47 protein-coding genes are annotated in these 41,102 nt (G+C 65.3%); 30 read left to right on the forward strand and 17 right to left on the reverse strand.

Annotated features, from left to right (window positions below; genetic code table 11):
- Nucleotides 1-182: 182 nt before the first annotated feature.
- The 11 genes from NS1_RS16740 (at nucleotide 183) to NS1_RS16790 (ending at nucleotide 7,899) form a co-directional block, all read left to right on the forward strand.
- Nucleotides 183-797, forward strand: a complete 615-nt coding sequence (locus tag NS1_RS16740; protein WP_062985709.1) for a hypothetical protein — start codon at nucleotides 183-185, stop codon at nucleotides 795-797.
- Nucleotides 798-878: 81 nt separating this feature from the next.
- A complete protein-coding gene (locus NS1_RS16745) occupies nucleotides 879-1,100 on the forward strand; it encodes a hypothetical protein (protein ID WP_062985710.1) in 222 nt (73 codons plus the stop codon).
- 120 nt (nucleotides 1,101-1,220) lie between these two features.
- Complete coding sequence (locus NS1_RS16750; protein WP_062985713.1) at nucleotides 1,221-2,129, forward strand: N-6 DNA methylase; 909 nt, start codon at nucleotides 1,221-1,223, stop codon at nucleotides 2,127-2,129.
- Complete coding sequence (locus NS1_RS16755; RefSeq protein WP_062985715.1) at nucleotides 2,126-2,800, forward strand: hypothetical protein; 675 nt, start codon at nucleotides 2,126-2,128, stop codon at nucleotides 2,798-2,800. The genes NS1_RS16750 and NS1_RS16755 overlap by 4 nt, the downstream gene beginning before the upstream one ends.
- A 157-nt stretch (nucleotides 2,801-2,957) precedes the next feature.
- Nucleotides 2,958-3,284, forward strand: coding sequence for a WDGH domain-containing protein (locus tag NS1_RS16760; protein ID WP_062985717.1), 327 nt, complete (start codon nucleotides 2,958-2,960; stop codon nucleotides 3,282-3,284).
- 164 nt (nucleotides 3,285-3,448) lie between these two features.
- Nucleotides 3,449-3,883, forward strand: coding sequence for a hypothetical protein (locus NS1_RS16765; RefSeq protein ID WP_062985718.1), 435 nt, complete (start codon nucleotides 3,449-3,451; stop codon nucleotides 3,881-3,883).
- A gap of 52 nt (nucleotides 3,884-3,935) precedes the next feature.
- Nucleotides 3,936-4,172: a hypothetical protein gene (locus tag NS1_RS16770; RefSeq protein WP_062985720.1), complete on the forward strand. Its 237-nt coding sequence runs from the start codon at nucleotides 3,936-3,938 to the stop codon at nucleotides 4,170-4,172.
- A 77-nt stretch (nucleotides 4,173-4,249) separates the two neighbouring features.
- Nucleotides 4,250-4,921, forward strand: coding sequence for a hypothetical protein (locus tag NS1_RS16775; protein ID WP_157125235.1), 672 nt, complete (start codon nucleotides 4,250-4,252; stop codon nucleotides 4,919-4,921).
- Complete coding sequence (locus NS1_RS16780; protein ID WP_062985725.1) at nucleotides 4,921-5,379, forward strand: hypothetical protein; 459 nt, start codon at nucleotides 4,921-4,923, stop codon at nucleotides 5,377-5,379. The genes NS1_RS16775 and NS1_RS16780 overlap by 1 nt, the downstream gene beginning before the upstream one ends.
- Before the next feature lie 31 nt (nucleotides 5,380-5,410).
- Nucleotides 5,411-5,728: a hypothetical protein gene (locus NS1_RS16785; RefSeq protein WP_062985727.1), complete on the forward strand. Its 318-nt coding sequence runs from the start codon at nucleotides 5,411-5,413 to the stop codon at nucleotides 5,726-5,728.
- A 1,124-nt stretch (nucleotides 5,729-6,852) separates the two neighbouring features.
- Nucleotides 6,853-7,899, forward strand: coding sequence for a replication protein RepA (locus tag NS1_RS16790; protein WP_062985729.1), 1,047 nt, complete (start codon nucleotides 6,853-6,855; stop codon nucleotides 7,897-7,899).
- A gap of 427 nt (nucleotides 7,900-8,326) precedes the next feature.
- On the opposite strand, the gene NS1_RS16795 is transcribed toward NS1_RS16790, so the two are convergent.
- The 3 genes from NS1_RS16795 to NS1_RS16805 all read right to left on the reverse strand — a co-directional run bounded on the left by NS1_RS16795 (nucleotide 8,327) and on the right by NS1_RS16805 (nucleotide 9,928).
- Nucleotides 8,327-8,887 carry a hypothetical protein gene (locus tag NS1_RS16795; RefSeq protein ID WP_062985731.1) on the reverse strand — a complete coding sequence of 187 codons (561 nt, stop codon included), beginning with the start codon at nucleotides 8,885-8,887 and terminating at the stop codon, nucleotides 8,327-8,329.
- 234 nt (nucleotides 8,888-9,121) lie between these two features.
- Nucleotides 9,122-9,436 carry a DUF6884 domain-containing protein gene (locus tag NS1_RS16800; RefSeq protein ID WP_157125236.1) on the reverse strand — a complete coding sequence of 105 codons (315 nt, stop codon included), beginning with the start codon at nucleotides 9,434-9,436 and terminating at the stop codon, nucleotides 9,122-9,124.
- A 117-nt stretch (nucleotides 9,437-9,553) separates the two neighbouring features.
- Nucleotides 9,554-9,928, reverse strand: a complete 375-nt coding sequence (locus tag NS1_RS16805; protein WP_062985735.1) for a hypothetical protein — start codon at nucleotides 9,926-9,928, stop codon at nucleotides 9,554-9,556.
- A 213-nt stretch (nucleotides 9,929-10,141) separates the two neighbouring features.
- Here NS1_RS16805 and NS1_RS16810 point away from each other — a divergent pair, with 213 nt between their 5' ends.
- Nucleotides 10,142-10,396 (forward strand): hypothetical protein, encoded by a 255-nt coding sequence (locus NS1_RS16810; RefSeq protein ID WP_157125237.1) that lies wholly within the window; start codon nucleotides 10,142-10,144, stop codon nucleotides 10,394-10,396.
- A 99-nt stretch (nucleotides 10,397-10,495) separates the two neighbouring features.
- Here the strand turns inward: NS1_RS16810 and NS1_RS16815 are convergent, their stop codons facing one another.
- The 10 genes from NS1_RS16815 to NS1_RS16855 form a co-directional block, all read right to left on the reverse strand.
- Nucleotides 10,496-10,891, reverse strand: a complete 396-nt coding sequence (locus NS1_RS16815; protein ID WP_062985739.1) for a hypothetical protein — start codon at nucleotides 10,889-10,891, stop codon at nucleotides 10,496-10,498.
- Nucleotides 10,888-11,637, reverse strand: a complete 750-nt coding sequence (locus NS1_RS16820) for a hypothetical protein (protein WP_157125238.1) — start codon at nucleotides 11,635-11,637, stop codon at nucleotides 10,888-10,890. The genes NS1_RS16815 and NS1_RS16820 overlap by 4 nt, the downstream gene beginning before the upstream one ends.
- A 112-nt stretch (nucleotides 11,638-11,749) precedes the next feature.
- Nucleotides 11,750-11,914, reverse strand: coding sequence for a hypothetical protein (locus NS1_RS40060; protein WP_157125239.1), 165 nt, complete (start codon nucleotides 11,912-11,914; stop codon nucleotides 11,750-11,752).
- A 22-nt stretch (nucleotides 11,915-11,936) separates the two neighbouring features.
- The gene (locus NS1_RS16825; RefSeq protein ID WP_062985743.1) at nucleotides 11,937-12,467 is read right to left on the reverse strand and encodes a hypothetical protein; all 531 of its coding nucleotides are present in this window, start codon (nucleotides 12,465-12,467) and stop codon (nucleotides 11,937-11,939) included.
- A 170-nt stretch (nucleotides 12,468-12,637) separates the two neighbouring features.
- Nucleotides 12,638-13,168: a hypothetical protein gene (locus tag NS1_RS16830; RefSeq protein ID WP_062985745.1), complete on the reverse strand. Its 531-nt coding sequence runs from the start codon at nucleotides 13,166-13,168 to the stop codon at nucleotides 12,638-12,640.
- Between the two features lie 32 nt (nucleotides 13,169-13,200).
- Nucleotides 13,201-13,806 (reverse strand): DUF8176 domain-containing protein, encoded by a 606-nt coding sequence (locus NS1_RS16835; RefSeq protein ID WP_157125240.1) that lies wholly within the window; start codon nucleotides 13,804-13,806, stop codon nucleotides 13,201-13,203.
- Between the two features lie 50 nt (nucleotides 13,807-13,856).
- Complete coding sequence (locus tag NS1_RS41685; protein WP_255284567.1) at nucleotides 13,857-14,708, reverse strand: CpaE/TadZ family protein; 852 nt, start codon at nucleotides 14,706-14,708, stop codon at nucleotides 13,857-13,859.
- A gap of 515 nt (nucleotides 14,709-15,223) precedes the next feature.
- Entirely contained in the window at nucleotides 15,224-15,580 is a 357-nt protein-coding gene (locus NS1_RS16845; protein WP_062985751.1) for a hypothetical protein, read from the reverse strand.
- Nucleotides 15,581-15,670: 90 nt separating this feature from the next.
- Entirely contained in the window at nucleotides 15,671-16,189 is a 519-nt protein-coding gene (locus NS1_RS16850) for a hypothetical protein (protein WP_157125241.1), read from the reverse strand.
- Between the two features lie 278 nt (nucleotides 16,190-16,467).
- Complete coding sequence (locus NS1_RS16855; RefSeq protein ID WP_062985755.1) at nucleotides 16,468-18,612, reverse strand: FtsK/SpoIIIE domain-containing protein; 2,145 nt, start codon at nucleotides 18,610-18,612, stop codon at nucleotides 16,468-16,470.
- Nucleotides 18,613-19,253: 641 nt separating this feature from the next.
- On the opposite strand from NS1_RS16855, the gene NS1_RS16860 reads away from it, so the two are divergent.
- The 8 genes from NS1_RS16860 to NS1_RS16895 all read left to right on the forward strand — a co-directional run bounded on the left by NS1_RS16860 (nucleotide 19,254) and on the right by NS1_RS16895 (nucleotide 28,947).
- Nucleotides 19,254-19,577 carry a hypothetical protein gene (locus tag NS1_RS16860; RefSeq protein WP_063816163.1) on the forward strand — a complete coding sequence of 108 codons (324 nt, stop codon included), beginning with the start codon at nucleotides 19,254-19,256 and terminating at the stop codon, nucleotides 19,575-19,577.
- A gap of 29 nt (nucleotides 19,578-19,606) precedes the next feature.
- The gene (locus NS1_RS16865) at nucleotides 19,607-19,993 is read left to right on the forward strand and encodes a hypothetical protein (RefSeq protein ID WP_062985757.1); all 387 of its coding nucleotides are present in this window, start codon (nucleotides 19,607-19,609) and stop codon (nucleotides 19,991-19,993) included.
- The gene (locus tag NS1_RS16870) at nucleotides 19,990-22,983 is read left to right on the forward strand and encodes an ATP-binding protein (RefSeq protein WP_062985758.1); all 2,994 of its coding nucleotides are present in this window, start codon (nucleotides 19,990-19,992) and stop codon (nucleotides 22,981-22,983) included. Before NS1_RS16865 ends, NS1_RS16870 begins: the two co-directional genes overlap by 4 nt.
- A complete protein-coding gene (locus NS1_RS16875; RefSeq protein ID WP_157125242.1) occupies nucleotides 22,980-25,217 on the forward strand; it encodes an MFS transporter in 2,238 nt (745 codons plus the stop codon). The genes NS1_RS16870 and NS1_RS16875 overlap by 4 nt, the downstream gene beginning before the upstream one ends.
- Nucleotides 25,217-26,017, forward strand: a complete 801-nt coding sequence (locus NS1_RS16880; RefSeq protein ID WP_062985762.1) for a hypothetical protein — start codon at nucleotides 25,217-25,219, stop codon at nucleotides 26,015-26,017. Before NS1_RS16875 ends, NS1_RS16880 begins: the two co-directional genes overlap by 1 nt.
- Nucleotides 26,014-27,546, forward strand: coding sequence for a peptidoglycan DD-metalloendopeptidase family protein (locus NS1_RS16885; protein WP_062985764.1), 1,533 nt, complete (start codon nucleotides 26,014-26,016; stop codon nucleotides 27,544-27,546). Before NS1_RS16880 ends, NS1_RS16885 begins: the two co-directional genes overlap by 4 nt.
- A 217-nt stretch (nucleotides 27,547-27,763) precedes the next feature.
- A complete protein-coding gene (locus NS1_RS41690; protein WP_063816164.1) occupies nucleotides 27,764-28,351 on the forward strand; it encodes a hypothetical protein in 588 nt (195 codons plus the stop codon).
- Nucleotides 28,352-28,383: 32 nt separating this feature from the next.
- The gene (locus tag NS1_RS16895) at nucleotides 28,384-28,947 is read left to right on the forward strand and encodes a hypothetical protein (protein ID WP_062985766.1); all 564 of its coding nucleotides are present in this window, start codon (nucleotides 28,384-28,386) and stop codon (nucleotides 28,945-28,947) included.
- An 11-nt stretch (nucleotides 28,948-28,958) separates the two neighbouring features.
- Here the strand turns inward: NS1_RS16895 and NS1_RS16900 are convergent, their stop codons facing one another.
- Nucleotides 28,959-29,561 (reverse strand): GNAT family N-acetyltransferase, encoded by a 603-nt coding sequence (locus tag NS1_RS16900; protein WP_062985787.1) that lies wholly within the window; start codon nucleotides 29,559-29,561, stop codon nucleotides 28,959-28,961.
- A 121-nt stretch (nucleotides 29,562-29,682) separates the two neighbouring features.
- Between NS1_RS16900 and NS1_RS16905 the strand changes: the two genes are divergently transcribed.
- Both NS1_RS16905 and NS1_RS16910 read left to right on the forward strand, forming a co-directional pair.
- Nucleotides 29,683-30,762, forward strand: a complete 1,080-nt coding sequence (locus NS1_RS16905) for a cytochrome P450 family protein (protein WP_157125243.1) — start codon at nucleotides 29,683-29,685, stop codon at nucleotides 30,760-30,762.
- A 37-nt stretch (nucleotides 30,763-30,799) separates the two neighbouring features.
- Nucleotides 30,800-31,918, forward strand: coding sequence for a GAF domain-containing protein (locus tag NS1_RS16910; RefSeq protein ID WP_157125244.1), 1,119 nt, complete (start codon nucleotides 30,800-30,802; stop codon nucleotides 31,916-31,918).
- A 179-nt stretch (nucleotides 31,919-32,097) separates the two neighbouring features.
- On the opposite strand, the gene NS1_RS16915 is transcribed toward NS1_RS16910, so the two are convergent.
- From NS1_RS16915 to NS1_RS16925, 3 genes are all read right to left on the reverse strand, one after another.
- Nucleotides 32,098-33,021, reverse strand: coding sequence for an SUMF1/EgtB/PvdO family nonheme iron enzyme (locus tag NS1_RS16915; RefSeq protein WP_062985771.1), 924 nt, complete (start codon nucleotides 33,019-33,021; stop codon nucleotides 32,098-32,100).
- 69 nt (nucleotides 33,022-33,090) lie between these two features.
- Nucleotides 33,091-33,873: an aminotransferase class IV family protein gene (locus tag NS1_RS16920; protein ID WP_062985772.1), complete on the reverse strand. Its 783-nt coding sequence runs from the start codon at nucleotides 33,871-33,873 to the stop codon at nucleotides 33,091-33,093.
- Between the two features lie 162 nt (nucleotides 33,874-34,035).
- Nucleotides 34,036-34,488 (reverse strand): helix-turn-helix transcriptional regulator, encoded by a 453-nt coding sequence (locus NS1_RS16925; protein ID WP_063816168.1) that lies wholly within the window; start codon nucleotides 34,486-34,488, stop codon nucleotides 34,036-34,038.
- Nucleotides 34,489-35,102: 614 nt separating this feature from the next.
- Here NS1_RS16925 and NS1_RS16930 point away from each other — a divergent pair.
- The 8 genes from NS1_RS16930 to nrdH all read left to right on the forward strand — a co-directional run bounded on the left by NS1_RS16930 (nucleotide 35,103) and on the right by nrdH (nucleotide 41,031).
- Entirely contained in the window at nucleotides 35,103-36,236 is a 1,134-nt protein-coding gene (locus NS1_RS16930; RefSeq protein WP_062985774.1) for a hypothetical protein, read from the forward strand.
- Nucleotides 36,237-36,561: 325 nt separating this feature from the next.
- Nucleotides 36,562-37,089, forward strand: a complete 528-nt coding sequence (locus NS1_RS40830) for a hypothetical protein (RefSeq protein ID WP_169812788.1) — start codon at nucleotides 36,562-36,564, stop codon at nucleotides 37,087-37,089.
- Nucleotides 37,089-37,586 (forward strand): hypothetical protein, encoded by a 498-nt coding sequence (locus NS1_RS16940; RefSeq protein WP_062985776.1) that lies wholly within the window; start codon nucleotides 37,089-37,091, stop codon nucleotides 37,584-37,586. Before NS1_RS40830 ends, NS1_RS16940 begins: the two co-directional genes overlap by 1 nt.
- Nucleotides 37,583-37,897, forward strand: a complete 315-nt coding sequence (locus NS1_RS16945) for a hypothetical protein (protein WP_062985777.1) — start codon at nucleotides 37,583-37,585, stop codon at nucleotides 37,895-37,897. Before NS1_RS16940 ends, NS1_RS16945 begins: the two co-directional genes overlap by 4 nt.
- Nucleotides 37,894-38,394, forward strand: a complete 501-nt coding sequence (locus NS1_RS16950) for a hypothetical protein (RefSeq protein WP_062985778.1) — start codon at nucleotides 37,894-37,896, stop codon at nucleotides 38,392-38,394. Before NS1_RS16945 ends, NS1_RS16950 begins: the two co-directional genes overlap by 4 nt.
- 237 nt (nucleotides 38,395-38,631) lie before the next feature.
- Complete coding sequence (locus tag NS1_RS16955; protein ID WP_157125247.1) at nucleotides 38,632-38,964, forward strand: hypothetical protein; 333 nt, start codon at nucleotides 38,632-38,634, stop codon at nucleotides 38,962-38,964.
- Nucleotides 38,965-40,330: 1,366 nt separating this feature from the next.
- Complete coding sequence (locus tag NS1_RS16965; protein ID WP_157125248.1) at nucleotides 40,331-40,774, forward strand: hypothetical protein; 444 nt, start codon at nucleotides 40,331-40,333, stop codon at nucleotides 40,772-40,774.
- A gap of 23 nt (nucleotides 40,775-40,797) precedes the next feature.
- The gene (nrdH, locus tag NS1_RS16970) at nucleotides 40,798-41,031 is read left to right on the forward strand and encodes a glutaredoxin-like protein NrdH (protein WP_062985785.1); all 234 of its coding nucleotides are present in this window, start codon (nucleotides 40,798-40,800) and stop codon (nucleotides 41,029-41,031) included.
- The last annotated feature ends 71 nt before the right edge of the window (nucleotides 41,032-41,102 follow it).

Raw genomic sequence — 41,102 nt, forward strand, 5'->3', positions numbered from 1 at the left:
AACAACGCAATCACACCCAATACCATTGTCCTACAACCGAATTCGAACAGCAACACCCCAAATACGTTGTGGTACAACAGCACACATACACCGGTGACCGGCAACCAATCCTATCCGTGCGTTATCTAATTGTTACTCACTCCATTCTAACCTTATCGCCTATTGTCGGTATAGTCATTGGTATGAGCACTTCAGCCCTCACCGCCACCGCCGATTACAACCTGTTCGACATCGGTGCACTCGCCCAAACCATCAACGAGTACCGACAGGCCGCCGAGGGCAGCTCCAGCGACACCAAGCACGCTGCCGCCGAAGACCTCGCCGCCGCTGCCGAAACGCTCGTCGAGTGCTTCCGCCGGAACGCGGGACTGACCAGCACAAATGACACATCCCCCACGGTCAACCACGCTTGGGGTCTCGCCTACGCACACTACGAACAGCAACTCGACGACCAACTCCACGCCGCCTACCAAGCCCCGCGCGACCAGGCCACCGAGTCCCGCCTCAACACCCTGCTGCTGCAACGGATCGCGCTGTGTCTTTTCGAGTTCACGCCCACCGTGCGCACCGTCGAACTCGACTGGCGCGACAACGGACTGACCCCACTGGTCATGCGCGACGACACCGGCGCTGTCGACACCACCTACAACGCTCACCTGGCAGCCATCGACGTCCACGACTGGACAACACACCTCAACCCCCGCACCGCCGGTCTCACCAAGAACAGCCACGGCCACTACATCCTCGATCTCCGCCCGCACCTCGCCCAGCTCGCGGCACTACTGCCATCCGCATGACGCCCACCCGGAACACCTAATTCCGAGTCGTAGCAACCCAGCCCTCGCGGCTGAACCCCAACCAACCGCAGGGAGTACACCGTGAAGATCGCACAGAATCCAGCCGTCGCCGACTTCCGCACCGCGAACGAGATCCTCGTCCTCCGACACGACGACATCCCCGTCGACGCCTACGGGCGGACCAGGTTCACAGCCTTCTGGCTCCGGGACGGCGAGATACAGCAGCAGACCTGCACTCATGACCTCGACGCGTACATCAACCGCGTCACCCGCAACAGCGGACGCGAGTACCGCCTCATCTAGGCGCCCCTAGCCCCGGTGCCGCGGCGGCCGGAACCAGTCCCCCGGCTGGCGCACCCCTCCGCGGCACCGGATCTCACCCACTCACCACACACCCGACCCTCCGAAGGAGGTTGATCAGCCATGCCCACGAAACGCGAACACAGCATCGCCGAAGCCGTCGGAGCGGCCTGGTATGCACACGCGCACTCCAATGACATCGCCATCCCCCTGGGCACCGTCGCCGCCCTCACCATGTTGCAGGTCTCCGACATCGCGACACCCGCCGCGATCGCCAACGCCTGGGAGCACATGCCCGACGACAAGCTCGTGCATGTTCTCCGCCGGGAGCTGTGGGCCCCGTTCTGGGTTCGATTCCCCTACCTCGGGCGCATGTCGCTGCCGATCAGCCGATGGATCCTCGACGAGGAACCCGACCGCGCCACCATCGCCGGCGTCCGCGCCATCGCCGCGGCCGCGTTCCGCCACGGCCTGCTCGACATCACCGCCTCCGCCGATCCTGCGAACCGGTCCGGCGCCGACGTCCTCGGCGCGGTACTGACCCAACTCCGCTCACGCGGAGCCCGCCAAGCCCTCGGCGAATTCCACACTCCCGCAGACGTATCCGACCTGATGGCCTATGTGACCACCATGACCGAGCTGCCCCAGACCGGCGGATGGCTGGGCGAACCAACCGCCGGGACCGGCGGCATGATCCGCTCGGTCGCCGAAGTCCTTCGAGTACGCGGCGCAGATCCGGCCGACTACCGATGGTTCATGGGCGACATCGATGCCCTCGCCGTCGCTGGCTGCGCGGTCAACACCTACCTGTGGGGCCTCGGCGACGCGGTCGTGCTGTTCCACGGCGACATCCTCACCCACGGCGACGCCCTCGAACTCGCCATCGCACAGCGCGCCGAAATCCTCGGCCACCACAACGATCTCGTCGGCCGAATCGCCACCGCCACCGCCATCCGCGACGCCGTCCGCGACGTCGAAAAGCTCGTCGCCGACATCAACACCAAGAAGTCCGAGAAGGGACACGCAGCATGAACACAATTCGCTACAACGTCACCCGCCATGCCGCCTTCAGCGATGCCTCGGGCACCCTCGTTGACACCGTCGCGGTCAACCGCACCGCCAGCGAGGTCGTCGCCTACCTCGACACCATCATCTCCACTCCCGCACGGCCTGGCCGAATCATCCACGACCACAGCCGATTCTGGAACGTCCTCACCCGCTACTACACCGACGGCTTCGAAGAATTCTCGATCGTCCCGAGCAACAACGCCCACAACCGAGACGCGCGCCGCGAGCTGATGGAAGCCGCACTGCACCACCGGTGGCCCGGTCTCGGGTGGCAGCTCGTCGACATCGGCGAGAAGACGCACGTGCATTGGCACGGCGCGCTCGCCCCCGCCGACGTGGCCGACTACCTCGCAGTGGTGTGCTCCCGCAGCATCGTTCTGCACCGGCGCCAGCCCGGCAATTCAGATCCCGACCGCCTAGTCGACGCCCTGGCCGCCAAGCACGCCGAGATCGACGAGCTAGTCCGCGCCTACCAAGCCGACCCAGGAGCCGAGAACGACGGCGCGCGAACCGCTTCGCACAACGACCGCCACGCCGAGCTCACCAGCGAAGCCCTCGACATCGCCGAGCAAATCATCGCCAACGCCGAACTGGGCCGCATCCCCACCACCTGGATGCACGTCCCACCCTCCTGACCAGCACCGATGGCACGTCCCACGCCTGCGGTCGATATCGAGCCACTCGCTCGGCCGCGGCACCACCAAAAGAACCCAAGCACAGGGACGTGCCATCGGCCCTGGTCACCGCAGTTTTCGTCGATCGCAACCGCCTCCAGCCGACCGGAGCCCACCGATGACCACCACCTTCCCGACCGATGACCCGAAATCGCGCGCCCTATACCGCGAGCGCGCCCAGCTACTGGCCTGGATCACCGCAGCACTCGCACCCACAGCCGTGCTGTCGATCTCCGACCCGCAACACGACTGGATGGCAGTGCTGCACGTGCCCAGCGCAGCGGGAGCCCTGACCTGGCACATCCACCCTGATGACCTCGATCTCTTCGCCCACCTCCAGTTCGTCTCGCCGTCGGATCCTCGTGCCCGGTGGGACGGCGCCGATAAGACCGAGACCTTGCGCCGGCTCACCACGTTGGCCCTCGCCGCCGGCGGACTCGCCTGAGACACCCCGAACTCAGGGGACGTGTCATCTGCGCTGGTCACAGCCATAAACGGTCCAAGACCAGCACACGCTTGCCAACCACAATTGCGCCTCTGACCAGCACAGATGACACATCCCCGCCGCCTGCTAGGCGAAGCCGACGAAATCCTAGGGAAGGACCGACCATGACCGACAACGACGCCACCCCTCAGCCGGCGGTCGAGTGGGGCCCCTTCGGCCTCGTCACCGCCGACCCTGACTACACAGCTCCGCCCGCCAGTCAGAACCGGCAGGGCCGCGCTGCCGAGACCTTCCACACCAACCTCGTCGACGTGCTCCTCGCCCTGGTGCCGCTGTCCATCGCCGAAATCCGGACGTGGTCCGACCACCGCCGAAATATCACGCGGCAGAAGGCCGTCGACACGATCGCCGCCCATGGCGACGATTTGCAGTTCGGTGGGCGACAGCGTGGGTCTGCGCTCGGCGCACTTGCCCAGGGCATCGCGCTAGGTGCCTACGCCCCCGGCGGCGTCACTCAACTCGGCATCCACGCATGTACCCGCCCGCACACCGGATGCCCTGGCCTCGTGAGTCGGGGCGAACCCCGCGGGGCCGCCTGACCGCAGCACCGCCACCCGTAACCACCTGCTACTTCCACCGAAAGGCCCTGCCATGACCGCGATCCTGTCCACCACCAGCCCCCTCTCGCCCGCCTTCCACATCCACTTCAGCCAGATCGCCGCTACGTCTCCCGACGACTGGACGCTGATGGCGGCCACCTTGCGCCGAGTCGCCACCGCCGCACGCGCCTCACTCCTCTGTGGCACCGGCACCTCCCCCAAGGTTGCCCAGATGGCCGCCGAAATCAGCGACCAGCTCGACCGCGTCGCCGACCAGCTCGATCGCTAATTCCACGAATGTCGCTGTGGGGCAGTCAGCTTCCGCCCGCTCCACAACAGCGCCACTCCTCTTGAAGGACGACTGCCATGACTTACTCCAGCTCGCCGTCACCGCGGCGAGCCAGGCTTTCCGACGCGACAGTGCGACGCATCGTCCAGTTGCATGTCCAGGAACAACTCTCGGCCACCGCCATCTCTGAACTGACTTCGGTCTCGGCCGCTTCCGTCAGTCTGATCCTGGTCGGTCGCTCGTATCTGCACGTCACCGGCGGCATTAACGTCAGCCGAGCCCGCCGTCTGACCGGGTATCGCCGCGCTGTGCTGCAGTGGCGACGAGCACAGGACCCCTCCGTGAGTTTGGGGACGGTCGCAGCCGAGCTCGGCATCTCGCGTCAGGGCGTCCACAACCTCAGTACCGCGGCTACCCCCGCCCACTTCGCACGCCGCCAGCCCGGAGCCCCCGCCACCATCCGTACCAGCGTGCTCACCAGCGACACACGCTGGTACGAGATCACCCCAGGCACCTCGGCGGCGGACAAGGTCGGCTACCTCGCAGTCACCACCGCGAACCCGAGCAGCTCAGGCCACGGTCTGACCAGCATTCTTGCCTGCACCAGCAGCGGCGCCATCTCAAGTACCAACGACCTGTTCGGCGGTCCCTTCGACGTGGCTGGCGACCACGCCGCCGCGCTCCGGATAGCCGGCTACCTCCTCATCGACTGCTCAACCAACTCGACGACAACCCAGGGAGAACACTGATGACGCACACACCGGATACCCAGCTGGACCTCGCCCACGCGCACCTCAGGACACGCGCCGAATCGCTCTGGCCCCGCACACAGTTCAGCTGGCAGCGCGGCGGTGAGGGCATCGTGTGCACATGGACCGACGGTCCATCAGTGAACTCGATCGGCCGAGTCATTCACGAGCTCCCACGCAGCCTCCGAGCATCCATCCCAGCGATCCGAGTCCAGCGCAAGCTCGGGCCCGCTGGATGGGACCGAGTGGTCGCCGCGGCCGAGCAGCGCTATTCGATCGAGGTCCCCCGGACCGAGGCCGGAGCAATCGATTGGCGCACTGCCGCTCGCCGGCGACTCGCTCGAACCCGGACCCGAACTAACGACGCACCTTCGGCCGGCACCGAGGTGACCTACTACAACCTCGCCGAACTCCTTCGCCAGGAGGTCGATCGCACAGACATCACGCACATCACATAGGCCACGCCTTACACACAGGGAGGGTGACGACATGAGCTACCCATCGACCGTCGTCGTCGAGATCTTTCACAGAGCAGCAAACGATTCGGCGTCGTCTAACGACACGCCGCCGGTCACCAAGGTGTTCGAATTCGTCACCGACAGCGGTGATCCAACTGGGACCGCGTTTGCGGTAAGCCACGGCGCGCCGACAGACGCTCGTGCGATCGACGCCGCTGTCCGGTATGCCGACCGTGATTTGCGGCCGATCGAAGTCGGCGACCTGCTGAGAGTCGGCGGTGAATGGCGCGGGTGTGTCACCACCGGTTGGACCGCTGACGTCGACGAACCAACCCTGGTGACGCCGTGAAGCGGCCTGCCTGAAATTTCGCACACCGCAGGTAACTCGATGATGGATCTAGGAGGGTTCTCGACGGCCAACTGAGGCGGCGACGTCATCACGATCGATGGCAGGAGTGCTGCGGCTGGTGCGGCAAGAGCTGCGGCGATAGCCGTCGACGATCACGTTCAGACAAGGCCTGAGGGCCTCGGCCTCACCGCTGCAACTGAACCCGCTTCGTCCCATACTGGTTCGCTCGGGTGAGCTTTGGCCGCAGATGTCGATGAGCAGAGACCGGGAGCGCACCGACGAGGCGGCATTCTGCGGTCTGAGATGGCCATCGCCTAGCTGTGGAGCACGAATCGACGTGCGGCGTCGCCGTTGACCTCGGGGGATGGTCCTGGATAAGCAGCCCAGAGCGGGAATCCTGTTGGGCCGACTATCCACAGCCGATCCGGAAGCCACCCTAACAGGTAATCTTTCATAGGGGGTTTAAATACAGGGGGATCGCGATTTATGACCTCTGACCTGCATTTTTGGGTGTGTCGCGTAAACCGTTTCTTCGCTGTCAAGTAAACCGTTTCTTCGTTGTTTCCTGGGGAAATGCCGCCTGTGCGGTAAACCGTTTCTTCGCCGAGAAGGCTGCGATTTATCCACAGGGGAAACTGTTTCTTCGTACTCATCCACAGGTCAGATCGGTAAACCGATTCTTCGCCGACCGTAAACCGTTTCTTCGCTGAACTCCCGGCGAGTCTCCGTCACTTGCGGCGAAACTGTTTCTTCGTTCGAGGGTGCCCCGTGCGCCCATCCTGCAGGCGAAACTGTTTCTTCGCTGCGCTCGCCGTGGTGTCGCCCGGCCGCATCTTCGCAGCTCGCCTCCCTTTGTAAACCGCTTCTTCGCTGCGCAGATCGACTCGCCCGTCTCGCCTACCGGATCGTCGGTCCTGGACGTAAACCTCTTCTTCGTTGGGGGCCGATACCCGTACTCACCTGCGGCAACGCGCTGTCCAACCCGGTGTGGCCAGCTGAAGGTAAACCGTTTCTTCGCTGCACGGGCGCGCGCCGGCTGCTGGGATGTAAACCAATGCTTCGCTGACCGGGGCGGATCTCTCGACACGACCAGCACTGAACCTCGCCACAGCACGAGGGGTGGCATGATCGCGAGCATGGCTCCCAGCATTCAGTCAGCGCTGGACTTGCCGCCGGGCGAGACCATGCCGCTGCACCCCATCTCGCAGCAGCCCGCGCCGAAGAAGCGGAAGGTGCGTCTAGCACCGAAGCACATGGCCATCACCAGCATGCCGTACAACAAGCCTGACATCACGGTCGACAAGTGGGTCCGCAAGAACGGACCGCAGACTGTGACATGGCAGGCCGGAACCGGCCAAGACGAGAATGGTGAGACCATCTCGATCGGGCTCCCATACGGGATGATGGCCCGGCTGATCGGGGTCTGGTGCGCCAGCGAGGCCTACCGCACCAGGAGCCGCAAGCTGGTCCTCGGCGACAACCTCGCCGATTTCATGGAACAGATCGGAATCGAACGAGAGCAGCAGTCCGGCGGTGCGCGGGGCAACATCACCCAGGTGCGCGAGCAAGCCGACAAACTTTTCTCGTCGTTCATCTCCGTCCGCGTCGAAGCCGCCAGAGACGGCAGCCGCCCCCTGGATCATCAGCAGAGCTCCGTTGCCGTCGGTCACACCCTCTGGCTGAAACAGAGCGAGACCCGGCGACGGAAGACGCAGATCGCGCAGATGGACATGCTCGAGTCCACGGTGATTCTCTCCCAAGAGTATTTCGACATGTCGATCAAGAACCCGGTGCCGGTGGACGCCAACACGATTCGCAAGCTGCGTGGTGATGCGCGCGGGTCGGCGATGGCCTTCGACCTCTACGTGTGGTTGACCCGGCGAATGTCCTACGAAGACGAGTACCGCCTCGTGAGCTGGAACGCCACCATGCCGCAGTTCGGCAGCACCGTGACCCCGAACAGCAGTCGGCAGGCCATCCGCAAATACAAGCTCTCCCTGAGCAATGCCCTGGAATGCGTGAAGCGCGCGTATCCGAAAGCCAACGCGCGCATCGTCGAAAAGGGAATCCTGGTCGGGCCCGGTGGGACTGACGTGCCGCCGAAAGGCTGGAACGAGAACAACGGCTACGAGGAAGCCTGGTACGAGGAGAACGGCCATCCACCGTTCTGAGGGAACGAAGCCCTTCCACGTGTCCGAAATAGGGTGCAGGACGGGCGTTTTCGTCCTACGTTCCCGGTCGTCACCGTCGAGTACGCGCCCCCGGTTGTGGATGTACCACGCATGGTCGATTTCCCGAGCCTGGATGTGGTGATCGGGGGCGGGCTGCTGCGCGGGCAGGTCGAGGGGCTCGAACGCCTGGAAGATGATGACTCACGCGCCTCTCGCAGCAGTTGGTTTGTTCAGGCGTCGCACCGCGTCACCACGACGCCGCCCAGTGTCGCTCTTTGCTCAAGCTCGGGGACGCGTGCCTGGTCCGATGCAGACATCGACATCCAGTGCGTGTTCCCTGTCCGACCCGGCGCCACCCCAGCGCGGTCTCCGCCCGCTACGGCTGGCTACCGTTCGAAGTACGTTTTCGAAGACTTCGCGGGACGTGTCATCTCTGCAGGTCAGTCCTGGTTCCCTGTCCGACACGCCGCCAAGCCAGCGCGGTCTGTGGCAGCCAGCCGGAGCGGGCATCGCTGCGGGAGCTCCGCCCATCATCGCCTTCGCGGAGCTCAAGCCCCTCGACTTCGCCGCGTAGCTTCCCGCCCCCGACAACGACGTCTGGATCGGGTAGCCGGCCGTCTTCGAAGTACGTTCTTGCAGACCTCTCGGTCAAGCCGTGGATCTCGCCGAACTCTTTGTACGACAGATACGCGGTCGGCTGCTTCCGTTCCCGGGCCACGGGTGCTAGGTCGGTCCGAGCGCCGCGGCCTACTCGTTCCCAGCTCACGGCGGTCTCTGGCAGCCAGCCGTAGCGGGCATCGCTGCGGGAGTTTCGCCCATCATCGTCTTCGCGGAGCTCAAGCCCCTCGACCTGCCCGCGCAGCACTCCGCCGCCAATCACCACATCGGGGTCAGCGAGCCGACCGGCTTCGAAGTACGTTCTCGCAGACCTCGCGGTGAGTCCGTGGATCTCGCCGTACTCCTTGTACGACAGGCATTTGAGGGTCACACGGCGAACTTTACTGCTAATTGGCGGGCAACTCCGCGAGTGCGCGCCGAACTGCGGGCCACACAGGCAGACACCGGGGTTGTGTGGTCGGCCGATGGCCGATGGCCGACGGGCCGGCGCCGGCGCTGCGAGGTGGGTGGGGGACATGTCATCTCCCCTGGTCAGCGGCGCGAATCATCCCTGACAGCCGGTGACGGTGCACCCCGATGCCAGATGCACCGGCCAGTGGGGTGATCACGTGCTGCCAGACCGCGACGACGATTGCGGGGATTCCTTCGGCGTGAGCGCCATGACCTGTTCGGCGAGGAGATCAGTGCGGGCTGCCTGATCTCGGACCTTCGCAATAAGCGCAGAGGCCTCGGTGAGCCGAACGTCATAGGGTTCGACGACTTCGTCGAGCCGGAGCAGTCCGTGCGCTGCGGACAAGATGCGAATGTGACTGTCGCCGACGTGGGTTCGGGCCGCACGAAGGCAGAGCTGGGTGAAGGGCCCCTGATACAACTCGAATGCTGGCAACGGCTGGGGCGCCTTCTGCTTGCTGCAGGCCACGATCACGAGGCTGGGCTGAGACACCGGTCTGCCTTTCCGTGGGATATAGCGGTGGGCTGGTTCGAAACACGAATGGCCCCGCCGTGGTGTTGGCGGGGCCATTCGCTTGGTGTTGGGTCAGCTCTCGCTCAACGCGGTGAGAAGCAGCGCCGTGATGTCGACAGTGACGAGCACCTTCTTCGGCGCCGCTGGTTCGACCGGGGTGCTTGCCGCCCGGATCGGCGCCTCATCGGTCGACGTGAGCCGGGCAGCGATCGCTCGGTAGTCATTGGAGCTCTCGGAGCGCTCGGGGATGTCGCCGTTGCCGACGGCGTACTGGTTTCGCTCGTTGTAGGAGACGGCATTGGCTACCGCCCGACGGATGGCGCGCCGCTCGGCCTGGGCCAGGTCATTGGCCTCGACCTCCACCGTGAAGGCGGGGCCGGTGACGATGCCGATCGTGCCGGTGACGATGGGCTGGACCTTGACGGCGTAGATGCTCTTCTGGGTCATCGGTTCTCCTCGTGTGTGGTTTGTTGAACCCAACCTTATCGCCTATTGGCGATAAGGTCAAGCGCTGAGTCTCCTTCCCGAAACTCGCTCGGGCCGCAGCTCGACCTGGCGCAGCCTGAGCAGTCGGCCCGTGGAACATCGTTCCGTCGCCGCGATCGAATCGTCCGAGTCATTTCTCGGAACAGTCGTCGCCTATGGGGCACAATCGCCGAGGTGAGCGAAACCCCTGGCCACGTTGACGTTTTGGAACTGGCCGACCGTGTGCACGCCGCGCACCTGCGCGGTGAGAGTGAGATCGCTGCGGCGATGCACCACGAGCTGCTCGAGCGACATGGGGGCGCGGCGATTGCCGAGGCGATGGCAGCCCGCGACAGCCGCGAGCGGTTGGGGGTTGAGGTCGAATTGCTGCGACTGGTCGGAGCGAACACTCTGTACGGGCAGGACGAAGAGCCCTCTGTGACACCGTAGGCACGTTGACCAAAGGTCGACATCGAGACCGTTCGCGTGAACCAATTCCGGCCACCTGCGGTATGCGGGTGGCCGGAATCAGTGGCGGGGTCGGGTTCTTCAGTTGAGCTGGGGTGCGGGTTCGGCGATCTCGCGTTCGACCTGGCACAGCTCGACGGCCAGGCCGAGCGACTCGGCGAAAACCATTTCGGCGCGGGTCGAGTCGCCGATGTAGCCGGTCCGGTCGGTGATGACGACAATGCGCCAGGTCGCGAGCCTGATCTTGTCGCGGTGCAGCTCGTCGAGCGCAACCTTGGCCATGGTGTCCTGGTCGCTGATAGCCACGACGCAAAACGGTGTGAGGACGATGCTGCCCGCGGCGGTGAGTTCGGCCGCGACGGTGAGCATCTGGTCGAAGAACCGCATCGAGCCGCAGAGCGTGACAACTTCGGCCTCCACGTCGGACACGATCGCGTGGTGGGCATGGCAGTCGGTGGCGGGGTGCGTGTTGCTCATCGGGTCGCCTCGCTCTTGACCTCGGCAGGAGCGGTGGCCTGAGAGGGCGGGGTTGGGACGAGGGTGGAGAGTTCGATTTCCAGCGCGCCATCGGCGTTGTCGAAGTTGGCGAGCACTCCGTAGGTATCGCGCAGGACCACCATCACTCGGTGGTTCCATTCGTCGGTGGTCGCAGCGGTCGGGTTCCACACGCTGATTACGTCGTCGTCGTCGGCGACGGCGGTGGCGCGGATGCCGTGGTGCAGAAGCAGCGACATGATCCGGGCGGCAACCTCGGCGGCGGGCACGGCGGCACCGAACCCACCCATCTGCTCAGCCGTGCTCGGGTCCAGCGCGAGAGGGCCATGGTCGGCAACTAGGGCGCGCAGCGGGATCGGCCAGGCCACCTCACCCGAGACAGGCCACGCGACCAGGCCTTTGCTGGTGTGGTGAGGACCCACGGCCCACTCGACGCCGTCTCGGTCGATGGCGTACAGCAACCCTTCCACGTCGTCGGCGAGCAGACCGTATGTCGCGGCCATGGCCTCGACCGACCGGATGGTGAGGGTGGCCGAGTCGGGAGCGTCGGCTGGGGCCGGGGTGTCGAGCAGGGCGATCACTCGACGGGCGGCCGAGAGCGCGGCGGCGTCGTCGGTCTGCTGACCCTCGATCTCGTAGTGACTCTGGGCGTGCATCCGCGCGCGGAGCGCGGAGGACACATCTGCCAGGTGGTCGGGGGCAGCGTAATCACCGGTGGTGATGGTCATTTCGACATCCTTCTTGGTGTGGCGGAAATCGGCCGAGCGGGCCATAACTGCAGGTTCTGCGCGATCTACGGGACGCGGTCCCCACCGTGCGGCGACTCACGTCCGGTTGGCTTCAGGTGGGTTCGGTTCGGGGAATCGTTTCGAGGTGCAGGTTGCAGTCGTCGCAGATCAGCGCGAGGTCTGCCTCCCCTACTTCGGTGACGGTCGAGTTGTTGTGCAGGCAGGCGCTGAATTGCTCAAGCGTCGAACTGCCGAATTCTGCCTGGATTTCGAACATGGCCACTCCTTCGGTTTGTCTTTTAGGCCTGGTGACGGTCTGTGCGCGGGTCCGGTACGTCGAGCTCGGCTTCCCAGAGCCGGAAGTCGTCGTCGGACAGCGGCTCGTTGTGCCGCGCCGCCCCGTCGGCTTGGCGCATCGCACGGCGTTCAGCGGCACGACCACGGCGCTGCTCACGACGCTGCTCGGCCCGTTCATCCCGCTGCTCGCGACGCTTCTGGGCGTTCAGGTCACGCTCCTTTGCCCGCTGACGCCGCCGCTTGGCGCGGTACAGCGGGTCGAGTACGTACAGCGGTGTCCGGTCGAAGAACGCGAATGCGATGCGGGACTTCCAGCTGTTCTTTCGGTACGCGGTGAGCAGGTGGCCGATCAGCCACAGAACGAGCCCCAGCATCAGCGGCACGAGAGCACCCAGCGGGGCGAGGCCCGTGACGAGCCCGATCGCGGACAGTGCCATCAATGCCGCACCGACTACTCGAGCAACGAGCGGGGCATAGCGCCAGACAGCGAGTCCGATGAGCGCGACGGCAGCGAGGGTGGCGATGAGCGTCATTCGCGGGTCCTTTCGAGTGGTGGCGACCCGTCTACCTTATCGCCTATTAGCGATAAGGTCTAGTCGGCGTTCTGCATCCGTTCACCGACTCGCCGATGATGCCGGGGACGTGCTATCAATCCTGGTCAGCGGCATTATTGCGGCTGTCTGCAAGATCCGGATCTGGCAACTCAGCATGTGACATGGAGGGAAAGGTAGAAGCTCCGCGGCGAGGGGGCTTTCCAGCTCGTCGGCGCGGGCGCGGTGGCGGCGATGTCGACTTGACCCGGCTGGGACCAATCTACCGAGGTCAGAGCGGCCAGATACCGGTTGGCGGTGTCGATCTCGGCAGCAGCGAGGTTCTGATCGCTGTTTTCCACCGTCAACGTCTGCTTCGGCTTTCGTGCGGTGATCCGCCAGCCATGTGGTGCGGCGATATCGACAACCAGCTCATCGCCTCCCAGCCCTGAGCACTTGGCCGTGACGTCGGAGGGCTTGGGGGTCGTGATCTCATCTGCGGAGTTTCGCTCTCCCCAGCCGACGATGATGCTGCCCAGATCAGTCGAGTTTTCGGTGATCACGGTGCCGCTGGTCGACGGGGAGACCGCAGCGGCTGCTCGGACATCCTGGTCACTGCCGCATCCGGACAGCGCGGTGAACGTGGCGACGGCAGCGGCCAGCACGGCGCTCGTCTTCTTGATTGCGTTGGCAGGCTGGGCCATTGGAGGTTCCCTATCGGTTGTCGAGGTGGGGGCTATTTGAAGACGTCGACGAACCAAAGCCCGTCGAGTTTCTTGGTGGTGACGGTGTGGGCGTACTGCTTCGCTGGCAATCCGGGACGGCGCTCGATGAGCACCAGGCCGAACACTTCCTCTGTCCCGGGCGCTCTTTCACCGAGGGAGGTGGTGCGCACGCAGTGGGTTGTGCCAGCTGGCAGCGCATCGATCAGCGGCTGCAGCGCTTCTGCCGTCATCACCGTCGACGTCGGCGTGACGAACTTGCGTGCGGCGGCCGCCGACCGTTCCACGTAGTACGCGTATTCGAATGCCTTGACGGCTTCGGCGCCGGTGCTCTGGTTGCCGTTGGTGGCAACGCACTCTGCGGGGTCGGCCTTGGTGGGTGCGGGGCTGGCGGTGGCTGGAGGCGCCGCGACTGGCGCGGGTTCGGCGCCGCGGTCGGTCGGGTGTGTGGCAACCCAGACGAGCGCGCCGAGCACGAGGAGTCCAGCCAGGGCGAGCATGGCGGGGCGAGCGAGCTTGGAGAGGCGTCGACGATTGGGCGTTGATCTGGCTGCGGATCCGCCGAGGGTTTCGATGACCGCGGGATGCCGTGTCGCCCTCGTGGTGAACGGCGTCTTCATGGTTCGGCATCCTTTCGTTGGGGAGGTAACCGGAGAGGAGTGAAAAGGTGTCAGCGGACGATCAGTTCGATGACCCATGAGGCGATGTTCGTGAGCGAGTCGGTCGTGGCTCGTCGAAGCTGACTCGGGACGATCCGCTCGCCGTTGGCGAAGAGCGGTTCGTACGGCATGCGCAGGACTCGGATCCCGAGGCCCACGAACGCCTCGACGGCTTCCTCTTCGACCATCGGTTGGTCACCAGGGCCGTCGGTGATGATCACCAGGGTGCGAGCAAACAGGGCGTCGTCTGCGGTCTCTGCTGCGTCGAGAAGCATCCGGTGCGCTGCCACCGCCGCGTCGCGGCGAAGCGGTACCGGGACGACGACCACCGACGCGCTGTGGAGGGCCCACTGCCAGCCGCCGGCGAGGCGATTGTTGCCGGTGTCGGCGATGAGGATCTCGCGATGGTGCGAAACAGCTTCGGCCAGTTGCGCAGCGTCGTCGAAGCCGATGCCTCGTCCGTTGGAGGGGTATGTCGCGCCGCCGGCGATGATGTCCTCGCCCGTTGGCTGGCGGGTCATATAGCGGGACAGGGCCGCTGGCCGTGCCGCGATCGCGTCCGCGTCTTCGAGGAGCGCGACGAGGTCCTGGCCTTCGAATGGCGGGACCGCGACTCGATCAGCCAGACTCCCGCCGATCTCGGCGAGGTCGGCACAGACTACGGATCCGCTGCCGCGGTGCTTGGCGATGGTGCTTGCGAGCCCGACCGCGACCGGCGTCTTCCCGACACCGCCTTTGGGGTTGACCACCGCTACCTTCTCGAAGCTGGCGATGGGCGCCGTGATCATGTCAGCGGCCACTCGCAGCCGCATCTCGGCCGACCCTTCCTTGGGCGGGAGACTGAGCGGGAGCAGGTTATTCATGCGGCCGCGAAGGCCCCGCGAAGCCGGCTCGCGCACCGCGGGGCTTGTCCGGGGTACCGACAGCGAAGGCGCGGCAAGCGCCGTGGCCGGGCCGCGACTGTTGGTGGGCCGTGCGTGCTGGGTTCCTACCCCGACGTTCGACTTCGTGGGTGCGCGCCGTGGAGGAGGCGGTATCGACGCCGCCGACACCATCACAGGCTCGGCGGGGACGGGCCCGCTTCCGGTCGATTCATCCGGGGCCGGATCCGGATCCTTCGCGACCACGGGGATTGGCCCCGACGGTGCGGATGGCGCTGCAGTGCCGTCTGGCGAGACGGTGACGTACCGACGGCGGCCCGCGTCCGCGATCGTGACTTCGACTGGGCCACCGTCACTTGCTGCTTGCTGCTGTGTGAGCGAGAAGACCTTCCGCAGGAGTGCGCTTCGGTCTTCGGCCTGCAGTTCGACCGAGGGCAATCCTGCGCGACTTGCGCGCGCAGTCGTTTCGGAGGTGATCTCGACATCGACGTCGGTCATCACGCGCTAATCCCGCCCATCACGCTGACACCTGCCAGCTCCGTCCCCATCTCCCGCGCGATGTCCTCGGCATCAGTCAGCCGGGAGAGTGCCTCGTCGCGAATCTGTCCATCGGGCAGCACCTTCTCGATGAGGTCGCGATGCGTCGCGATTGCTTGCTGGATCTGCTCGAGCCGCGGTGCGGTGAGCTCCTGAGTCTCGTTGAGCTTGTGCAGCCAGTCCGGGACGGCGTCCTTGAGCAGGTTGCGGAACGCCGCGACGACGGGATCGTTGGCGCCCCGGTTGGTGAATGGCTCACGCAGCGCGGCGACATCTTCCGCGGTCGGGGTGATGGACTGGGAGATTCGGCGACTCATGATGATCGGGTCCTTCCGGAGAGGTGTGGTTCTAGGGGTGGCCGTGAAAGTCGGTTTGGCGGCGGGCCGCGAGGTGGTGCTGCCTGGTCTTCACGCGGATCCACAGCAGCGCCCTTCGTAGTCGTCGATTCGCAGTCCGATGTCGGCTTGCACGAGCGCGAAGGTGCGCATCGTCCGGCTGAGCAGAATGGGCATCGTGGCGGTGCGGCGGGCGCGCTGGTTCGTTATCGCAGGAGCGCCCTCGACCGACGCTTCCTCCTGCTGCTCGCCAGACGAGCGCGAAGCGGGTGCGGGACCGCTGGGGCGCATACTCAGGAGCCGACGAACCGACGCGCTCAGTCTGGGCACTGCGCGCTGCTCAGCGGCGACGTGGATCGAGATCCGAACGGTGGTTCCGGCGGCCGACACGTCAGCGAGTGCGCCGAGTGGGTCAAGCTCTCGGATACGTGCGGCGATCGCGGGTTCCTCGTGTGCAGCGAGCTGCCGCCAAGTGGCGAACAAGGACGCGTCGACGAACTCAGCAGCCAGCGGTGTCAGGGCCTCCTGCTCACCGAAGGCGAGGTACTCCTCGCGCGCCTTCACTTCGGCGTAGAGCGCTCGCATCATCATCGCGGATCTGATCGGTTCGTACGGCCGCGAACCGAACCCTGGCAGTCGACCGATTGAGCAGGAGAGCGCGGGCACTCCGAGAGTGCCGGAGGCGGTCATTGCTCGTCCCGCTTCGGGGAGCGTGCCGTGATCGTCCAGAACAGGGTGAGCGCCGGGCCAGCCGGGGCGTAGGCGCAGTAGAGAAGACTGGCGCCCTGCAAGGGGTCGCTCGAGCTGCCGACGGATGTGTTCGCGGTAACGCACGTATTGAACATGGGTTTGGTCCTTTCGCTGGTTGGTCATGCTGCGTCGGGAAGCTCGTCTGCTTCGGGCAGGAAGACCACTTCGTGCGGCGCGAAGGTGGCGGTCAATTTGGCGCGGCCGTTGGTGGCGATGATGAGGCGGGTCTGCACCACGTCACCGGCGCTATCGCGAACGACGTCGACGGCCTCGACGGTGACCGGGATCAGGCCGCGGTCATCGTCGTCGATCAGCACGGTCATGCCGGCGGTGACGGCCGAGGCCGGGATCGCGTCGGCGAGGTCGTCGTCGCCACCGAGGATGAACGGTTCCGGTGCGTCTTCGTTCTCGCGGGCGCGCTTGGCCAGCGCACGCTCGGATTCGAGGAACTCGCGCAGTTCACGGCTGTAGCAGACGAACTGCGGCGCCTCGGTCGGCATGAGACCTTCGATGAGCGCCTGTTCCTCGGCGGAGAGCTGGTCCCATTTGTTGGGGTGCCGGTCGACGTTCGGGGTCCACCACATCTGCGCGGGGACCGGTGATCCGTCGGGTGCTGTGACCATGCCGCGGCCGGGGATCGAGGTGTCGACGTCGCGGCCGACGTGAGCGTCACCCCACATCATCAAGGCACCGTCCTGGGACAGGTTGCCCAAGCTCATTCGGGTTCCGAAGTTGTCGCGGGCGTTGCCGGAGCTGTTGCCGAACAGCGAGGCGTCGGGCCGCTGCACGCCGAGCAGAAGGCGGATACCGGCCGAACGAGCGAGAACGGCGAGGTCGGCCCACGCGCCCAGTGGGTCGAGTTCGGCGAGGATCTTCCGGGTTGCCTCGTCGCCGGTCTTCATCAAGCGCTGCCACTTGCCGGACAGGATGAAGAACTCGTCGAGGACCGCGAGCAGCAGCGGCAGGTCCGACGGCTCGATCTTGTGGACGTGCACGTAGTGGTTGCGCGCCATCATCTCGCAGTGCAGGGCACGCACGAGCATGGCCGAACGGATCGGGTCGTAGACGATCGCACCGCAGCCCGGGTAGCCCTCCAAACCGTCGAGTTCGATCATCTTCGGATCGACACCGACGAACGGTATTCCGCGGCGTGAGGCCTCGGTCAGAATCGTTCGAATCACCGAGGTCTTGCCGCCGCCGGTGGGGCCGACGATGAGGCAGTGCGGTTTGTTCGACTTCGTCGACACATCCCAGAACAGCGTGAGGTCGGCGGCACCGGTTGCGTAGGGCAGGTGCCTCAGGTCCTCGTCGACCAGCTCGAGCGGGTGGTTCTTGCGGTTGGGCAAGGGCGCCTGGAGTCGCATCAGGAGATAGCCCTCGTTGGCGTGCCATTCGGTTACCCAGTGGCGGCCTGAGTCGTGCTTGCCTGCGAGGTTGGCCAGAGCCTCTTCGACCCGGCTTTGGAACGCGGCCGCGCCGGTGTTGAGGGTGGGTTCGAAGTCGATGCGGTAGGCAGCTTCCGCCCCATCTTCATCGTGGTCTACAACGCTGACCTTGGGGTCCTTCAACGGGCTGTCTCGCACGACCTTTTCCAGGGTGCTCAGCGGTGAGCGCTTTCCGGTTTCGATCAGCTTGCGCGACACGATCAGCTGGTCACGGTGGACCTCGTGATGCACCGTCATGGCCCAGCCCTGTGAACGCCCCGACATACCGATGAAGTGGCGTGCGAGCAGCGCCAGGACAGCGGCGCGCAAGGCCAGCAGAGGCCCGCGGTACATGAGCCCGGACTTCTTCACTGCAGAGGCGAGGTCGTCGAACTCCTTGGGGCGGATGATCGTCGCGGTCGGCAGCTTTACCCGCGCGGTCCGCAATGCCCAGAAACCTGGCCAAAGTGCCACCCGCACCCGGACGGGCTCGTGGCGAGTGGTCTGACGCACCAGCGCTTCCACGATCGTCTGGTATCGGTGCCGCCGAAACCGGATGGTGTCCAGCGTGATCGCGGCGCCCGCGATGAGCGCAGCCTCGAACCGGTGCTGATGAGCTACAGCAGCCACCTCAAGCAGCTTCGGGTTGCCGCCGAGGAGCACCGCGATCTGCGGTGCAACAGCTGCGAGAATCGCGACAAGGGCGACCAGGTGCGAGAACGGCTTGAACTTGCCTGCGCCGGACGCCCCGTCAGCACGCTCCGGCGACCGCTCACCAACCAGATCACGCCAGGTGGCGACCAGCCAGTCCTTGACCGGGTCCGGCTCCCCTGCGCTCATCGCACCTCCCCTCAACGTGTTGACGTGGACAGACGGGTCGATCCCGCCGCGTTGAGTGCACTGTGACAACTTTTGCTAAGCGAGTTCAAACATCTATCTCCGCAGCGGTTCGACCGCGCTGTTCAGAGCGCTATTTCGACCGCTCTCCGCCTCACTCGACGACCGCTGAATGGGGCGGTCGAGCAATGATCGACGCAGCGGTAGGAACGCACGGACTGGCCAGTCATGAATGCGCTTGACCATCCGGTGGTGCGACCGCTGGAAATACCGATCGATCAGGGCGTGCTGAATGATGTTGGCGCGAGCGGAATTCCAGTAGTACACTCCCCCCGTAAGGGGGGAGTGACCCCAATGGGGCGCGGATTTTCACCGGTTTTCGGACCGCTCAATTTCTGCGGATTGCACCCCCGGTGCCATGTCCGCTCGCCGCGCACGGTCCCATCGAGCGCTCATCAGACCGCTGGAGCGGCGGTGCGCGGACCGCTAGAGCGACCGCTTCCCCACAGCGATTTCACCAGGGCTTCCCTGCGCTCACCTCGGCCGTTGATGCGGTCGCGAGATAGATGTTTGAGTTCGTCCCCTCGTTTTTCCTACGGTTCGCGATGACCCCCCTTTGAGCACACCGAACCGTTGGAGAAGTCATGTCCGTGGTCGCAGCCGCACTCGAATTCCACTCCGCCATCCCGAATCCACCGCCTGTCAGTCACGGTGCTGCCCTCGCGCAGCAGACCGAGGTTTCGACCACCGGACTTCGGCAGTGGATCAACGACAACGCCTTCGTTCTCATCATTCTGCTTATCGCCTGCGCGATCGGTCTCGCAGCCAATAAAGGCAATGTCTCCGCTGTCGTCACAAAGGGCGGGTTGTCGTTGGTCGCAATTCTGTTCTTCGCGCTCGCTGGTAGCACCGGCGCGCTCAGCGGCCTCGGTGCGTTCCTTCTCAGCCTGATCGGCATCCAGGTCTGACGACCGATCGAAGCGACTAGGAGCACTCCGTGATCGAGAACGACGACCTGCTCTATCGGGTCGACCGGAACTGGCTGGGGCCAACCGGCCATGCGCTGCCCTTCCGGATCCGCTACACCGCGATCGGGGTCGGGCTATCAGTGTTCGTGACGACCCTGTTCATCGAGATGTCGGTGCTGCACCTCACCTTCGGGTTCCAACCGGTGGCAATTGCGATGGCGGTGACGGTGCTCGTCACCAGCCGAGCCACCAAGTACGTCAACGCCGATCGGCCGCTGCGCTCGATCATCCGCGCGGCCTGGAACGACTTGACCGCACCACGGCCGCCCAAGCAGAGCCAGACCGTCTCCGTTTCCCTCCCCTCGCCCGCCCAGCAGCCACGCCGATCGCGCCGCACCGAAAGGGCCAGCCGATGAGCCTGCACGACAACGACATCGCCGCGCTGTTCGATCCCAATGTCGACGAACCACTGCCGGTGGTGCCGCCGGGTGCGCTGCCGCCTTCGTGGACCGCACTGTCGAAGGCCCCTGAGCCCAAGCAACAGCTGGCGTGGTCCTTGGTTCCTGAGGCCCGCCCCGCCGATCGCCCCGAAGTGGATCCGCATCCCCGCGAGGCCGAACAGCCCACTCGCGCAAAGCGCAAGCGCGGGAAGAAGCGCGTCGCCTCCGATTTGGACCGCCAACGCATCGCGGCGCAGAAGCGCGCCGCGCGGGAGCGCAAGACCGTGCGGTTGCAACTGGTGGGGACGACCGGAAACATCACCCGAACCCGGCGCACGTCCACCGCCTGGTTCGTCCAGCCTCCCGGGCCGTGGAACATGCGCCCGACCCGACGGCAGCGGCGCTACATCCGAGATGAAGCACTGGTGCTGGCGAACCTTGCCGACGCGGGCGCGACTTCGCTGCATCGGCGGCTGGTCCGCACGCCGTGGCCGGTGCGGCAGTGGGCGCAGGCGCACGACCAGTGGGCCGACCCGATTCCCGACGTGCCAGGTGCGCTGTCGTGGGCGGACTATCTGCGCGGCCAACAGCACGCGATGCTCTGGGGCAACCCGACACTCAAAGGCCGCTACTGGGGAATCGAACTGCCCGCACGGTCTGCCTCAGGGCAGGCGCTCGACGCAGTCGCTCGGATGCTGGCTGTCGCCATCAACTGGCCGGTGCTCGGTCGCGTCGCGAAAGTCGTGCACCAATGGGCGGAAGATGCCTTCGCGCGTGAGCAGGAAGCGCTCCGTGAACACATGACGGCGTTGGAACGCATCATGGCGGGTCAAGGCGCGCGTGCGCTGCCGGCCACCGAAGCGCAGATGGACTACCTCCTCCGGCGCAGTTCGACGATCGGTCTGCCGCTCGATGTCGACGGTGTGATCGCTGGCGGAGGCGACTGGGACGAACCGGATGTCGCTGCGCTCGAGGACCTCACCGACGTGACCATCACACCCGGCGACGGCTACACGACAGTGAGCGGCCTGGTAGACGGTCAGCGATTCACCGGCGCGGTGATCGTTCTGACCGTCGGCCGAATGGCCGCACTGCCGATCCCCGAGCAGATGCTGCCGTGGCAGGTCATCGGCGACCCGTCCGGGGAGCCGTTGGAGTGGAGTGAACGCATCACGCTGGTCCCGAAAGGTCAGACGATCGCGCGCATGCGGCGACAGGCCAACAAGATCAAGTCCCAGTGGGAGCACTACACCATCGAGCACGATGAGGATCCCCCGCAGGAACTCACCGATCAGTACGCGATGTCACAGCAGGTGATTTCCGACGTCGAAGAGGACCATTCGGGTCTGTCTGCCCGTACCGAGGGCTGGTACCGGGTCGCCGTGGTCGGCGCGACGCCCGACGACGCGCGCCGCAAGGCGTCGATGCTGAAGGAGATGTACTCGCCTCACATCTCGCTCGAACTCGAGCACGGCCAGTACCAACTGCTGCGTGAGTTCATCCCCGGCGAGCCGCTCGCCAACGTCGCCCACTTGCGCCACATGAGCGTCGGATCCCTCTCGGCAGGCATGGCCGCGGTCGGCGACCGGATCGGCGACCGCACCGGCGTGGTCCTCGGGCAGACCGCATCCATCGCGCCCAGGCCAGCAGTGTGGGACCTCTTCGCCGCCCACGAACGCAAGCACAAGAGCGGCCTGACCCCGATCGTGGCCGTCCCCGGATCGGGCAAGACCTTCCTCGCGGGGATGATCGTCTACCAAGCGGTGCGCGCCGGCGCCTACGGCGTCATCCTCGACCCCTCTGGTCCGCTGCGCGAACTCGCCAACCTTCCCGAGTTTCGGGACATCGCCGAAGTGCAGGCCCTCACCGGTCGGTCATCGCGGCCCGGATCGCTCAACCCCTACCGCGTGATTGTGGATCCGCGCCGCGATGATCCGGAGTACGCATCGACCCACCCCGACTTCCGCCGGGACTCCGATCCTGTGGCCGCGGCGACCGCCCAATACGAAGCCGACGTGCGTGCCGCGGCGGCCGAACGCATCTCGGTCGCCGTGTCGGTGCTGAAGATGATGCTGCCGCCCTCCCGACTCGACCTCGAGTGGACCGAAAGCGTTCTGCACACCGCGGCCAACGTCGTCGGCGGCGAGCGTCACCACAACCTGCGCGAAGTACTCAACGCCATCGCGCAGATCGCGGAGACCGACGAGGACGTCCAGATCCGCACCTGTGCACGCAGCATCCACCAGGACCTCAACGTCATGAGCCAGCTGGCCGAAGCACGGGTGCTCTTTCCCGATAGCGGCACCGGCGCAGAAGCCGACTTCGACAGCGACGTGCGCCTGACGATCCTGACCATGCCCGGTCTGCAGCTGCCCCCAGACGGCATCGACCCGTCCCAATGGACTCCACAGCAGCGGATGACCGGCCCGTTGATGCACATGGCGGCGTGGCTGGCCAACCGCCTGGTCTACGAAAAGCCTCGGCACGTGCGCAAGGTGCTGTTCCTCGACGAGAACAAATATCTCGAGAGCACCGGCGCCGGAAAGACCCTGAACCTGCGAATCTCTCGCGACTCGCGCAAGTACAAGGTGCGCGCACTGGTCTGCTCACAGCTTCCCGATGACTACCTGGGTACCGACGGCACCGACGACAAGTCCGCCCTGGCATACGAGGTCATCGTCGGCGACCTCGGCGGCAACGAGCACGCGATCCAAGGGGCGCTGAAGCTACTCGGCCTGCCCACCGACCAAGGCTACGAAGCGATGCTCGCCGATCTGGGCGGCGGCGGCGAGGACACCCTCGACGAAGACACTGACACCAGCTGGCAGGACCAGGCCAGGCGGTTCGTGATGAAAATGGCCGACGATATCGAGCTCATCAGGTCGGACTGGACCCACTTCGTCCACCTCTCCCACGTCTTCGCCGCACTCAACAGCGCCGCGATCTCCGCGCCGGGTGCAGCATGAGCGCCCACACCGAGCGGGGACGTGACATCTCCGCTGGTCAAAGCTCCCGAGTAGGCGCTGTCGCAGGACAACTCGCCAGAGTCCTCGCCGTCCTCGCGCTGGTGATGTTCGGCCATATCGGTCCGGGAAGCCCCACCGCGGCCGCCGTCGGCTTCGACTGCAAGGAGATCCCCGCACCCGAGCTGCCCAAAGCCGTCATCCCGTCCCTCTTCGACGCATCGAGTGCTGAACGGCCGGCACCGACCCATGCCGACCCGACTGGGTACCAGACCTACGGCTGGGCCGGCCTGCGTTGGTACACCTACGACCTCGGCTGCGGCGAAGATCTGGTCAGGGCTCCGAGCTCGGTGCTCGACACCAACTACGGCAACACCTTCCTCACCATCGGCGAGTCGATGGCTGCCGCGGCATTCTGGCTCGACGAGCAGACCAAGACCGGTGCCTCCGCGCAGGCCGCAGGAGTTGAGTCGGCGCTGGAGAAGTTCGACGACATCGTCACCTCGGTGTCCCGAGGCATGGTCGGAATCTACGGAACCTGGCTGGGCATCGGCCTGAGCGTCGCTGGTGTGATCATGGGCTGGCAGGCGCTCAAGTCCGACACCGCCGGCGTTACGAAGTCGGCCGGTGTCGGACTGGCCGCGATTGCCCTCGGCGCCCTGCTTGTCGGCGCACCGCAGAAGGCCATTCAGGTCAGCGACGACACCTTCGGCTCACTCATCACCGACACGCAGGACCAGATGTTCTCGGTCAGCATCGACGACGGCGGCGGCACGCTCGGAGTCGGCGTCAATGATCCACGCAATGTGTTGCTGGACAAGATCTTCCTCGACGACTGGCGCAAGGGCTGGTTCGGTGCGAACTACACCGAACTGCAGGACCGTCAGCCCGACTTCGGGTTTGGCCCCAAACTGCGCGACAGCCTGGCGTTCACCTACGCCGAGCAGGAAGAGATCCAGAACAATCCGGACGCCGAGGCACGAATCATCCAGGCCAAGCAGGACAAGTTCCGCAACGAGGTGGTCAAACCGCTCGAGGAGCACAAACTCAGCTTCTACACCTTCCAGGGCAAGGAATCCGGACGCGCTGGCATCGGCTTCATGGCCATGCTCAAACTGGCCATGCCGTCGATCCTGTGGATCGGCGCGTCACTTCTCAAACTCACTGCCCTGCTGGCTATTCGGTTCGCCATCCTGTTCGCGCCGATCTGGATCCCGATCGCGGCCGCGCACGGCGGCATGCTCTCACGGGTGCTTCGCACCCTGGCGACTGCCTACATGTGGGGCGTCGCAGGCGCAGTCATCGTCGGGCTCTATCTGATCGCGTTGGTTCGGCTGTATGTGACCGACAACGGGATCGTCGACGGTGCATGGCGACTCTGGTTCATGATCCTGTTGACCGCGATCTGCTGGTTCATCATGCGACCGTTCAAACGCATGTCGCAGACCATTTCGGGCAATCAGGCGAGCCTGATCAACCGCAAGGCTCGTGGTGCCCAGCAGTCGATGAAGGCAGCGTTCCTGCGGCGTGCAGGGGCCGCGCTCGGCGGCGGACCGGCAGGTGTCGCGGCCGAGAAGGCCGTGAGCCAGTTCAGTAAGGGCGGTGCTCGCCGCGGCGGGGACGAGACGCTCGACAACGACACAGTGCGGCCGGTGCGTCCCGAAGGCCGCGACCTGACTCACCGCCGCCAGGCCGACGTCAGCCACGCGCGTAGCGACGCCCGCAAGCACCTGCACGAGCAGTCACGGCGGTCCCAGTCAGCGAAGATCACCGAGGCGCGCGACGCTCGGATCGCGGGAATCGCGGCATCGGCGTCGGCCGAGATGGCCCGTGGCATCAGCGGCGGAGGCGAGCTCGGCAAGACTGGAAAGAACGGCAAGCCGGGGATGCTCGACGACGCCGAGGCCGCCCGCGCCGTCGAGTACGGAGCGGCGGCGCTTCGACGCTTCGATGAGGAGAACACGCGTAGCCGTGAAGAGCAGGAAGATCGCCCGGTCACTCCCCAGGTGAGCCAGCGCTGGGATGGCGGTGACGGATCGGTCATCGCGCCGATGAAGGTCTATACCCCGACGCGGGGGAGCAACACTCTCAACGGCGTCGTGCCGATGGTGGCGATCTCCTCGCCGGTGAGGTCGACACAACGCGCCGAGCCGCCTGCGCGGCCGCGCCATCAGGTGTGGGATCCGCCGCCGCCGAACGGCAACGCCGGTCAGCGCCAGAACCGAAGGTTGAACTGATGGCTGGGTTCGAAGGCGGCAACCCGGTGTTGGCGCCGCTCCGGCGTTGGGTTCTGTATTCGCGGACCAACCTCACGATCACGATCGCGGCGTTGATCGCTGCGCTCGTGATCACGGGGATGGCCACGGCGAAACCTCAACGGGCTGGCACCAATTCACCCGCTGCCACCAGCTCGGGTCCGGTATCCGGCGCTGCCATGCCGATCAGCTATGACCTCGTCGAAATCAGCGAGTCGATGGTGACGGGAAAGCCACCTCAGTGGGTCACAGCGAGCGCCCCCGCCACCGCGATGTCTTATGCGCACACTTTCGTCGATCAGAAGCTCGCAGGCACCCAATGGACGTACAAACTTGGGATCCTGACCGCGGGCCCGCCTGGCGACAAGTTCCTCCAGGCGCGACCGAAGAAGCCCGTCACCATCACAGGACCGACGCGCAGCGAACCTGTCACCGGCGACGGCGGCGCCCGCGCAGCGAAGGTTTCGATCCTGACCGACGCTGGCCCGCTGATCGTGCTCCTGACCGCCTCGGAGCGGCGCTGGACGGTTTCCGCCCCCTACCCGACGCTCGACCTTGCCGTGGTGGGAGACCAGTCGCCCAAGAGCAGCAGGACGCCGGCACTGCCGCCGTCGACAACGCAGTCATCGCCGACGCCGTCGGGCTCGGCAGTACCCAGTACACCGAAGTCGTCGAATTCGACTCCGCCACCTGCGAACCGAACAACGACTCCAGCTGGTCCTCCCCCGACCGGCGACATCCCGTTGCCCGAGCTCGATACCCCGCTGCCGGGTGCCTTGTGAATCTGACCAGGACCCACAAATGCCTCGCCGCGGCCGTGAGCGTCACGATCGCCGCGGGAGCACTCGGATGCAGTACCGCCCCCGTCATTCCGCGCGCCAAGTGCCCGACCAACGAGATCGCGACCTCCGGATCGACCAATGGTGGCAAGCTCGCGCCGTCGGGCCCGATTCAGCAGCCCACATCCGGCACGACCATGAGCAGTGGGTTCGGGCCACGCTGGGGGACGATGCATCAGGGCATCGACTTCGCCGGGGCGATAGGTACCCCGATCTACGCGGCGCTCGACGGCGTCGTGGTCAAATCCGGTCCGGCATCAGGATTCGGCAATTGGATCATCATCGACAGCCTGTACCAGGGCAAGACAGTGTCGACGGTCTACGGCCACATGGAATCCAACGGGTTGCGTGTGCGCGAGGGCCAAGAGGTGAAAGCCGGCGACCACATCGCCGACATCGGAAACGCTGGGGAGTCCACGGGGGCGCACCTGCATTTCGAGTTCTGGGAAGGCGGACGCCTACAAGGCGGAACCGCGGTCGATCCAGCACCACTCCTTGCTGGGGCACCCGCAGCCCAAGCGGATGGGGTCAAGCTCGCCGCAGCATCGCGATCTACTGGATGCGCGGGCTTCGGAATGCCCGGCGGCGGGGACCTCGCAGCCGGAAAGGTCCCGCCTGAGTTCGAGGAATGGCTGCGCAAGGCCGGAAGCCTCTGCCCAGGCATCCGCCCGCCCGTCCTGGCAGCGCAGCTGAACGCGGAGAACCAATTTCGCTATGGCGCAAACGCTCCGGTCAGCCCGGCTGGAGCCATGGGCCCTGCTCAGTTCATGCCCGGGACCTGGGCCACATGGGGCAAGGACGCCGACGGCGACGGCAAAGCCGACCCGAACTCGATCGGAGACGCTGTCATGGCCCAGGGCAACTTCATGTGCGCGCTCTACACCGAGGTCGACACAGCCCAGGCAGAGGGCAAGGTCAAGGGAGAGACGGTCGAACTGGCGCTCGCGGCTTACAACGCCGGATCCGGCGCCGTGCTCCAATATGGCGGGATCCCGCCCTACGCGGAGACACAGGGCTACGTCGCCAAAATCATGGCTGCCACAGCCAATTACGAGGCGCCCAACGCGGCCGGACGCATGACGCCGCAGAGCTCCGGGGGCGACGCTGCGCAGGCGGTGGAGGCTGCGCAGCAGTACCTGGGCACTCCCTACGTCTGGGGTGGCGGTGACATCGGAGGTCCGACCAAGGGCGGATTCGACTGCAGCGGGCTGACAAGCTACGCGATCCACGCCGCTAGCGGCGGGCGGATCTCGCTGCCCAGAACATCCGAACAACAGTGGACCGTCGGCACCGAAGTCTCGCTCGCCGACGCCAAACCGGGCGATCTTGTCTTCGGATCATGGGGCTCCGCCGGCCCGGGCCACGTCGGAATCTTCGCCGGCAACGGTCAGATGGTTCACGCTCCGACCACGGGCGGCGTCGTCGAGAACGCTCCATTGCAGCCTGGCATGCTGGTTCGGCGGGTCATGTGATGAGGGGACGTGTCATCACCGCAGGTCAGGGCAGTTCTTCCCCGGTCCGTCTTGGCGTTAGATCTGGCACTGGGCTCTACCGCTGGGCGTCGCTCGACGAGCGGTCGACGACTTTCCGTCGATCGCCGGCACCCTGCTTCGATTCGCGGGACGTGTCATCTGACCAGGTCACCGCCAGTTTTGTGCGATGCTCTGTTGCTGTGAGGGGAGGAACGCAATGAGCGCACGGTCGTGGTTGATCGGTTCTGCAGCGCTTGCAGCCATCGTGGCGGTCGTGGCGATTGCGTTCTTCCGCAGCGCTGATCCTGACGTGCCGGCCCAGCCGGCACCGGCGACTTCGATCGAATTCGTGCCGCCGAGCTCGTCGGCACCTGTCCCCGAAACCACCTCGAAGAGCACTGCCGGCTCGGCGGCCGCCGAGGACACCCTGCAGCAGGCCTTCACCGTGGCCTACACCTGGCGACCAGGCCAGGGCGACGTCACGCCGAACGACGCGTTCATGCGGGCCCGTCGCTGGTTCACCGCGGCGCTGGCTCAGAACTACAGCGTTGATGCCCGCACAGAGAGATGGCCCAACGCCGAATGGGCCGAATGGGCCGAAGCCGGCACGACAGTGATCGCCGATGTTCGAGTCGACTGCTCGGGATGCCCACCGGACACCGATTCCGCGGTACACCGGGCGATTACGATCCGACAGAGCGCGGTGACCGGGGATCGGGTCACCGCGATCGAGCCCGAGCTTGTCGTGTGGGCGACCGTGATTCACCAAGATGGCCAATGGCTTGTCGACAGGATCAGCTACTAACCGGGCTCTAGCCCCCGAGAAGGAGAAGACCGATGCCGAACCCAGGTCGGATCGCCGTCATCGCTGTCGCCAGCACGGCCGTGGTAGCCGCTATCGCAGCTGGGGCGCTGGTGTCCTGCAGCTCGTCGGACGACGAGGACACCTCCAACGGCACAGTCACATCAGCTGATAGCCGCAACCATGCTGATCCTCGCGCGGCGACGGGACTCGTGATCGGACTGGACGACGATGTCGCGACCCATGTGGTGGCAGGGACCGCCAACAAGTTCCAGGCCCGCTGCGAGGATGCCGCCGACGACGAGCGAGTCGAGATCACCACCGAGGACGGCTGGAAGGTACAGCTGACTCACGGATCCCAAACTCTCACTGCGGAGAACGAGAAGCTCGGTTTCCCCGCGGCGACATTCACCACCGCCGAATCAGCCATCGCCAATTCCCGCGCACGCAACCCCGATGGCTTCCCACTCGGGATCACCTGGGATCGCCCGAACACCGGCGAGGTGGAGGTCAAGCTGAAGGAGGAGATCCCTTCGAGCTGGAGTGCCGCTCGACGCAACACCGAGCTCCTGGTCTTCCTTCACGTCGCGTGCCCGTAGCCGAACAACGCTCAGCCGCCTGTTTGCATCGCCCACATCTTCGGCTTATTGCCGATCGCCAGCGAGAAGGTCTCCGTGACCTTGAACCCGAACCGCTCGTAATAGGCCACGTTCTCCGCCCGGGTGCAGACGAGATAGGAGGGGGTGCCAGCGGCGGAGTCGAGCCGGTGCTGCAGGAGCTGGGCTGCGAAGCCCTGCCCGCGGTGGCTGAGCGGTGTGCCGATGTTCGCCAGATACCAGTGGGCGTTTGCCGGGTGATGCCCGTCCAACGTCCGGCGGACCGTGATCGCTCGTCCGGCGCGCAGCCGAAGAGCCGGCAACAGGTCTGGAACGGCACGCATCGTCTGCATGAGCCCCTGGTCCCACCGCCCCGGCGGATCCCAAACTGCCACTCCCCCAATGTTTCCGCCGGGGTCGGATGCGATCTGCACCCCACCGGCTGGGATGTGGAAGTGTCGCAATGAGGCTGCGAAGTACCGCGGCAAGGCGCGGTGACGCTCCTCGGCTTCAGGCCAGATTGCGGCCATAAGCGGGTCATCTGCGAAGGCTTCGGCAAGGACCTGCGAGCAGCCTGTGACGTCAGACTCAGTAGCGGTGCTAACGGTGTTGGGCATGTGGATACCTCCTAGACGTTGCACACTGGCAATTATGAGTTTGGGTCAACGGTGTCCATTCGAAGCCGGCACTCACACGGTGAACGAACTTCACGAAGCTCTCAGGACGACGAACGGGGGTGTGCACCAGGCCGAGCTGCCGGACGGCTCTCCAGTGTGGATTGTCACCGGATACGACGTGGTGACCAGGCTACTGGCCGACCCGGTGATGTCAGCGGCGAAGGCCGACTCCACCACGGGGTTTCGCGGGCAGAACCTCCCTCCGGCGCTGGATGCGAACCTTCTCAACATCGACGGCGATCAGCATCGGCGAGTACGCAAGCTCGCTGCCGAGGCCTTCGCTCCGCCCAATCATCCAGCGCACCGACAGGTGGTCGAAGACGCGGTGCAGGAACTCGTCGACGCGCTGCCGATCGAAGGTGATATCGACCTGATGAGCGGGCTGTGCGAGCCGCTGCCGCCGCGGGTGATCGGAACGCTGCTGGGACTGCCAGAGGATCGGCTCGACGAGTTCCGTGACGCCGCGCGGCCGATGTTCGCCGTCGATACCTCCCAGCAGGGGGCAGCGATCCAGGAATCTCTGGGCAAAATGCTGATGCTGGTCGCTGGTGTGATCGCCGAAAAGAGGGCTGATCCCGGGACGGACCTGATCTCGCACTGGCTCGAGGCCCGCGACGGCCAGGACCGCCTCAGCGAGAACGAGCTGATCTCGCTGGCCTTCGCGGTGATCATCGGAGGGTTCGAGAACGTCACCTCGCTGGTGGCCGCTGTGCTCGACGAGCTTGTGCGCGCCCAGAATGCGGCAGCGCGACGCCTCCTCGATTCCGAGGAGGAGTTCAGTCGCCTCATTCGCGACCTCATCGGCCAGGTCGCCCCGGTCAACTACGCCCTGCGGCGATTCCCCTTGGCAGACCTCGAGGTGAATGGTGTGACAATCCCCCGTGGGCACACAGTAATTCTCTCGCTCCGATCCGCGCACCTCGATCCCGCGGGAATCGGGCGCCCCGATGTCGTATTCGGTCGAGGGCGCCACTTCTGTATCGGAGCAGCATTGGCAGAGATGCAAGTTGTCACCGCCGCCAAAATGGTTCTTCGAAAGTATCCGAAGCTCGACCCGATCAAGCCGCAACAGCAGTATCGATTGCGGCCCTCTTGGTTCACCTACGGGTTCGCTGAGCTGACAATGACCACGACACACTGAGACGCAGGGCTTCAGCCTCCCCTAATGTGCGGTCGCTATGATCGAACTTCCAACAAAAGAGCATGCAACCTATGGGGGGTTCGAAATGCCGAAGTCTGGATGGGTACTAGTCGAAGCGTTGGAGGCGACCCGGCTGACGGTCGTCGCGCGGTCAAATGAGCCGCGAAGTCGCACGTCGTTCGAGCGCGCGGTGCAGGATCCCCTGGGCGGCAGTAAGGGCCCCGGCACCGAGGCGGCTCGATGGCTCGAGGCAAGCATCGCCGAGCTTCGTCGGCAGCCCGCTGCCACATCGATCAATCACACTCTGCGCAATGGGCAGACGGTTGCCGCTCGGCTGATTCCAGTGGTCGGTCCGGATGGGGTTCTTCATGGCGTGCAAGTCTGGATCGGCGCCGACAACGAAAGTCCGTCGACGCCACCGATGTCCGCGTTCGCTTTCACCTGGGATTCGCATCAGCGACTCGCGGATATTCCCGCAGCCCTGGCCAACGGTCAACCTGACACCCGGCTGACGGCGCCTGAGATCTTCCGGTTCGTCGAGCCCGTCGACGCGTTCGCTTTGATCAAAGCGCTGCTGACGCATGAGCCCGGCTCGTATTGGGAGGGGCCGGTGTCGATGACTTTTCACAAGCAACAGACGCCAGCACAACTCCTTATGGTGGCCGGGCCAACCGACGAAACTTCTCATCACTGGCGCGGACTTATTTTCCAGACCACCAGCGCAAGTTCTGGAGCTCCGAGCCTGGAAGCGGCTGCGTTAGCTGCGATTCCACGAATGTCGCAGGTCCATATGGCGCTCGTCGACATCGCCAAAATGCGGCTGCTTCGATGGATCACCGACCCCATGTCCGATGTGCAGTGGAAAGGTCAAGTCGACCAACGCGACACGCCACATCCCGACGACGTCAAACGCATCTTCGAGGCCGCGACAGACGTATTCACCGGCAAGACCGAAACAGGATTCGTCGAGGGCATCCGCCTTCGCCGCCGCGGCGGCGGCTGGGTGGTCACCGACGGCACGGGCGCCATCATGCGAACGTCACCCGACGCCCCACTGCTAGGCGTCGTCCAATTCCGGGTCACCGGATACAGCGACGAGCCAGACCCGGTCGAACCCACTGACCAGGGACACCCCGGGCTGAGCGATCCCACCTAGACGACTCATACCAATCTGCTACGATCCAAACCGACTACCCGGTACCAGTCTCTGACGGCCGCCGGAAGAAGGCTCTCCGCAACACGTGGGCGAGCCCAATTCCCGTTGGCCAACGTCAGGAGACGCCGATGATCCCCACACTTCCCGCTCACGACCACCTTGATGTGAGCGTCGAGCCGTCAAATGGCGAGCGTGGCAGTCGCGCAGCGAAATCCAGTGTCGTCGTCGGTCATGCCGGTCCGCGCGTCATTGCAAGCCGAGGGCACAGCAGATTCGAACAGGCTGGTGAATGCGCCGCCCTTGAGCCCGCGGCGGTCCTTGACCGCACCAACGGTGGCGGTGCTGGTCCACTCCCACACCCCGCCGCACATGTCGTATATCCCGTAGGGGCTGGCGCCGGATCGGTAGTTGTCGACCGGAGTCGTGGTGCCGGGCCCGGACCCGCGGACGTTGCACTTGGCCGGTGTCGGCTGGCTGCCCCAGGGGTAGATATTTCCCAACGACCCACGAGCCGCCTTCTCCCACTGCTCGTTGGTCGGCAATTGTTTGCGCGCCCAGTCCGCGTAAGCAGTCGCGTCGTGCCAGCTCACCCACACGACCGGATGTGTGGCGATCTCGGGCGGCGGGCTCGCCGATTCCCAGTGCCGTGGCGCCGAATGGCCTGTGGCGGAGACGAATCGATGGTAGTCCGCGTTAGTCGTGGGATAGACGTCGAGATAGAAGCCGTCGATGTAGACCGGCAGATCACCGGTGCCGGAGAGGAATACGCCCTCGGGGATCCAGGCCATGAGCTTGCCGTCGCCCGGGTGTCGCACCACCGTGGATTGCTCGGGCACGTCGGTTTCACGGGTGTCGACAATGTTGTCCTCCCCGACGAAGGCGATAAACCGCGCGCGCTCGTCGCTGGTCAGTCTGGCGAGCGAGGTATCGAGCGCGGCCTGATTGATCGGGCGGGGGAAGATCTTGCTGCGACCGGCCTCCCACTTGGAGACCATCCGGTCGCTGACACCGAGGTGTGCGGCGAAGTCTCGAACGGAGAGCCGACGGGCCTCTCGCAGCGCCTTGACTTCGGTTCCACTCCAACGCCTCACTGTGGCAACCACGCTGCTGCACCCCTTCCCTCGTCGCGAGAAAGAGTATCGAGCAATCGTGTGTGGTTCGACTGGGAGGGTTCAGAGCCGCTCGGTCGGGATCGACTCGTAGTCGGCGCGCAGCTCGGCGATCATCGGATGATCGGTGCTCCACGTCGTTTCGTCGACACTGTGCACAGCGCGGACTCCGATGGCCACATTGGTCAGGATCGCGGCTCGGTACTGGGGCAGGTCCGACAGCGCGATGTGCTTGGTGAGCACTTCCTCATCGCGGGCTTGGCAGAGGAGGCGCATGGTCGTGCCGGCAAGCACATCGGCCTTCGGCCAGATGATGCGGTTATCGGCGTCGATGAAGCCGATGTTGGCGGTGGCGGCTTCGGACACGGTGCCGTCGGCAGCGGTGAACAGAACGTCGTCGTATCCGTTGCGCTGAGCCGCAGCCCTGTGATGCACAGCGCCGAAGAGCCCGATGTGCTTGACCCGTGCGAGTTCTCGGGTGAAGACCGCGGTCTGCAGTCGCAGCGGTGGCATCGGAACGGGCGCGGCCGAGGTCGTCGTGACAAGGACGTTCGGGTCGGCCGCGGCGCCGGGCTTGCCGAGCTCGAGTCGGGGGTCATAGACGGTGGCCCGCATGACAATTGGGCCGCTGGCGTCTGCGGCAGCGCTGCGCAGGTATTGCCGGACTCGGTCGAGATCGAGCTCGGTGGCGAATACCTGGCGGCAGTCACGAGCAAGCCGCTCCAGATGCAGCGACAGGCCACGGACACCGCCGTCCTCCACGCGCATCGACGTGAAGTGTCCGAGGTTGACCAGCGCCAGTCGGCTGATCTGGTCGACGGTGGGCGGCTGACCGTTGAGCAACATAGCGGCCAGTCTTTCATCGCGACGCGTCGGCGTCGCGGTTCTGCATCGGCGAAGTTCAGCGGAAGTTCGACGCAACGCGGTGCTGGGTCGGTTCCGCATACCAGCGACTCCCGCCATGCTGATGATCATGATCAGACGCAGGGGGTCGGCGAGGTGAACACGTCATGCAGGCACGCCGGGTCCGCGCTTCCTGGTGTTGTTCCATGCCCTGATCAGCTCTTGGTCGGTGACTCCCAGCGGCTTCGCGAGGGCTTTGACGTGGCGGGGCAACAGCTGTTTGACGTCGCCTCGTTCGATCTTCTGCAAAGTCGGTGTCGTCATACCTGCGGCGCCGGCGAGCTGCGGCTGGGTGAAGCCTGCCGCGACACGCAGGTCGCTGAAGAGCCGAGTTGCCGGGTCGGTGATCACGACGTCGGTGATGCGAATGCCGAGCACTCGGACGACGCGGGCGAGAAGATCGACCGTGGGGTGGGTCTTGCCGGACGACCAGTTCGACAGCGTCGGCGCCGAGATGTCGGCCAGGCGCGCGATTTCGTTCCGCGACATGGGCGACTGCTCGACGGCCTCGGCCAGCCGCTGAGGTTCGAAGCCGCGGAGGTCGCGCCGGCGGGTCACCTGTCGCCCCTGAGTGTCACGGTGCAACGGTGTCTCACCCACCTCGTTTGTAGCGAACTTTGCGACCTTACAATTCGATCATAGATTTACTAGCATGGGAGGGAGGTAGCTAGAGCTCGCTGAGTTATCGGATTGAGAAAGACCCCCGAGGACGTCTGTGATTGGCGTCGCGTCGCCCTCGGAGGCCCTGAACCACTAGCGGTTGCACGCGTGCTGTGGCGTATCGATGCTACGTCTTGCGCGTGTCAACCGCCTCAACTGGAGGCACGCGTATGAACACGACCGCACAACCCTTCTCTCGAGATTGCAGTGCGCTGCAACCTCAGGCACCGCGGCGGCACCGACGAGCTCAGGCTCGGCGCCGGACAACAGCCATCCCCGTCAGCGTTCTGATCGCAGCGACGATTGCTATCGGATCCGGAACGGCGGCCGCGGAGCCGCAGCCGGGCGTCACCGGCCCTTCGACCAGTGAGAATCAGCCGGGAACCAGTGGGGCACCGCAGCCCGGCACCACGAGTCCGGCGACTCCGCCGACTCCGCCTCCTGCCCCGACGCCTCCCCCGCGTCCCCAGGAACAGTCTTGGCAGGGCAATCTGCTGCCCGAGCCGCAGTACGTGCCGCCGGAGCAGTATCGCCCCGCGCCTTCTGCGCCTTCTGCGCCTTCTGCGCCGTCCTACTACAGCAATCCTGGGAACGGTGACGACTCCACCGGCTACAGCGACTACAGCGGGCCGAGCTACGCCACGCCGCAGACGGCTCCCTCGTCTCCCTCTACCTCGCTCGGCGAGGATCTGGGCAGCCTGCACCTTCCTCAGCCGGTCGAGCCGCCCAAGGTCATCGTTCCGCCGGACCCGGAGTGGCTCGGCGTCGGTGACGCGAAGATCGCGCGGCCCGAGTGGTTGCCAGTAGATGCGACGTGGAAGCTCAACGGCCAGGCGGCGCTCGCGCAGCGCGACGTCGACCATTTCTTGACCTCGATCGGCTTCGATCCGAGCCGCAGTACCCGAATGGGGACCGGCATGGTCGTCGGTGTCGCCACTGGGGCGACCATTGGATTCATCGTGCTCGGAGCCCCTGCAGCCATCGTCGGTGGTGTCGGCGGAGCACTTGTCGGCGGAACGGTCGGTGGGATCGTGGGTGCGGGATTGGGCACTCTTATCCCTGTTCCCGTGATCGGCGCGATCACCTCCGGTGTCGCGGGTACCGCGATCGGCGCGGCCGCAGGCGCGGTGATCGGCGCAACCGTCATCGGCGTCCCCGCAGCACTGTTCGGCGCGGTCGTCGGTGGCGCGCTCGGCGGAACCATCGGCACGATCGTCACCGCTGGCGACGGCTCCGACTACACCCCTCCGCCGGAGACCCCGCCTAGCCCTCCAGCTCCCGCTCCCACCATCGAGGAGCAGGTTGAGACCGCGGTGGACAACACGATCGCGGCCGGAGAGCAGGCTGTCGGTTGGGTGGAAGAACAGCCCGGTGGTCAGCAGGTTATCGACACTGCGCTCGACGTCGCGGCCGAGGTCACCGCCACGGTCCAGCAACAGCCCTGGGCAGAGCAGGCGGGTGCGGTAGTCACTCAGGCCGCCCAGGACCTCGTCGCGGTCGGCACATCGACACCGGAGACGGCGGAGGTGACCGAAGCGGTAGTCGACGCGATCGTCGAGCAGCCGCAGTTCGCCCCGGACCAGTTCGGCGCTTTCACTGACGCCGCCAACGGCGCTCTCGCAGCAGCCCAGTCGACCCTGCGCTGATTTTCGTCGCCGGTGCGGGAGGACACCCTTCCGCACCGGCATGCGCGCAACACGCTGCCGCCTAACCACATTCATCGCGAGCGTCGTGCTCGTTGCAGCTGTCTCACACGGAAGGCAGACCATCATGAACACCTGCGAGAGCGCCCCCCGGAGGCGCCGCATCAAGGCTCCGACCCGCCCCCCGACTCAGGCCGAGCTTCTCCAAGTTGTGGCACTCCACGTGCACAAGGACGGGAAATGCACGGTGTGCAAGAGGCCTCGTACGAAGAATCAGCCGCTGTGTGACTCAGTGGCCCAGGCCCTGAAACTTCTCGCGTCGACCTCGATGACGAGCCCTGCCCGTTCGCTTTCCCGACTGTCGATGGCAGAACTGCGCAAGCTCGCATTCGAGCACCGCCCGGACGCACACGGTCATCGGTGCCGCCGCTGCGGCCTGGCCTACGGCCCGCGGTCCGGCAGGCGCAAGGAGTGCCCGACGTTGCGAGAAATACGCCGGGAACTGGGAATTCGTTCACTGAGCGTCACAGTGACCGCTGCGGCAGCGCAAGGCGTCGCTGTGTGCAAGGGACAGGCGGAACTTTGGACCGTCGACCGAAACTGCGTCGCCGAGTGGGAACTGGCGGTCGCTGCTTGCAACGCCTGCCCGATGCTGGCGGCCTGCCGCAAGACTCTCGACCAGCAGATCGCCGACGGCCAAGCGCCCCCCTCGATGATCGTGGCCGGCAAGTTGCTCGACGCCGCCGGTGAGGTCGTCGATGATTTCCAAGCTCACGGTCGGCGGCGCAACGCATTCGCGGGCCGTCTCACCGAGCGGACCAGCAAGTACCGCCGACAGTCCACGGCGGTGGCGTGATGGCGGTCTGGGGTCGAGTCCTTGATATCGCCGCGGGCCTGCTCGACAGCCCTGCTCCTGACGGAGCGCCATCCCACCTGAGGTGGGAATGGTTCGCTCGCCTCTACACCGATCCCGAATGGGGGTTGTCGGCAAACATTCCTGAATTCCCGGATGCGTTTGCCACCACCGTGGCCGAAAGCTGCCGCGCGCTGCGCGACCCGAGCGACGCCGCATTGCTCGCTGAGCAGTGGCGCCTCCTCGGTCAGCTCGCCGGAACTCAGCTGCTGGCCGCAACCGATCATGGTGCGATCCAGGCCTACACCGCAGTTACTTTCACTGCGCTCGACGCCGAAGATCACCTGTACGGCCACGCATTCGGTGGTGTCGAAGCGGTCGTCAGCGGGTTCCTCGCTCTCCTGGCAGTACAGCCGATGCCCATCGCTGATGCGCGCATCAGCTCTGCTCTTGCCAGCTGGAGCACTACAACAAACCACATCTGGAGGGCTGCGGCATGACATCGTTCCTGGGCATCGACCGAGAAGGTCGGCAGTGGGCACTTCTCGCAGTCAACGGAGACTCGCGGGCGCGGCTGGTCTCCGGCGAGCATCACCCTGCCGTACTGGCGACCACCGAGCTTGTTAACGCCCATGGGCCACTTGTCCTGGTGCCCAACCACTGCGGGATGTCTCAGCTCGGCCGCGATGCATTCCTTGACGTCGTCGACCTGGTCGCGGCCGACCCCGAAACCGCGACCGTTGATCAGATCGCCGCCGTGGCAACCTGGGCGCGCAGTCTCCTACGCGCAGGCACCGAGCAGGCGCTATGAACAGGCCACTGTCCTGGTCGTCGTTCGGACACCACGTCGCGGACTTCCTTGCTGCCCAGCGCATATGTGCCGATCTCGACTGGTCCAGCTCGGCAACGCCGAACTCCGACACCGTGATCGAAATTCACTCGGTGGCGTCGCTGTGGGTGGTGTTCGGGCTACTCGCCGAGCCGAGGGAACGCAGTGTTCGGGGCGCCCGGCATGCTCGGTCACTGCCGGAGCCCGGAGCACATCTGGATGTGCTCGACAGCGAAGGGGCGCAATGGCATGTGCGCTGGCAGCGTCATGCTGGGCATGCCTACCCGATCCTGGTTGGCGTATCGGCCGACCGACGGCACGTTCTCGCTGCCGATGAACTGGTTGCGCGATTCGGCCAGATCTCGGTGAAGTGCCACTGCCCCACAGGAACCCATGAGCGCATCTCGGATCTGCTCGCTTCAGCCGAGCTCGATCGGGGAGTCATTCAGCCACAGGCTTTCTGGCGGAAGGGCGCGTGAACATGGCTGGCATCACGTCGATTTCGCATGCCCTCACACCGCTTCCGCGCGCAACCGACGGCTGCGAGGCCACTCCAAGCCGCGATAATTTACGACAAAATATTCGGCGCGTCGGTAGCCATAACTCGAGGTCTCGAGGCACGATCAACGACCATGAAGGACTCCTCTATGCCACGGCCAGTCGGCCGTCCTCCCAAACATGGGAGACCTACTGGGATCTCGGCGCCGGAAAGTTTCGTGCAGGCCGTCGCCAGCTGGGGCCCCGCTTCTATGTCGGTCACCGACCGCATCGAGGCGCTCGTGGAGATCGGCTTCAAAGTCGCGCCCCGGCATCACCGACCGATCACCGCGACCTATACCGGACCGGCGACCCATATCCGGGCGAACCTCTCTCCCGAGGTCGCCAGGAAGGTCTTGCAACCGGTCCGGGCGAAGCGCACGAACATCACTCGACGAATGATGACGCTGCTGCACTACGCGATGGTGTCGGAAGGCGTCGAGCTGGCGTTGGAGGCCGCGGGGATGCTCAGCGACGGCACCGAGGAGCTGCACCGGACCGGGACGACGTAGTACCCCAGACGCACGAAAACCCCCTCAGCTTTGGCCGGCGGTCGGGGGTTTCGCGCCATATCGAACCTGCATCCATTCGACGATTGGAGGAACGTGATGTTCCCGCCAACTGCCCTGGCGTTCATATGACGATCGCCAGTGTAAAGCATTTTGATCCGAACCCACCAGCACCGCGTGCTATCGCGCCGTCCCGAGGTTCGACGACTCCAGGCCAACTACCTGCGCCTGCTCCGGATTCACCGCGGTCCATCGCGGTTGCGCCCCCTGCTCGGTCGCTCGATCGGCATCGCCTGATCGCCCGAGTCTCGGCTCCATCTCCCCCGCTCGGCCGGGAGGTGACGCCTCTGCGCTGACGCGCCCACACCTAATTGCAGATTTCGTGCCAACAGCACGCAAGCAGCATCGAACCCATCCGCCACAGAGGGATTCGATACCGAGGGCCAGAGAGCCCATCGAGTGCTCATACCGGGGACCGACCCACACCGGCCCCGCGTGCTGTTGATGTCCCAAGAAAGGAACTGCCGTGAGAAGCAGCTCCCATGGTAAAGCATGCCCTCAGCAAGGTGCTGATTTCGGGGTTGAGGACTCGACCACAGCCCTCGACTGGACCGACATATCTCAGGCCGAAGCCAACGTGCAGCGGCTCGAGGAGCTCAATGCCGGTCAACGCGGCCGCTCCTGGTCGCTGCCGATCCCCGCGCACAGCGCAGGTCGCGTCCCCGCGATCGCTAGCTGCTCGATATGGCTCGATCAGGTGCGCGTCATACTCGCCTCCGACCGTGGTGCCGCCATACGCGGCGCTCAGGGCATCAGTGCGGACTTCGTAGTCGCAGTCGCTGAAGCAATGACCAAGTTCGCCACAGGCGGCACAGGGCGCGATGTGACCGCCTCTAACGAGGCACTGGCCCTGCGTGCAGGTGTCAGCACGCGGGCTGTGCGGCGGGCCCGGAAAGTGCTCTCAGATCTCGGCTTGGCCGTCGAGATGGCGCGCGGACGTAACCGCCTCAGCCGCCTCGAACGGCTGCTGGCTGAAGCACACCACGGAGGCCGACAGACGAGAGCTGCCTCGGTTTGGTACCTCACTTCGCCTCGCGAAGCCGCAATGTTGCCCCGCCGCGGCTCGGCGTCGCTCGGTCCCCGATCCATGGCTATGAAGGCGGCGCTTGGATATACCCAGGTCAACGGCACTGGCCACCTACCCACCTCTAGGTGGGTTAGTAGTAAATCTCTAGTTAGGAATTACTCACCAACGCGCGCGAACGCGCACGCGGGCGCGAGGACGCCACGAGTAAAGAGCGAAGAGCGCCGCCCACGTGCTCTGCATCTGCAACAAGCTGCTGCTGAGCTGGTCCATGAGTGTATCGGCATGGACCGCGGGCAGTGGCAACGAGTCGATCGAGATCAGTGGCTTCGCCTGGCCGGCACCCATATCGGCGCGGTTTGCGACGTGATCGCCTCGGCGAACATCGACACGACTCGATGGGATGGCCGTGCGATTGCCCGCCGGATTTCGGAGGAGAACCGCCGTCGAGGGCTGGCGTGGCCTCAGGTTCGGCGCCCGATCGGATTTCTGAAACGCCGTCTCAGCGAGCTCGATTGGACCGAAGCGACGCCCGCCGAGCGTGCCGCTGCACGCCATGCCGCCGACCTCGCGGCCGCGGCGAAGCGTGCGGCGGAGAGGGCCGCTGTACCGGTGGTCACCGCGGGCGAATCCCCCGCCATCCAGGAGTGGAGAAAGGCAATGGACGGCAAGTTTCCGAGCCTTGCCCGCAACTCCAAGCTCCGCGGCCGCGTTGCGGTTTCGCGCTGATCTCACCACGAAAGGACCAGTTCATGATCACCGTCTACAGCACGCCGGAGTGCGTTCAGTGCCACGCGACCTACCGCGCCCTGGAAAAGGCCGGCGCCGACTATCACGTTGTCGACATCAGCCACGACGCGCGCGCCCGCGATTTCGTCATTGGCTTGGGCTACAGCCAGGCACCTGTGGTTGTGAGCGGAGATGACCACTGGTCAGGTTTCCGGCCTGATCGGATCCGCGCCAGCATCGGTAGCTCGGGGTCATGAAATGCCCGCCGTACGTACGGAATCCGAGCGATATGTTGCCGAGGACTTCACCCGCCAGCCCCCGCACGACA

The sequence above is a fragment of the Nocardia salmonicida NBRC 13393 genome, assembly GCF_001613085.1.
Lineage (GTDB): Bacteria > Actinomycetota > Actinomycetes > Mycobacteriales > Mycobacteriaceae > Nocardia > Nocardia salmonicida.

What these genes read in the sequence shown, in the direction of transcription:
- NS1_RS16875 (WP_157125242.1), top strand. Translation starts at nt 22,980, where the DNA reads ATGAGCGCCCACACCGAGCGGGGACGTGACATCTCCGCTGGTCAAAGC.
- NS1_RS16815 (WP_062985739.1), bottom strand. Translation starts at nt 10,891, where the DNA reads ATGAGCAACACGCACCCCGCCACCGACTGCCATGCCCACCACGCGATC.
- NS1_RS16950 (WP_062985778.1), top strand. Translation starts at nt 37,894, where the DNA reads ATGAACAGGCCACTGTCCTGGTCGTCGTTCGGACACCACGTCGCGGAC.
- NS1_RS16850 (WP_157125241.1), bottom strand. Translation starts at nt 16,189, where the DNA reads ATGATGATGCGAGCGCTCTACGCCGAAGTGAAGGCGCGCGAGGAGTAC.
- NS1_RS16820 (WP_157125238.1), bottom strand. Translation starts at nt 11,637, where the DNA reads ATGACCATCACCACCGGTGATTACGCTGCCCCCGACCACCTGGCAGAT.
- NS1_RS16870 (WP_062985758.1), top strand. Translation starts at nt 19,990, where the DNA reads ATGAGCCTGCACGACAACGACATCGCCGCGCTGTTCGATCCCAATGTC.
- NS1_RS16770 (WP_062985720.1), top strand. Translation starts at nt 3,936, where the DNA reads ATGACCGCGATCCTGTCCACCACCAGCCCCCTCTCGCCCGCCTTCCAC.
- NS1_RS16765 (WP_062985718.1), top strand. Translation starts at nt 3,449, where the DNA reads ATGACCGACAACGACGCCACCCCTCAGCCGGCGGTCGAGTGGGGCCCC.
- NS1_RS16895 (WP_062985766.1), top strand. Translation starts at nt 28,384, where the DNA reads ATGCCGAACCCAGGTCGGATCGCCGTCATCGCTGTCGCCAGCACGGCC.
- NS1_RS16805 (WP_062985735.1), bottom strand. Translation starts at nt 9,928, where the DNA reads ATGACCCAGAAGAGCATCTACGCCGTCAAGGTCCAGCCCATCGTCACC.
- NS1_RS16750 (WP_062985713.1), top strand. Translation starts at nt 1,221, where the DNA reads ATGCCCACGAAACGCGAACACAGCATCGCCGAAGCCGTCGGAGCGGCC.
- NS1_RS16880 (WP_062985762.1), top strand. Translation starts at nt 25,217, where the DNA reads ATGGCTGGGTTCGAAGGCGGCAACCCGGTGTTGGCGCCGCTCCGGCGT.
- NS1_RS16835 (WP_157125240.1), bottom strand. Translation starts at nt 13,806, where the DNA reads ATGAAGACGCCGTTCACCACGAGGGCGACACGGCATCCCGCGGTCATC.
- NS1_RS16855 (WP_062985755.1), bottom strand. Translation starts at nt 18,612, where the DNA reads ATGAGCGCAGGGGAGCCGGACCCGGTCAAGGACTGGCTGGTCGCCACC.
- NS1_RS16740 (WP_062985709.1), top strand. Translation starts at nt 183, where the DNA reads ATGAGCACTTCAGCCCTCACCGCCACCGCCGATTACAACCTGTTCGAC.
- NS1_RS16910 (WP_157125244.1), top strand. Translation starts at nt 30,800, where the DNA reads ATGATCGAACTTCCAACAAAAGAGCATGCAACCTATGGGGGGTTCGAA.
- NS1_RS16780 (WP_062985725.1), top strand. Translation starts at nt 4,921, where the DNA reads ATGACGCACACACCGGATACCCAGCTGGACCTCGCCCACGCGCACCTC.
- NS1_RS41685 (WP_255284567.1), bottom strand. Translation starts at nt 14,708, where the DNA reads ATGAATAACCTGCTCCCGCTCAGTCTCCCGCCCAAGGAAGGGTCGGCC.
- NS1_RS16775 (WP_157125235.1), top strand. Translation starts at nt 4,250, where the DNA reads ATGACTTACTCCAGCTCGCCGTCACCGCGGCGAGCCAGGCTTTCCGAC.
- nrdH (WP_062985785.1), top strand. Translation starts at nt 40,798, where the DNA reads ATGATCACCGTCTACAGCACGCCGGAGTGCGTTCAGTGCCACGCGACC.
- NS1_RS16790 (WP_062985729.1), top strand. Translation starts at nt 6,853, where the DNA reads ATGATCGCGAGCATGGCTCCCAGCATTCAGTCAGCGCTGGACTTGCCG.
- NS1_RS41690 (WP_063816164.1), top strand. Translation starts at nt 27,764, where the DNA reads ATGAGCGCACGGTCGTGGTTGATCGGTTCTGCAGCGCTTGCAGCCATC.
- NS1_RS16785 (WP_062985727.1), top strand. Translation starts at nt 5,411, where the DNA reads ATGAGCTACCCATCGACCGTCGTCGTCGAGATCTTTCACAGAGCAGCA.
- NS1_RS16825 (WP_062985743.1), bottom strand. Translation starts at nt 12,467, where the DNA reads ATGACGCTCATCGCCACCCTCGCTGCCGTCGCGCTCATCGGACTCGCT.
- NS1_RS16900 (WP_062985787.1), bottom strand. Translation starts at nt 29,561, where the DNA reads ATGCCCAACACCGTTAGCACCGCTACTGAGTCTGACGTCACAGGCTGC.
- NS1_RS16845 (WP_062985751.1), bottom strand. Translation starts at nt 15,580, where the DNA reads ATGAGTCGCCGAATCTCCCAGTCCATCACCCCGACCGCGGAAGATGTC.
- NS1_RS16860 (WP_063816163.1), top strand. Translation starts at nt 19,254, where the DNA reads ATGTCCGTGGTCGCAGCCGCACTCGAATTCCACTCCGCCATCCCGAAT.
- NS1_RS16965 (WP_157125248.1), top strand. Translation starts at nt 40,331, where the DNA reads ATGGACCGCGGGCAGTGGCAACGAGTCGATCGAGATCAGTGGCTTCGC.
- NS1_RS16920 (WP_062985772.1), bottom strand. Translation starts at nt 33,873, where the DNA reads ATGTTGCTCAACGGTCAGCCGCCCACCGTCGACCAGATCAGCCGACTG.
- NS1_RS40060 (WP_157125239.1), bottom strand. Translation starts at nt 11,914, where the DNA reads ATGTTCGAAATCCAGGCAGAATTCGGCAGTTCGACGCTTGAGCAATTC.
- NS1_RS16945 (WP_062985777.1), top strand. Translation starts at nt 37,583, where the DNA reads ATGACATCGTTCCTGGGCATCGACCGAGAAGGTCGGCAGTGGGCACTT.
- NS1_RS16755 (WP_062985715.1), top strand. Translation starts at nt 2,126, where the DNA reads ATGAACACAATTCGCTACAACGTCACCCGCCATGCCGCCTTCAGCGAT.
- NS1_RS40830 (WP_169812788.1), top strand. Translation starts at nt 36,562, where the DNA reads ATGACGAGCCCTGCCCGTTCGCTTTCCCGACTGTCGATGGCAGAACTG.
- NS1_RS16760 (WP_062985717.1), top strand. Translation starts at nt 2,958, where the DNA reads ATGACCACCACCTTCCCGACCGATGACCCGAAATCGCGCGCCCTATAC.
- NS1_RS16940 (WP_062985776.1), top strand. Translation starts at nt 37,089, where the DNA reads ATGGCGGTCTGGGGTCGAGTCCTTGATATCGCCGCGGGCCTGCTCGAC.
- NS1_RS16830 (WP_062985745.1), bottom strand. Translation starts at nt 13,168, where the DNA reads ATGGCCCAGCCTGCCAACGCAATCAAGAAGACGAGCGCCGTGCTGGCC.